Annotated in this window: 52 protein-coding genes and 3 pseudogenes (1 of these 55 only partly in view); 26 read left to right on the top strand and 29 right to left on the bottom strand. The window is 68.8% G+C overall.

The genetic code is table 11. From position 1 onward, the window contains the following. From hmgA to ASD38_RS06040, 5 genes are all read left to right on the top strand, one after another. Positions 1-23, top strand: partial view of a homogentisate 1,2-dioxygenase gene (gene hmgA, locus ASD38_RS06060; RefSeq protein ID WP_056437891.1) — the end only. It extends 1,261 nt beyond the left edge of the window; only the last 23 of its 1,284 coding nucleotides appear in the window; its start codon lies beyond the left edge, outside the window; it ends in the stop codon at positions 21-23. 47 nt (positions 24-70) lie between these two features. After that, the gene (locus ASD38_RS06055) at positions 71-1,078 is read left to right on the top strand and encodes a fumarylacetoacetate hydrolase family protein (RefSeq protein WP_056437890.1); all 1,008 of its coding nucleotides are present in this window, start codon (positions 71-73) and stop codon (positions 1,076-1,078) included. Continuing rightward, positions 1,075-1,473 (top strand): Rieske (2Fe-2S) protein, encoded by a 399-nt coding sequence (locus ASD38_RS06050; RefSeq protein WP_056458559.1) that lies wholly within the window; start codon positions 1,075-1,077, stop codon positions 1,471-1,473. Before ASD38_RS06055 ends, ASD38_RS06050 begins: the two co-directional genes overlap by 4 nt. A 106-nt stretch (positions 1,474-1,579) precedes the next feature. Next, positions 1,580-1,780: a hypothetical protein gene (locus ASD38_RS06045; protein ID WP_056437884.1), complete on the top strand. Its 201-nt coding sequence runs from the start codon at positions 1,580-1,582 to the stop codon at positions 1,778-1,780. A 227-nt stretch (positions 1,781-2,007) separates the two neighbouring features. After that, positions 2,008-2,556 (top strand): GNAT family N-acetyltransferase, encoded by a 549-nt coding sequence (locus tag ASD38_RS06040; RefSeq protein ID WP_056458557.1) that lies wholly within the window; start codon positions 2,008-2,010, stop codon positions 2,554-2,556. 66 nt (positions 2,557-2,622) lie between these two features. Here ASD38_RS06040 and ASD38_RS06035 read toward each other — a convergent pair. The 5 genes and pseudogenes from ASD38_RS06035 to ASD38_RS06025 all read right to left on the bottom strand — a co-directional run bounded on the left by ASD38_RS06035 (position 2,623) and on the right by ASD38_RS06025 (position 5,346). Further along, positions 2,623-3,305: pseudogene (locus ASD38_RS06035) on the bottom strand (flagellin). A gap of 374 nt (positions 3,306-3,679) precedes the next feature. Further along, a complete protein-coding gene (locus ASD38_RS24495) occupies positions 3,680-3,841 on the bottom strand; it encodes a flagellin (RefSeq protein ID WP_442857016.1) in 162 nt (53 codons plus the stop codon). A gap of 55 nt (positions 3,842-3,896) precedes the next feature. Continuing rightward, positions 3,897-4,239: pseudogene (locus tag ASD38_RS24490) on the bottom strand (flagellin); the annotation flags it as partial. Between the two features lies 1 nt (position 4,240). Continuing rightward, positions 4,241-4,701: flagellin (locus tag ASD38_RS24485; protein WP_327020093.1), on the bottom strand; the 461-nt coding region annotated here is incomplete at its 3' end. Positions 4,702-4,983: 282 nt separating this feature from the next. Then, positions 4,984-5,346 (bottom strand): hypothetical protein, encoded by a 363-nt coding sequence (locus ASD38_RS06025; RefSeq protein WP_056458555.1) that lies wholly within the window; start codon positions 5,344-5,346, stop codon positions 4,984-4,986. A gap of 93 nt (positions 5,347-5,439) precedes the next feature. Here ASD38_RS06025 and ASD38_RS06020 point away from each other — a divergent pair, with 93 nt between their 5' ends. The 3 genes from ASD38_RS06020 to ASD38_RS06010 all read left to right on the top strand — a co-directional run bounded on the left by ASD38_RS06020 (position 5,440) and on the right by ASD38_RS06010 (position 8,221). Continuing rightward, complete coding sequence (locus tag ASD38_RS06020; RefSeq protein ID WP_056458552.1) at positions 5,440-6,429, top strand: helix-turn-helix transcriptional regulator; 990 nt, start codon at positions 5,440-5,442, stop codon at positions 6,427-6,429. A 128-nt stretch (positions 6,430-6,557) separates the two neighbouring features. Beyond that, the gene (locus tag ASD38_RS06015; RefSeq protein WP_235523772.1) at positions 6,558-6,962 is read left to right on the top strand and encodes a YciI family protein; all 405 of its coding nucleotides are present in this window, start codon (positions 6,558-6,560) and stop codon (positions 6,960-6,962) included. Next, the gene (locus tag ASD38_RS06010) at positions 6,959-8,221 is read left to right on the top strand and encodes an RNA polymerase sigma factor (RefSeq protein ID WP_082554653.1); all 1,263 of its coding nucleotides are present in this window, start codon (positions 6,959-6,961) and stop codon (positions 8,219-8,221) included. The genes ASD38_RS06015 and ASD38_RS06010 overlap by 4 nt, the downstream gene beginning before the upstream one ends. Before the next feature lie 142 nt (positions 8,222-8,363). On the opposite strand, the gene ASD38_RS06005 is transcribed toward ASD38_RS06010, so the two are convergent. Then, complete coding sequence (locus ASD38_RS06005) at positions 8,364-9,374, bottom strand: DNA topoisomerase IB (protein WP_056458703.1); 1,011 nt, start codon at positions 9,372-9,374, stop codon at positions 8,364-8,366. A 142-nt stretch (positions 9,375-9,516) separates the two neighbouring features. Here ASD38_RS06005 and rlmJ point away from each other — a divergent pair, with 142 nt between their 5' ends. The 3 genes from rlmJ (at position 9,517) to phaH (ending at position 12,395) form a co-directional block, all read left to right on the top strand. Beyond that, on the top strand, positions 9,517-10,338 hold the full coding sequence (gene rlmJ, locus ASD38_RS06000) for a 23S rRNA (adenine(2030)-N(6))-methyltransferase RlmJ (protein ID WP_056458550.1): 822 nt from the start codon (positions 9,517-9,519) through the stop codon (positions 10,336-10,338). Next, entirely contained in the window at positions 10,335-11,612 is a 1,278-nt protein-coding gene (gene chrA / locus ASD38_RS05995) for a chromate efflux transporter (protein WP_056458547.1), read from the top strand. Before rlmJ ends, chrA begins: the two co-directional genes overlap by 4 nt. 84 nt (positions 11,613-11,696) lie before the next feature. Next, complete coding sequence (gene phaH, locus ASD38_RS05990) at positions 11,697-12,395, top strand: phasin PhaH (protein ID WP_056458544.1); 699 nt, start codon at positions 11,697-11,699, stop codon at positions 12,393-12,395. Between the two features lie 132 nt (positions 12,396-12,527). Here phaH and meaB read toward each other — a convergent pair whose 3' ends face one another. The 3 genes and pseudogenes from meaB to ASD38_RS05980 all read right to left on the bottom strand — a co-directional run bounded on the left by meaB (position 12,528) and on the right by ASD38_RS05980 (position 13,974). Next, entirely contained in the window at positions 12,528-13,511 is a 984-nt protein-coding gene (meaB, locus tag ASD38_RS05985) for a methylmalonyl Co-A mutase-associated GTPase MeaB (RefSeq protein WP_056458542.1), read from the bottom strand. Between the two features lie 33 nt (positions 13,512-13,544). Then, positions 13,545-13,624 (bottom strand): annotated as a pseudogene (locus tag ASD38_RS25055) (hypothetical protein); the annotation flags it as partial. A 32-nt stretch (positions 13,625-13,656) separates the two neighbouring features. Beyond that, entirely contained in the window at positions 13,657-13,974 is a 318-nt protein-coding gene (locus ASD38_RS05980; protein ID WP_056438632.1) for a heavy metal-binding domain-containing protein, read from the bottom strand. 209 nt (positions 13,975-14,183) lie between these two features. On the opposite strand from ASD38_RS05980, the gene ASD38_RS05975 reads away from it, so the two are divergent. Beyond that, positions 14,184-14,645, top strand: coding sequence for a DUF4112 domain-containing protein (locus ASD38_RS05975; RefSeq protein ID WP_056438591.1), 462 nt, complete (start codon positions 14,184-14,186; stop codon positions 14,643-14,645). Positions 14,646-14,734: 89 nt separating this feature from the next. After that, positions 14,735-15,199: a DUF4112 domain-containing protein gene (locus tag ASD38_RS05970; protein ID WP_056438588.1), complete on the top strand. Its 465-nt coding sequence runs from the start codon at positions 14,735-14,737 to the stop codon at positions 15,197-15,199. A 6-nt stretch (positions 15,200-15,205) separates the two neighbouring features. Here ASD38_RS05970 and ASD38_RS05965 read toward each other — a convergent pair whose 3' ends face one another. The 4 genes from ASD38_RS05965 to ASD38_RS05950 all read right to left on the bottom strand — a co-directional run bounded on the left by ASD38_RS05965 (position 15,206) and on the right by ASD38_RS05950 (position 20,646). Beyond that, positions 15,206-15,403, bottom strand: coding sequence for a hypothetical protein (locus ASD38_RS05965; RefSeq protein ID WP_056458539.1), 198 nt, complete (start codon positions 15,401-15,403; stop codon positions 15,206-15,208). Continuing rightward, positions 15,400-15,855 (bottom strand): hypothetical protein, encoded by a 456-nt coding sequence (locus ASD38_RS05960; RefSeq protein WP_056458536.1) that lies wholly within the window; start codon positions 15,853-15,855, stop codon positions 15,400-15,402. Before ASD38_RS05960 ends, ASD38_RS05965 begins: the two co-directional genes overlap by 4 nt. Before the next feature lie 1,183 nt (positions 15,856-17,038). Beyond that, positions 17,039-19,192: a methylmalonyl-CoA mutase gene (scpA, locus tag ASD38_RS05955; RefSeq protein WP_056458533.1), complete on the bottom strand. Its 2,154-nt coding sequence runs from the start codon at positions 19,190-19,192 to the stop codon at positions 17,039-17,041. After that, a complete protein-coding gene (locus tag ASD38_RS05950) occupies positions 19,189-20,646 on the bottom strand; it encodes a methylmalonyl-CoA mutase family protein (RefSeq protein ID WP_056458700.1) in 1,458 nt (485 codons plus the stop codon). The genes scpA and ASD38_RS05950 overlap by 4 nt, the downstream gene beginning before the upstream one ends. Before the next feature lie 172 nt (positions 20,647-20,818). On the opposite strand from ASD38_RS05950, the gene ASD38_RS05945 reads away from it, so the two are divergent. From ASD38_RS05945 to ASD38_RS05925, 5 genes are all read left to right on the top strand, one after another. After that, positions 20,819-21,826 (top strand): NAD(P)H-dependent flavin oxidoreductase, encoded by a 1,008-nt coding sequence (locus ASD38_RS05945; protein WP_056438576.1) that lies wholly within the window; start codon positions 20,819-20,821, stop codon positions 21,824-21,826. A 90-nt stretch (positions 21,827-21,916) separates the two neighbouring features. Further along, positions 21,917-22,654 carry a DUF2793 domain-containing protein gene (locus ASD38_RS05940; RefSeq protein WP_056458530.1) on the top strand — a complete coding sequence of 246 codons (738 nt, stop codon included), beginning with the start codon at positions 21,917-21,919 and terminating at the stop codon, positions 22,652-22,654. A 270-nt stretch (positions 22,655-22,924) separates the two neighbouring features. Next, complete coding sequence (locus tag ASD38_RS05935) at positions 22,925-23,494, top strand: TMEM165/GDT1 family protein (RefSeq protein WP_056458527.1); 570 nt, start codon at positions 22,925-22,927, stop codon at positions 23,492-23,494. A 58-nt stretch (positions 23,495-23,552) separates the two neighbouring features. Then, positions 23,553-24,176 carry a hypothetical protein gene (locus tag ASD38_RS05930; RefSeq protein ID WP_056458524.1) on the top strand — a complete coding sequence of 208 codons (624 nt, stop codon included), beginning with the start codon at positions 23,553-23,555 and terminating at the stop codon, positions 24,174-24,176. A gap of 160 nt (positions 24,177-24,336) precedes the next feature. Continuing rightward, positions 24,337-27,939, top strand: coding sequence for a hydantoinase B/oxoprolinase family protein (locus tag ASD38_RS05925; RefSeq protein ID WP_056458521.1), 3,603 nt, complete (start codon positions 24,337-24,339; stop codon positions 27,937-27,939). A 148-nt stretch (positions 27,940-28,087) separates the two neighbouring features. Here ASD38_RS05925 and ASD38_RS05920 read toward each other — a convergent pair whose 3' ends face one another. Beyond that, positions 28,088-29,665: an aldehyde dehydrogenase (NADP(+)) gene (locus ASD38_RS05920; protein ID WP_056458518.1), complete on the bottom strand. Its 1,578-nt coding sequence runs from the start codon at positions 29,663-29,665 to the stop codon at positions 28,088-28,090. Between the two features lie 149 nt (positions 29,666-29,814). Here ASD38_RS05920 and ASD38_RS05915 point away from each other — a divergent pair, with 149 nt between their 5' ends. Then, positions 29,815-30,867: a LacI family DNA-binding transcriptional regulator gene (locus ASD38_RS05915; RefSeq protein ID WP_056458515.1), complete on the top strand. Its 1,053-nt coding sequence runs from the start codon at positions 29,815-29,817 to the stop codon at positions 30,865-30,867. A gap of 41 nt (positions 30,868-30,908) precedes the next feature. On the opposite strand, the gene ASD38_RS05910 is transcribed toward ASD38_RS05915, so the two are convergent. Beyond that, positions 30,909-33,170, bottom strand: coding sequence for a beta-glucosidase (locus tag ASD38_RS05910; protein ID WP_056458511.1), 2,262 nt, complete (start codon positions 33,168-33,170; stop codon positions 30,909-30,911). A gap of 966 nt (positions 33,171-34,136) precedes the next feature. Between ASD38_RS05910 and ASD38_RS05905 the strand changes: the two genes are divergently transcribed. Genes ASD38_RS05905 through ASD38_RS05885 form a run of 5 tightly spaced genes read left to right on the top strand, consistent with a single transcriptional unit; the run spans position 34,137 to position 36,010 of the window. Further along, positions 34,137-34,460 (top strand): ArsR/SmtB family transcription factor, encoded by a 324-nt coding sequence (locus ASD38_RS05905; protein ID WP_056438550.1) that lies wholly within the window; start codon positions 34,137-34,139, stop codon positions 34,458-34,460. Further along, the gene (locus ASD38_RS05900; protein ID WP_056438548.1) at positions 34,457-34,888 is read left to right on the top strand and encodes an SRPBCC family protein; all 432 of its coding nucleotides are present in this window, start codon (positions 34,457-34,459) and stop codon (positions 34,886-34,888) included. The genes ASD38_RS05905 and ASD38_RS05900 overlap by 4 nt, the downstream gene beginning before the upstream one ends. Positions 34,889-34,935: 47 nt before the next feature. Next, entirely contained in the window at positions 34,936-35,151 is a 216-nt protein-coding gene (locus ASD38_RS05895) for a hypothetical protein (RefSeq protein WP_056438546.1), read from the top strand. Between the two features lie 12 nt (positions 35,152-35,163). Next, positions 35,164-35,571 (top strand): DUF1801 domain-containing protein, encoded by a 408-nt coding sequence (locus ASD38_RS05890; protein ID WP_056458509.1) that lies wholly within the window; start codon positions 35,164-35,166, stop codon positions 35,569-35,571. Between the two features lie 25 nt (positions 35,572-35,596). Further along, positions 35,597-36,010 carry a DUF1801 domain-containing protein gene (locus ASD38_RS05885; RefSeq protein ID WP_056438543.1) on the top strand — a complete coding sequence of 138 codons (414 nt, stop codon included), beginning with the start codon at positions 35,597-35,599 and terminating at the stop codon, positions 36,008-36,010. 156 nt (positions 36,011-36,166) lie between these two features. Here ASD38_RS05885 and ASD38_RS05880 read toward each other — a convergent pair whose 3' ends face one another. The 13 genes from ASD38_RS05880 to araD1 form a co-directional block, all read right to left on the bottom strand. Then, a complete protein-coding gene (locus ASD38_RS05880) occupies positions 36,167-37,405 on the bottom strand; it encodes an acetyl-CoA C-acetyltransferase (protein WP_056458506.1) in 1,239 nt (412 codons plus the stop codon). A 58-nt stretch (positions 37,406-37,463) separates the two neighbouring features. Then, on the bottom strand, positions 37,464-37,964 hold the full coding sequence (locus ASD38_RS05875; RefSeq protein WP_056458504.1) for a GNAT family N-acetyltransferase: 501 nt from the start codon (positions 37,962-37,964) through the stop codon (positions 37,464-37,466). A 74-nt stretch (positions 37,965-38,038) separates the two neighbouring features. Next, positions 38,039-39,193, bottom strand: coding sequence for an aldose epimerase family protein (locus ASD38_RS05870; protein WP_235523771.1), 1,155 nt, complete (start codon positions 39,191-39,193; stop codon positions 38,039-38,041). A gap of 164 nt (positions 39,194-39,357) precedes the next feature. Next, a complete protein-coding gene (locus tag ASD38_RS05865) occupies positions 39,358-40,380 on the bottom strand; it encodes an arabinan endo-1,5-alpha-L-arabinosidase (protein WP_056458502.1) in 1,023 nt (340 codons plus the stop codon). 59 nt (positions 40,381-40,439) lie between these two features. After that, a complete protein-coding gene (locus tag ASD38_RS05860; protein WP_056458499.1) occupies positions 40,440-43,163 on the bottom strand; it encodes a TonB-dependent receptor in 2,724 nt (907 codons plus the stop codon). A 402-nt stretch (positions 43,164-43,565) separates the two neighbouring features. Continuing rightward, positions 43,566-45,077 (bottom strand): arabinosylfuranosidase ArfA, encoded by a 1,512-nt coding sequence (gene arfA, locus ASD38_RS24980; protein WP_056458496.1) that lies wholly within the window; start codon positions 45,075-45,077, stop codon positions 43,566-43,568. Positions 45,078-45,092: 15 nt separating this feature from the next. Then, entirely contained in the window at positions 45,093-46,403 is a 1,311-nt protein-coding gene (locus ASD38_RS05850) for an extracellular solute-binding protein (RefSeq protein ID WP_056458493.1), read from the bottom strand. Next, positions 46,400-47,248 (bottom strand): carbohydrate ABC transporter permease, encoded by an 849-nt coding sequence (locus tag ASD38_RS05845; RefSeq protein ID WP_056458491.1) that lies wholly within the window; start codon positions 47,246-47,248, stop codon positions 46,400-46,402. Before ASD38_RS05845 ends, ASD38_RS05850 begins: the two co-directional genes overlap by 4 nt. After that, the gene (locus tag ASD38_RS05840) at positions 47,245-48,126 is read right to left on the bottom strand and encodes a carbohydrate ABC transporter permease (protein WP_056458487.1); all 882 of its coding nucleotides are present in this window, start codon (positions 48,124-48,126) and stop codon (positions 47,245-47,247) included. Before ASD38_RS05840 ends, ASD38_RS05845 begins: the two co-directional genes overlap by 4 nt. Then, on the bottom strand, positions 48,123-49,208 hold the full coding sequence (locus ASD38_RS05835) for an ABC transporter ATP-binding protein (protein ID WP_268760923.1): 1,086 nt from the start codon (positions 49,206-49,208) through the stop codon (positions 48,123-48,125). The genes ASD38_RS05840 and ASD38_RS05835 overlap by 4 nt, the downstream gene beginning before the upstream one ends. Before the next feature lie 288 nt (positions 49,209-49,496). Beyond that, complete coding sequence (locus tag ASD38_RS05830) at positions 49,497-51,023, bottom strand: aldehyde dehydrogenase (NADP(+)) (RefSeq protein WP_056458481.1); 1,527 nt, start codon at positions 51,021-51,023, stop codon at positions 49,497-49,499. A gap of 12 nt (positions 51,024-51,035) precedes the next feature. Then, a complete protein-coding gene (locus tag ASD38_RS05825) occupies positions 51,036-51,977 on the bottom strand; it encodes a Gfo/Idh/MocA family protein (RefSeq protein WP_056458477.1) in 942 nt (313 codons plus the stop codon). Further along, complete coding sequence (gene araD1, locus ASD38_RS05820) at positions 51,974-52,981, bottom strand: AraD1 family protein (protein ID WP_056458474.1); 1,008 nt, start codon at positions 52,979-52,981, stop codon at positions 51,974-51,976. Before araD1 ends, ASD38_RS05825 begins: the two co-directional genes overlap by 4 nt. A 378-nt stretch (positions 52,982-53,359) precedes the next feature. Between araD1 and ASD38_RS05815 the strand changes: the two genes are divergently transcribed. Beyond that, positions 53,360-54,064 (top strand): FadR/GntR family transcriptional regulator, encoded by a 705-nt coding sequence (locus tag ASD38_RS05815; RefSeq protein WP_442856951.1) that lies wholly within the window; start codon positions 53,360-53,362, stop codon positions 54,062-54,064. Between the two features lie 129 nt (positions 54,065-54,193). Here the strand turns inward: ASD38_RS05815 and ASD38_RS05810 are convergent, their stop codons facing one another. Further along, positions 54,194-55,576 (bottom strand): glycoside hydrolase family 27 protein, encoded by a 1,383-nt coding sequence (locus tag ASD38_RS05810; RefSeq protein ID WP_056458471.1) that lies wholly within the window; start codon positions 55,574-55,576, stop codon positions 54,194-54,196. A 284-nt stretch (positions 55,577-55,860) separates the two neighbouring features. Between ASD38_RS05810 and ASD38_RS24475 the strand changes: the two genes are divergently transcribed. Further along, the coding region (locus ASD38_RS24475) for a hypothetical protein (protein WP_235523774.1) at positions 55,861-55,956 on the top strand (96 nt) is incomplete at its 3' end.

Raw genomic sequence — 55,956 nt, 5'->3', positions numbered from 1 at the left:
TTCCCAAGGCCAAACTGCCTTAGGCAAAGCAAGCCTGCCCTGAGAACAACGAAGCAAAGAGGAAGCGCCCATGAAGCTCGCGTCTCTGAAGGGCGGCCGCGACGGCCGGCTGGTGGTGGTCTCCAACGACTTGGCCTGGTTCACCGACGCCGGAACGATCGCCCCGACCCTGCAAGCCGCCCTCGACGATTGGGAACGCTGCGAACCGATGCTGCGGGCCTTGGCCGAGAGCCTCGAGCACGGCGGCGTGCCCCAGGAACGCTTCCACGAGCACGAGGCCGCCAGTCCCTTGCCCCGCGCCTATCAGTGGATCGACGGCAGCGCCTATGTGAACCACGTGCAGCTGGTTCGGCAGGCGCGCGGCGCCGAGATGCCCGAAAGCTTCTGGACCGATCCGTTGATGTACCAGGGCGCTTCGGACGGCTTCCTGGGGCCGCGCGACACCATTCCGCTGGCCAACTCCGCCTGGGGCTGCGACCTGGAGGGCGAGGTCGCCGTGATCGTCAGCGACGTGCCGCTGGGCGCGACCCGCGAGGAGGCCTTGGCCGCCATCTGCCTGGTCATGCTGTGCAACGACGTTTCCTTGCGCAGCCTGATCCCGGCGGAACTGGCCAAGGGCTTCGGCTTCGTCCAGTCCAAACCGGCCAGCGCCTTCTCGCCCGTGGCCGTGACGCCGGCCCAGCTGGGCGACGCCTGGAAGGACGGCAAGCTGCACGGCGCGCTGCTGGTCACCCTGAACGGCGAGGATTTCGGCAAGGCCGACGCCGGCGTCGACATGACCTTCGACTTCGGGACCCTGGTGGCCCACGCCGCCAAGACCCGCGCCCTGTCGGCGGGCACCATCGTGGGGTCGGGCACGGTCAGCAACCGCGGCGCCGACGGCGGCCCGGGCAAGCCGGTGGCCGACGGCGGTCTCGGCTATTCCTGCCTGGCCGAGGTCCGCACGGTCGAGACCCTGCTGACCGGCCATCCCAAGACGCCGTTCCTGCTGGGCGACGACACGGTCCGCATCGAGATGCATGACGCCAAGGGCCACTCGATCTTCGGCGCCATCGAGCAGACGGTCGAGCGCATTTGAGCGAAGACGCCGCGCCGGAAGTCGCGCCAGAAGCGGCGCCCGCCGGCCGGGCCTGGACCACGCCGGCGGGCGTCAAGCTGGGTCCGGTCGATCAGATCGCCGATCCCGGGGCGCGGAACTACGTGCTGCAGATCGGCGACAAGCGCTTCCACGGCTTCGTGGTGCGACGGGGCGAGGCGGTGTTCGGCTATGTCGACCGCTGCCCGCACGCCGGCCTGCCGCTGGCCCAGGTGCTGGACCGCTACCTGACCGACGACGGGAGTCTGATCGCCTGCTCCTGGCATGGGGCGCTGTTCGAACCCGAGACCGGAGTCAGCGTCGGCGGCCCGTGCGTCGGGGCGCGGCTGTCGCCCTGGCCGGTCCGGGTCGAGGAGGGGCGGATCGTCACGGCCTGAGGTCTGCACGAAAACTCCACGGTCCGTCCGCCGCCCGTGGAAACCTCCGCCACGATGCGGCGACCGCGCCTGCCTAGACCTGTTCGGCAGAGCAGGGAGCCGAGCGATGCCTTTCGACCAGATCCAGGTGCGCGACTACGCCGTGGTGATCCACGCCGGCAATGACGAGTGGACCTGGCAGGTGATGGATTTCGACGCCCGCGTCGCCGCCCAGGGCGAGGCCCCCGATCGCGAGAGCGCCTGGCGCAGCGGCATGTTCGCGGCGGAGGCGGTGGGGGCGTTCGCCCGGATCGGCCGCCGGACCTAGCGACAAAAGAAAAAAGGCCGCCTTCTACAGGAGGAGAAGACGGCCGAAAGTCGCATAGGAGGAAACGCCCAGAAGGGCTGGGATCTCTATAGCGCAACCGCCTGTTCGTGACAACGTTGTCATGGATATTTTTCGCGCGCCGCTGAAAACCTTGGTTTCCTTAGGCCGACGGCCTTGGCGAGGGCGGGGCGGGCCGCCAAACTCCGAGCGCCCGGAAGGAGCCGCCCGTGAGTTTGACCCTTCGCCTCGCCGTTCCCGAGGATCTGCCCGTCCTGCGCGACCTGATGAACGCGTCGATCGGCGAGCTGCTCAAGCCGTTCCTGCCCCTGGACGCGGTGGCGGCCTCCTTCGACATCATGGGACTGGACAGCCAGCTGATCGTCGACGGCACCTATTTCGTCGTGGAGGACGATGGCGCGGTGGCCGGCTGCGGCGGCTGGAGCCGGCGGGCCACCCTGTTCGGCGGCGACCATTCGGCCGGGCGCGACGCGGCCCTGCTGGATCCGGCCCGCGACGCGGCCAGGGTGCGGGCGATGTACACCCACCCCGATCACGTCCGGAAGGGCGTCGGTCGGATGATCCTGGACGCCTGCGAGGCCGCGGCCGCCGGGGAGGGGTTCACGCGCTGCGAGCTGGCGGGGACCCTGGCGGGCGAGCCGCTGTACCGGGCCTGCGGTTATCATGAGATCGAGCGGTTCACCGCCCCGACCTCCAGCGGGGTCGAGGTGCCGCTGGTGCGAATGGGCAAGGCCCTGCCGGGCGCGGCTCCCCAATAGAAAAGGGCGGGTCCGAGGACCCGCCCTTCTTACGCTACTAACGCTACTGAACTTGGCTTGGTCCGATTAACGGAACAGGCTCAGGATCGAACCGGTCGACTGGTTGGCGATCGAGAGCGCCTGGATGCCCAGTTGCTGCTTGGTTTGCAGCGACTGCAGCTTGGCGCTTTCCTTGGCCAGGTCGGCGTCGACCAGGTTGCCCACGCCGGCGTCGAGGCTGTCTTGCAGCTTGCCGACGAAGGTCAGGTGGGTGTCCAGGCCGGTCGAGCTGGTGCCCAGCGAAGCGAACCGTCCGAGTTGGCCAGGAAGGCCAGCTTGGTGGTCGAGCCGTCGGCGATCGAGACGCCGTTGAACTTGGCGTTGGTGACGGCCTTGGTGATCTGGTCGCGCAGGCTGTCGAAGTCGGACTTCAGGGCGTTGAACGAAGCGGTGTTCAGCGAGGTGTCGGAAGCGGCGAGGGCCTTTTCCTTCATCTTGCCCAGCAGGTCGGTGACGGTGTCGCCGGCGGCCAGGGCCACGTCGATGGTCGACTGACCGCGTTGCAGCGAGTCCTTCACCGAGTTCAGCGAGCTGGCGGTCGACGACTGGTTCTTGGCCATCGCCCAGATCGCGCCGTTGTCCTTGGCGTTGCCGACCTTCTTGCCGGTGTTGATGCGTTGCTGCGTGACTTGAAGCTCGCTGTTGGTCGAGTTCAGGTTTTGCAGGGCGATCATCGCGCCCGAGTTCGTATTGATGCTGTTCAGAGCCATTTCGGCGAGTTCCCATTCAAGGTGGCCGACGTCATTTTGACGGTCGGGAGCATTTTGCTCATCGCCAGTGTCCACGGTCGTGCTTTCGATAATGTGAAAGTGTCACAGTTATTTTCGCAGCATAGACAACGCCGCGTTAAGCATCTCGATTCGGAGAAGTCATCGGTCCTGAATCGAGTTCTTTTGATCGAGAGTCCCACGGCCGGATCTTAATCTGTCGTTGACTCTGTTGCCTGGCCGACTGGTCCTTGAAATACAACATCTGGTGGAGGGCGGTCCGTCGTGGGGCGAGTCTAGTCGGGCCGAGCGCACAAAGAAAAAGGGCGGGTCCGAAGACCCGCCCTTCAAGGTGCTGAACTTGCAGACCAAACCGTTTAGCGGAACAGGCTGAGGACCGACTGGGTCGACTGGTTGGCGATCGACAGCGCCTGCACGCCCAGCTGCTGCTTGGTTTGCAGCGACTGCAGCTTGGCGCTTTCCTTGGCCAGGTCGGCGTCGACCAGGTTGCCCACGCCGGCGTCGAGGCTGTCTTGCAGCTTGCCGACGAAGGTCAGGTGGGTGTCCAGGCCGGTCGAGCTGGTGCCCAGCGANGGCGTCGACCAGGTTGCCCACGCCGGCGTCGAGGCTGTCTTGCAGCTTGCCGACGAAGGTCAGGTGGGTGTCCAGGCCGGTCGAGCTGGTGCCCAGCGAGGCCAGCTTGTTGGTCGCCGTGCCCATGGCCTTGTCGATCGTGCCGATCATCGTCTTGGCCGTGGACGCGTCGGTGAACGACGACGTGGCGGTCAGGCCCAGGCCGACCAGCGAGATGGTCTTGGCGCTGACGGTGAACTGCGARCCGTCCGAGTTGGCCAGGAAGGCCAGCTTGGTGGTCGAGCCGTCGGCGATCGAGACGCCGTTGAACTTGGCGTTGGTGACGGCCTTGGTGATCTGGTCGNCCGTCCGAGTTGGCCAGGAAGGCCAGCTTGGTGGTCGAGCCGTCGGCGATCGAGACGCCGTTGAACTTGGCGTTGGTGACGGCCTTGGTGATCTGGTCGCGCAGCGAGGTGAAGTCCGAAACCAGGGCGTTGAACGAGGCGGTGTTCAGCGAGGTGTCGGAAGCGGCCAGAGCCTTTTCCTTCATCTTGCCCAGCAGGTCGGTGACGGTGTCGCCGGCGGCCAGGGCCACGTCGATGGTCGACTGGCCGCGTTGCAGCGAGTCCTTCACGGCGTTCAGCGAGCCGGCGGTGGTCGATTGGACCTTGGCCATCGCCCAGATCGCGCCGTTGTCCTTGGAGTTGGCGACCTTCTTGCCGGTGTTGATGCGTTGTTGCGTGACCTGAAGTTCGCTGTTGGTCGAGTTCAGGTTTTGCAGGGCGATCATCGCGCCCGCGTTGGTGTTGACGCTATTCAGCGGCATCCGACGTGTTCCTATTCAAGGTGTCCGACGTCATTTTGACTGCCGGGAGCGTTTTGCTCGTCACCAGGGTGTCGTCGCGGCGTAAAAAATGGATGAATCAGGAATATTGTTCGCGGTCAAAGCTATGAGGTAGGCAAATTATGCTGCGTCATGTTGTCGGCGTTGCCATGGTGCGTCGATCTGACGCAGTATCTTCCGAAAGCTTGTAAATACAGGGGGAGAAGTCGCCGCCCCGCCTGGCGGGGCCGATCGCGCCCGCGACCAAATGTCCGGCTTCCGTCGTCAGGCGCACAGACGGTGCGGCGCCACGTCGCGGTCGTCGGCGTCGAAAAGGTCGAAAGCCTCTTCCCAGGCCGCCTGCCGGGAGGCGCGCAAGGCCGCGTCGTCGATGATCCGGACGATCTGATCCTCGCGGTCGTTCCAGACCAGGCCGATGTCGGCGGCGCGTTCGGCGTCGCGGCCGAGCAGCAGGATGATGTCGGCCCGCAGCACCCGCTCCGGGCTCAGCCGCAGCAGGGTGCGCCCGCCGCCGAGATCGCGGTGAATGTCGGCGAAGTCGAGCACGGCCGAGATCATGGCGGCGTTGACGGGGGCGGCATGCCAATCCTTGGCGGGAAGATGGGCCTGGGCGAGAAGGCGGTTCATGCGAGGGCTCCAGATCGGGCCTTCTGCCCGGCGGGTTTCTTCAGGCTCCCTTTTGCGGGTGTACTGCGTCAAAAACGGTCGTATAGGTTCGCCATGCGACACGACAAGGCGACCCGACTGCTGGATCTGGCCCGGATGCTGGCCGGATCGTCCGAGGGCATGACGCTGGACGAGATGGCCCGCGCCATGGAGGTGGGCCGGCGCACGGCCGAGCGGATGCGCGACGCGGTCTGGGCCGCGTTCCCGCAGATGGAGGCGATCGAGGATCCGCCGACCAAGCGCTTCCGCATCCCTTCCGGCCTGGACAGCCTGTTCCAGACCCCGACCGCCGAGGAACTGGCGGCCCTGCGCACCGCGGCCGACAACTATGCCGCCGGCGGGGCCGAGGGCCGGGCGGCGGCGCTGTACGCCCTGGAGCGCAAGCTGCTGTCGGCCCTGCGCGGCGCGGCGCGGCGCAAGGTGGCGCCGGACGTCGAGGCCCTGGTCCAGGCCGAGACCATCGCGGTCCATCCCGGTCCCCGTCCGTTCGAGAGCGAACAGGTGCTGACGGCCATCCGCACGGCCGTGAAGGGGCTGCAGGCCCTGTCGTTCCGCTACGAGGGCGGCAGCGCGCCGGGCCGGACCCGCAAGGTGACGCCCCTGGGCATCCTGTTCGGCCACAGCAATTACCTGGTGGCGACCGAAGGCAAGGACCCTCGCCCGCGCACCTTCCGCCTGGATCGCATGCAGGCCGTCACGGCGCTGGACGAGCCGGCTCCGCCGCCGGAGAACTTCTCGCTGCAGGCCTTCGCCGACGAGAGCTTCGGCATCTATCACGGCCCGATCGAGGACGTGGTGCTGCGCGTCGGACCGGCGCGCGCCGACGACGCCCTGCGCTGGCGCTTCCATCCCAACCAGACCGTGACCCAGGAACCGGACGGCTCGGTGACCGTGACCTTCCGGGCCAGCGGCATGCTGGAGCTGTCCTGGCACCTGTTCACCTGGGGCGACGCGGTCGAGATCGTCTCGCCGCCGGGCCTGCGCGAGATGATGGTCGAGGAGTTGCGAACGGCTTTGAAGGCGCACGAGGCCGGTCGGACCTGAAATCCGGCGGGAAGCGGCTCGGAAACGACGGGGCTCGAAAAGTCCGCGAGGCCATGTCGAGAATGGCCGGACGGCTCCGACTTGCCCTCGAAAGCGCCGGGAGGACGGCGCTCCAACCGAAGGGACCGATGATGAAGTACATCCTGATGATGCAGTTTCCCCTGTCCGAGTGGAGGACCGACATGATCAGCAACTGGCCCGCCCAGGACATCCAGGTTCACATGGAGCACCTGCGCAAATTCCGCGAGGAATTCATCACCTCGGGCGAGATGGTCGTGACCCACGGCCTGCTGCCTCCCGAGGACGCGCGGTTCGTGCGGGCCCGTCAGGGCGAGGAACCCGAGGTGACCGACGGTCCGTTTCCGGAGACCAAGGAGTTCCTGGCCGGCTACGTGATCGTGGACGTCGAGACGCCTGAACGCGCCTACTACATCGCCTCGCGCTGGTCGGAAGGCCCCGGGCCTGGCGGCAAGCCGCTGAACTTCCCGGTCGAGGTGCGGCGGGTGATGTCGCCCAGCGGCGAGGAGATGTGACCACGACGGCGCTGGATCGTCAGACGACGGACCTGTTGCGCGACCTGGCGCCGCGGGTTCTGTCGGCCGTGGTCCGGCGCCACCGCGACTTCGCCGCCGGCGAGGACGCGGTGCAGGAGGCCTTGCTGGCCGCCGCCCGCCAATGGCCCGAGAGCGGCGTGCCGAGCAATCCTGGCGGCTGGCTGGTCCAGGTCGCCTCGCGCCGGATGATCGACCAGATCCGCCGCGAGGTCGCCCGGCGGCGACGCGAGACGGTGGCGGCCGAGGACGACATTGCGGTCGTCTTCCCGCCGGCCGACGACCTGGACGCCCTGGCCGGGCGCGACGACACGCTGAACCTGCTGTTCATGTGCTGCCATCCGGCCCTGACCTCGTCATCGGCCATCGCCCTGACCCTGCGGGCCGTCGGCGGCCTGACCACGGCCGAGATCGCCAACGCCTTTCTCGTGCCCGAGGCGACGATGGGCCAGCGGATCAGCCGGGCCAAGCAGAGCATCCGGGGCTCGGGCGTGCCGTTCGAGGCCCCCGACGCCGCCGAGCGGGCCGATCGGCTGCGCTCGGTGCTGCACGTGCTGTATCTGATCTTCAACGAAGGCTACGCCGCCAGCGCCGGTCCGGATCTGCAGCGCGCCGACCTGGCGCTCGAGGCGATCCGGCTGGCGCGCGCCGTCCGGGCCCTGCTGCCGGACGACGGCGAGGTGGCGGGCCTGCTGGCCCTGATGCTGCTGACCGACGCCCGGCGACCGGCGCGGACCGGTCCGGACGGCGAGCTGATCCCGCTCGCCGCCCAGGATCGCGGGCTTTGGGACGCGGCGGCGATCGCGGAGGGCGTGGCCCTGGTCGAGGCCAGTCTGGCTCGCGGCGCGGTCGGGCCCTACCAACTGCAGGCGGCCATCGCCGCGGTCCACGACGAGGCCGCCCGGGCCGAGGACACCGACTGGCCGCAGATCCTGGCGCTGTATGGCCTGCTGGAGCGGATGGCCGACAATCCGATGGTTCGGCTGAACCACGCCGTGGCCCTGGCCATGGCGCAAGGGCCCCGTGTCGGCCTGCGCCGACTGGCCGAGCTCGAAGGCGACAAGCGCCTGGTCGGCCATCACCGGCTGGCGGCGGTGCGGGCCCATCTGCTGGAGATGGCCGGGGACAGGGACGAGGCAATCGCGGCCTATCGGGCGGCCGCCGCGCTGACGGCCAGCGCGCCCGAGCAGCGCTATCTTCTGGAAAAGGCCGCCCGCTTGGCGGAAGGATCCAAGGTCTGATCGACATCCAAGCGCGGTGCGTGGTCCTCGTCCTTCGACAAGCTCAGGATGAGGACCAAGAGCAGGCGGTAGCAGTAGGAAACCTCATCCTGAGCCTGTCGAAGGACGAGGTTTCGCTTCCGAAGCCGAATGCCGATCAGCCCTAGGCCGCCACCAGCTTCAGCAGGGCCAGCTCCCTGGCCCTGGGCGACGAAGCTCGCCGCCTGGGCAGTCGGCTGGTCTCGAAGGCCTCCAGCACCTTGGGATGGATATAGGCCGCGCGGCAGACGGCGGGGGTGTTGCCCAACAGGCCGGCCACCGCCTTGACGCAGGTGTTCAGCGTGCGCCGGGCCTCGGTCTTTGTCTCCGGCTTGGGGCTCATGCTGAGGGCTTCCAGCGCCGCCAGCGAGCCGTACCAGGTGCGGAAATCCTTGGCCGAGAAGTCGTCGCCGCAGGCCGCGCGGATGTAGTCGTTGACGTCGCTGCTCTCGACGGCGCGCCGCTGGCCGTCCTCGTCGAGGTACTGGAACAGGCGCTGGCCGCGCAGGTCCTGGCAGGCGGCGACGATTCGGGCCAGGCGACGGTCGCGAAAGCCGGTCCTGTGCATCTTGCCGCTCTTGCCCTTGAACTCGAACACCGCCCCGCCGCCGGCCAGCTTCAGGTGGCGCTTTTGCAGGGTCGTCAGGCCGAAGCTCTTGTTGGTCTTGGCGTATTCGTCGTTGCCGACCCGGATCAGGGTCAGCTCCAGCAGGCTGACCACGGCGGCCAGAACCTTCTCGCGCGGCAGGCCCCGGCGCGACAGATCGGCGGCCACGCGCCGGCGCAGCCGGGGCAGGGCGCGGCCGAACGCGGCCATGCGGTCGTACTTGCGCGCGTCGCGATCGGCGCGCCAGTCGGGGTGGTAGCGATACTGCTTGCGGTTCTTCTGGTCGCGGCCGACCGCCTGGATGTGGCCGTTGGGATCGGGGCAGATCCAGACGCAGGTCCAGGCCGGCGGAATGACCAGGGCCTTGATGCGCGCGAGAGTCGACTCGTCCTTCACCGGGCGGCCGTCCTCGTCGACATAGGAGAAGCCCTTGCCGTGACGCAGGCGGCGGATGCCTTGCTCCTGGTCGTTGACATAGGCCAGCAGCGTCCGTTCGGCGGATGTGGTTTGCAGCGTGTCGCGGGGCATGGCGATCACCGCTCGACGAGGCGGCGGCGGTCGCTTGCCGGGTATTCCTGGGCCATTGCTCGCTCCCAACCCTAATCTGCGCCCCAAGTTTCTCTGGCAACGTGATAGACGGAGCGCCGGTTCCGGGAGCGACGCGCCAGACATGAACTACCGACACGCCTTCCACGCCGGCAACTTCGCCGACCTGCAGAAGCACGCGATCCTGCTGGCTTTGCTGAAGGCCCTGACGGCCGACGAGACGCCGCTGTCGGTGATCGACACCCATGCCGGCGCCGGGGCCTACGACCTGGGCGGCGACATGGCCCAGCGCTCGGGCGAGGCGGCGGCGGGGATCGGGCGGCTGCTGGAAATGACCGACGTTCCAGCGGTGTTCGCGCCCCTGGTCACGGCGGTGAGGGCCTTGAACGGCGGCGGCGCGGGCTCGCTGTATCCGGGTTCGCCGCTGCTGATCGCCGGGCATCTGCGCAAGACCGACCGCTACACCGCCTGCGAACTGCGGCCCGACGACTTCGACAGTCTGCGCAGGACGCTGGCGCCCTACGCCTTCGCCCAGGTGATCAAGGACGACGGCTACGCCACGGCCACCGCGCGGGCGGGGAAGGGGGGGCGGACGTTCGTGCTGATCGACCCGCCGTTCGAGCGCAGCGACGACTACGCCCAGATCGTCGCCACGACCAAGGCGGTGCTGGCCAGGGACAAGGACGCGGTCATCGCCGCCTGGATGCCGCTGAAGGACCTGGAAACCTTCGACGCCTTCATGCGGGCGATGGAAACCGTCACGAACGATGCGCTAGCTGCGGAACTGCGCCTGAGGCCGCTGACGGATCCGATGAAGATGAACGGCTGCGCGATGGTCATGGTCGGGGCGCCCAAGTCCGCCGAAGGCGCGATCGCCGAAATCACCACCTGGCTGGCCGACCATCTCGGCGAGACCGGAGCCAAGGCGCGGATCTGGCGCGCGTGACCGTGGGCCGGCCCAGCTTCCGAGAGGCGTTCTGGGTCTGGCTCAAGGTCGGATGCCTGGGCTTCGGCGGTCCGGCCGGTCAGATCGCCCTGCTGCACCGCGAGGTGGTCGAACGGCGCGCCTGGATCGACGAGGAGCGCTTCGCCCACGCCCTGAGCTTCTGCATGCTGCTGCCGGGCCCGGAGGCTCAGCAGCTGGCCACCTGGCTGGGCTGGCGGCTGCACGGCGTGCGGGGCGGGATCGCGGCGGGGCTGCTGTTCGTGCTGCCGGGCCTGGCGGTGATGCTGGGACTGTCGGCGCTGTACGTCGCGCACGGCCGCGCGGCCTGGGCGGGGCCGGCCCTGCTGGGCTTGAAGGCGGCGGTGGTCGCCCTGGTGCTGCAGGCCCTGCTCCGCATGGGCGGTCGGGCGATCAAGGGCGTGGCCGGCTGGTGGGCCGCCGGCTTGGCCTTCGCCGCCCTGACCTTCACCGTGTTGCCGTTTCCGCTGATCATCCTGGCGGCCGGCGCGGTCGGCTGGGCGCTGGGCGGCGGCGTGGTCGCCGCTCAACCGCCCGAGGCGAGCGCGCGGACCCCCTGGCGCCCGGCCCTGGTCTGCCTCGCCGTCTGGCTGGCGCCGGTGCTGCTGGCCCTGGCCGTCTCGCCGGGATCGACCCTGGCCAGGATGGGCGGGGTGTTCAGCGTCCTGGCGGTGGTCAGCTTCGGCGGCGCCTATGCGGCCCTGGCCTATGTCGGCCAGGCGGCGAGCACGTTGGGCTGGCTGGCGCCGGGCCAGATGCTGGACGGGCTGGGCCTGGCCGAGACCACCCCGGGACCGCTGGTGCTGGTTCTGGTCTTCGTCGGCTTCGTCGGCGCCTATCAGAGCGCGCCGCCGGAGTGGGCTTGGGCCGCCGCCCTGGCGGGAGGGCTGATGGCCGCCTGGACCACCTTCGCGCCGTCGTTCCTGTGGATCTTCGCCGGCGGACCGTTCTTCGAGCGTCTGCGGTCGCGCCCCCGCCCGGCCCGCGCCCTGGCCCTGGTGGCGGCCGCCGCCGTCGGGGTGATCGCCAATCTGGCCGTGTGGTTCACCATCCACCTGCTGTTCCGGGCCGGGGCGGTCCACGCCTGCGGACCGCTGCGGGCCGAGCTGCCGGACCTCGCCAGCGCCAACCTGCCGGCGGCCTGCTTGACCGCCCTGGCGTGCGGCCTGGTGTTCGCCCTGCGCGCGCCGGTCCTGGCGGTGGTGGGCGTCGTGGTCGCCGCCGGCCTGGCGCTGGGCGCGACCGGACTGATTTGAGCCCAACGCACGATTTTGCGACTCGCGAAGTCGAAAACCGTGTTATGCTGCACTGCAACAAACGGTTGTTGGAGCTCGGCCACCATGACCCTGTCGTTCCTTCCCGAAATGCCCAAGATCGACGTCGAAAAGGGCCCGAACCTGATGGCCGGCGCGGCTTCGCCGTTGTGGCTGATGTTCGGCGGCGCGGCCATGGCCGGGGCGACCTGGTGGTGGTGGTCGGCGCGCTGGCGCGAGGCGATCAACGTCGAGGCGCTGATGGCGCCGGCCCTGGCCAAGACCTTGCCCACGTCGGAGCCCGTCGCGCCCGTCGAACTCGCCCCGGAACCCGTCTCCGAACCCGCCCCAGAACCTGCCATCGAGGCGGTGATCGATCCTGTCACCGAGGCCCTGATCCTGGCGCCGATCGAGCTGGAGACGCCCGAGCCCGTCACGGCGGCCGCGACCGCGGTGACCGAAACCGTCGCCGAGGCCGTGCACGAGACGCTCGACACCGCCGAAACCGTGGCGACCGAGACAGCCGAAACCGTCAAGGCGGCGGCCGAACCCGTGGTCGAAGCCGCCGTCGAACAGGTCAAGTCCGTCGGCGACGACCTGACCCAGCTGGTCGGCATCGGCCCCAAGCTGGCCGCCTCGCTGGCCGACCTGGGCGTCACCCGCTTTTCCGAGATCGCCGCCTGGGGACCGCAAGACCTGGCGGACTTCGACGCCAAGCTGAACCTCAAGGGGCGCGCCGAGCGGGACGCCTGGGTCGCCCAGGCCAAGCGGCTGGCGGGCGCGTAGATCACCCGGCGGCGAGGCCGTGCGTCCTTCGAGGCTTCGCTTCGCTACGCACCTCAGGATGAGGGAAGTGAGCTGGCTCTGAATTCCTCATCCTGAGGAGCCCGCGCAGCGGGCCTCGAAGGACGCACTGCGTCACTCAAGCCCGAAGGCCGCCAGCAGCCGGTCGGCCGCCGCTGAAGCCGGCAGTTCTCCGGCCCGCACCGCGCGTTCGACCTCCGTCGTGATAGCCGCCACGGCCGGCGCTTCGCGGAAGGCCTCGGCCAGCCGGTCCTGAACCATGGCCCACATCCAGCGGCTGTCCTGGTCGGCGCGGCGCGCCGCGCGGGCGCCGTTGGCGGTCATGATCTCGCGGTGACGCCGGATCTGGGTCCACAGCCCGTCGAGACCGGCTCCGGTCAGGCCCGAGGCGGTCAGCACCGGCGGCGTCCAGTCGGGCGAGGCGGGGGTCAGGATGTGCAGGGCGTTGCGGTAGTCGCGGGCCGAGCGCTCGGCCTTGGCCGGATCGGCGTCGGCCTTGTTGATCACCAGCAGGTCGGCCAGCTCGATCAACCCCTTCTTGATGCCCTGCAGCTCGTCGCCGCCGCCCGGGATCAGCAGGGCCAGGAAGATGTCGACCATGTCCGACACCACGGTCTCGGACTGGCCCACCCCCACGGTCTCGACGATGATCACGTCGAAGCCGGCCGCCTCGCACAGCAGCATGGCCTCGCGGGTCTTGCGGGCCACCCCGCCCAGCACCCCGCCCGACGGCGAGGGGCGGATATAGGCGTTGGGATCGACGCTGAGCCGCTCCATGCGGGTCTTGTCGCCGAGGATCGAGCCGCCGTGGCGGCCCGAGGACGGATCGACCGCCAGCACCGCCACGCGATGGCCGGCGGCGGTCAGCATCGTGCCGAAGGCTTCGATGGTGGTCGACTTGCCGGCCCCCGGCACGCCGGTGATCCCGATCCGCTGAGCGCCGCCGGTGCGCGGCATCAGCCGCTCCAACAGGGCGCGGGCGGCCTTCTGGTGATCGCGGCGACGGCTCTCGACCAGGGTGATGGCGCGGGCCAGGGCGGCGCGGTCGCCGGCGACCAGGCGGGTTTCGAGGTCGGCGATGTCGATCGGTGAATTCAAGGCGTTGCCGAAACAGGGGTGACGACCGTGGGGCCGCCCTCGTCCTTCGACAAGCTCAGGATGAGGGCTGTTGGCAAGGCCCTTCAGTAGAAATCCTCATCCTGAGCTTGTCGCCAAAGACGTTTGGGGGACGAGGATTTCGGCTCTAGAGGACGACCGCGGTCCCGGAAACCGAAACCATCATCATCGAGCCGTGCGGGCCCACGGTGTTGTAGTCGAGATCGACCGCCACGATCGCGTTGGCGCCCAGCTTCTCGGCTTCCTTGACCAGGTTCTTCATCGCGTCCTCGCGGGCCCGGGCCAGGACCCGTTCGTAGGACTTGGAGTGGCCGCCGATGAAGTCGCGGATGGCGGCCATCAGGTCGAGGACCACGTTCGCGCCAAGGATCGACTGGGCGTAGATCGCGCCCTTGTAGTCCTGGACCGGCCGTCCTTCGATGAAGGGGGTGGTCGAGATCAGCATCGACAGGTCCTCGTCAGCCGCGCCAGCCTTCGCCATGTCGGCGCCGGCCATTAACTTAAGCACAAACGGCCGTCTTCGCGAGGGGCTCCCTCAAGGCGCGAGCGATTTGCGGACCGCTTTCGCGTAACACGCGAAACTGCGCCGTAGCCACTTCCTGCGCGCCCATGGTTAAGGCAGATTGAAGCCGTACCGTTTCTGGGGGCCGCCGGGTGATCTTCGCCAAATCGCATCTCGACTTGCACAACATCCGCAACAACGTCGCGCGGGTGAAGAAGCTGTCGGACAACGTGGTCGGCGTGGGTCCGCTGGGCATCGGTCTGGACGGCCTGTTGACCTGGATTCCGGGGGCGGGCGAGCTCTACAGCCTGGGGGCCGGCGGGCTGATCGTCTGGGACGCCGTCCGCGCGCGCTCGGCGCCGATGATCGTCGTGCAGATCATGGCCATCATCTTGGTCGACACCGTGGCCGGCGCCGTGCCGGGCGTGGGCAAGGTGGCCGACATGCTGTTCACCGGCCACAAGTGGTCGGCCGACATGCTGACCAACCACATGGACGACACGATCTATTTCGAGGGCACGCGCAAGGAGGTGCAGGGCACCGCCGAGTACCGCGACCTGCTGGAGCGCATCCGGGCCGGCAAGGAAAAGCGGCGGGTCGTCTTTCTGGGCTAGGCGTTGTCCCGAAGAACGGCGGCCGGTTATCGAAACAACCGACGTAAGGCTGAAGACAACCATTGGGGCGGAGGCGCGTTGACCCTGGCATGACCGAACGCACCGCGCAGACCGTCGAGGGCTACGTCGTCGACGAAGGGCATTCCAGCCATCGCCACAAGGCGCACCAGGCCTGGCGCCACGCCGAGACCATCAAGCGGCTCTCCGACCGGCTGATCGGCATAGGGCCGTTCGGCATCGGTCTGGACGGCGTGCTGGCCTGGGTGCCGGGCGTGGGCCTGGCCTATGGCCTGGGGGCCGGCGGGGTGCTGCTGTACCACGCCATGCAGGCCGGGGCCTCCGGAGCGACCCTGGCGCGGATGGCCGCCTATCTGGCCGCCGACAACCTGTCCGACACCGTGCCGGTGCTGGGCTGGGCCGTCGACACCCTGTTCCCCGGCCACCTGATGGCCGCCAAGGCCCTGCAGAAGGACATCGAGTCCAGGCACGGCCTGCCCGACGAGATCGACGCCAAGACCCGCAAGAAGCGGAAGGTGAAGCAGGGGCGGCGGTAGGCGCGCTCAGAACAGGCGATCGTACCACCGGGCAGGGTCCTGAAGCCGCTGGGCCACGAGATCGCATCGACCGTGACGCCAGTCGAAGACGTGTCCTCCGTCGAGGCAGGCGTCGGCCTCGAGCTCCCGGCTGACCCACCACGTCGTCGCGAGCAGGCCGGCGACGCAGGCGGCGGCCAGGCCGACCCGGGGAAGCGCCGTCATGCCAGCGAGGCCTTGCGCGGCGCGGACGAACGCTGGCGGCGGCCATAGGCGATCTGCCAGACGCCAAGGCCGGTGAGCAGGCCCAGCACGGCGCTCAGCGGCCACAGCAGCGCGACGTCGGCCGCTTGCAGGCCGATCAGCTTGATGGCGACCGCGACGCCCGTCGCCGCGCCGATTATGGCGGCCAGGCTTCGGTGATGCCGCCCGAACTGATGCAGGCAGGCCCAGGCGCAGGCGGCGCAGAACACGTAGGGCCACCCCAGCACCGCGCCGAACGGCAGGGCGGTGATCGCCGCCGAGGCGGCGGTGGCGGCGCGCTGGGCGAAGGCGGTGGCGTCGTCGGTCCAGATCATCGCCTGCGACAGGACCAGGGCGGGAAAGGCGAAGGCGAAGACGATCGCGGCGACGATGCGGGAGAAGGTGGTCGTCTCGCGGGCGAGCGGCGGGAGCATGGGCGGGGCCTTGGCGGCTGAGGTCGGGAGGCCTCATCACGCGCCGTCGCCGTGTGTCCCTTGGCGGGGTCTCTTGGGAGATGTGATCAAGAGACGGTGCAGGGTTTGGAGGGGGCGATTGGGGTCGACCCTAAATCATGCCATGTCCGCTTTCGGCAGGGAGATGATGGGTTCAAATCGACCCTAGTCGGACGTTGCGACCACCGCTGGCTGTAAGTATCCGCCCCGGATGGGGCCACGCCTTAAAGCCTTGGTGGATCGGAGCTCTGTCGTCTGGCCGTGTCAATGACGGCCCGAAGGGCCGCCGCGGGGCGGCCGGCCGGAGGCCGGTCATTGACCCGGCCAGACGACAGAGCAGGCTCGCCATCAAGGTTTCAAGGCGCGGCCTCGCCGCTGCGGGCGGGCTTTCAACACCCCCCACGTCCGTCATCCTCGGACTTGTTCCGAGGACCCCTGCCTCCGCCGCGAAGGCCGTGGGGTGGCGGGCCGGCCCGCCATTGAACCGACAGCTCGACTGAACGCGGGGTCCTCGGAACAAGTCCGAGGATGACGGTGAAAAAAGGGATCTATGCTCGGTGCATAGCCAACAAACTCCCGCGATTTCAACGCCCTGAACTTTCTCGACCCGATTTGGTCCTCACCCTCCAAACCTCCCCCATAATGATCCCACCTGAAGGCACGGGGAGGGCGCACGTACGGCGACCGATGCGGCTTTCGGGAGTGGTCGAGCGGGAAGCGTTCGTCGGTGGTCCTTCGGTGGACGCCTTCGCGACGGTCCTGGGCAGGTTCCTTGCAACGCAGGACGAAGCCCAGGCGGCGAAGGATCGGCGGGCGCGGCAGGCCTGGGCTGAAATCGCCCAGGCGGTCCGGAAGGGTCGTCAACCTTCCGCCCGTCGGGGGCCTCCATCGGAGCGGGTTAAAAATCCGCGATCCGAAGGCTTCCGGATAACGGTTCCACGCGAAGCGCCTGACTTCGTCGAAACAGCGGGCTTCCGCGTGAGGCGGCGAAGCCGCGCCTCCAAGGTCCTCCCCCCGTGGGGGAGGTGTCGCCCAAAGGGCGACGGTGGGGGGAGTGATCGGCAGAAGGTCAGAACCCGGATCGACGATCCGATGACTCCCCCCACCGATCGCTGCGCGATCGCCTCCCCCACAGGGGGAGGACCTAACCCGTGGGCTTGCGCTGCTACGCCGCCTCGCCCTGGGTATAGCCCAGCTGCTTGTTCAGCTTGTCCAGCAGCTCGATCACCGCCTCGGCGATCACCGTGCCCGGCGGGAAGATCGCCGCGGCGCCGGCGTCGCGCAGGGCCTGGAAGTCCTGGGGCGGGATCACGCCGCCGACCACCATCATGATGTCGGGGCGACCCTGCCGGGCCAGTTCGGCCTTCAGCTCGGGAGCCAGGGTCAGGTGGCCCGCCGCCAGGGACGAGGCCCCGACGATGTGGACGTCGTTCTCGACCGCCTGCTTGGCGGCCTCGGCCGGGGTCTGGAACAGCGGGCCGATGTCGACGTCGAAGCCGAGGTCGGCGAAGGCGGTGGCGATCACCTTCTGGCCGCGGTCGTGGCCGTCCTGGCCCATCTTGGCGACCAGGATGCGGGGGCGGCGGCCGTCGGCCTGTTCGAACGCCTCGACCATGGCCTTGGCCCGGGCGGCGGCCGGGTCGCTGCCGGCTTCCTTCATGTAGACCCCCTGGATCGACTGGATGGTGGCGCGGTGGCGGCCGAAGACGTTCTCCATGGCCAGGCTGATCTCGCCGACCGTGGCGTGGGCGCGGGCCGCGTCGACGGCCAGGGCCAGCAGGTTGCCGGTCCCCCGCGCGCCGTCCTCCAGCGCCTTCAGCGCCGCGGCGGTCCTGGCCGGATCGCGCTCGGCCTTCAGGCGGGCCAGCTTCTCGAGTTGCTGATTGCGCACGGAGCTGTTGTCGACCTTCAGCATCGGGATGTCGTCGACGATCTCGGGCTTGTAGCGGTTGACGCCGACCACGCTCTGCTTGCCGCTGTCGATGCGGGCCTGGGTCTTGGCGGCGGCCTCCTCGATGCGCAGCTTGGGCAGGCCCTGCTCGATGGCCTTGGCCATGCCGCCCAGGGCCTCGACCTCCTCGATATGGGCCAGGGCCCGGACCGCCAGGTCGTGGGTCAGCTTCTCGACGTAGTAGCTGCCGCCCCAGGGGTCGGCGACGCGGGTGGTGCCGCTCTCCATCTGCAGGAACAGCTGGGTGTTGCGGCTGATCCGGGCCGAGAAGTCGGTGGGCAGGGCCAGGGCCTCGTCCAGGCTGTTGGTGTGCAGGCTCTGGGTCTGGCCGTTCACGGCCGCCATCGCCTCGACGCAGGTGCGGGCGACGTTGTTGAACACGTCCTGCGCCGCCAGCGACCAGCCCGAGGTCTGGCTGTGGGTGCGCAGGGACAGCGAGCGGTCGTCCTTGGGATCGAACTCGCGCTTCATCAACCGCGCCCACAGCAGGCGGGCCGCGCGCATTTTCGCGACTTCCATGAAGTAGTTCATGCCGATCGCCCAGAAGAACGACAGACGCGGGGCGAAGGTGTCGATGCTCATGCCCGCCGCCACGCCGGCCCGGGCGTACTCCACGCCGTCGGCCAGGGTGTAGGCCAGCTCCAGGTCGGCCGAGGCCCCGGCCTCCTGCATGTGGTAGCCGCTGATCGAGATCGAGTTGAACTTCGGCATGTTGGCCGAGGTGTAGGCGAAGATGTCCGAGATGATCCGCATCGAGGGGCCGGGCGGATAGATATACGTATTGCGGACCATGAACTCCTTGAGGATGTCGTTCTGGATGGTCCCGGACAGCTTGTCGGGGCTGACGCCCTGCTCCTCGGCGGCGACGATGTAGAGCGCCAGGATCGGCAGCACCGCGCCGTTCATGGTCATCGACACGCTCATCTTGTCGAGCGGGATGCCGGAAAACAGCGTGCGCATGTCGAGGATCGAGTCGATGGCCACGCCGGCCATGCCGACGTCGCCCTTCACCCGCTCGTGGTCGCTGTCATAGCCGCGGTGGGTGGCCAGGTCGAAGGCCACGGACAGGCCCATCTGGCCGGCGGCCAGGTTGCGTCTGTAAAAGGCGTTGCTGTCCTCGGCGGTCGAGAAGCCCGCGTACTGCCGCACCGTCCACGGGTTGGTCACGTACATGGTCGGATAGGGGCCGCGCAGATAGGGCGCGACGCCGGGATAGCCGTCGGTGAAGTCCAGGCCGGCCGTGTCGTCGGCGGTGAAGGCCGGAGGCACGTCGACGCCTTCGGGCGTCGTCCAGACCGCGCCGTCGGGGGCGGCGGTCGTCGTTCCCGCCGCGAAGGCGACGTCCTTGAAGTCGGGGAACTGGCTCATGCTTGCGCTCCCTCGAAGGCGGCCGAGAACCGGATGGGCGTCAGGGGCGGGCAGCGGGAATCCGGTCCGGGCACACGCACGCTGGGTGGGTCGGCGGCGAAGTCGGCGGCCTTGGGCGTGGCGACCTCCACCGGCTTGTCGTCGGCGTTGGGGAAGGCGGTGACGCCCAGGATCTTGCGGCTCTTGTCGGCGAAGGCGGCTTCCTGCGCCGCGCGGGTGGCGCCGACGATGTCGCTGATCAGGCCGCTCTCCAGCGCCTTGACGATTCCGCCGGCCGCTTCGATGGCCTGGAAGCCGCCCCAGGCGGCGCGGGCCAGCTGGTCGGTCAGGCTGTCCAGGTACCAGGCGCCGCCGGCCGGGTCGGCGACGCGGCCCAGATGACTCTCCTCCATCAGCACCAGCTGGGTGTTGCGAGCCTGGCGGCGCGCGAAGGCCGTGGGCAGGCCGATCGCGTCGGTGAAGGCGCCCAGCACGACGGCGTCGGCCCCGCCGACCGCGCCGGCGAAGCCCGCGGAGGTCAGGCGCAGCAGGTTGGTCCAGGCGTCGGCCCGGGTCAGCATGCGGTGCGAGGAGCGGGCCTCGATGACGGCGGGAACCTCGACGCCGCAAGCCTGGGTGATCCGCGCCCACAGGGCCCGGGCGGCCCTGAGCTTGGCGATGCCGGTGAAGTACTCCGCGTCGAGACTGACGCCCAGGGTGATGCGCGAGAAGGCCTCTTCCATCGACAGGCCCGCGCGGACCAGGGCCTTGGCGTAGGCCAGGGCGCTGGCGGCCATCACCGCCAGCTCCTCGGTGTTGGAGCCGCCGGCCTCGTGCGCCGCGCGGCCGGTGGCCAGCATCAGGCTGGCCTTGGCGTAGGTCTGGGACAACCGCGCGCCGACGGTCGCCGCCGAGATCAGGTGGCCCTCGATCGGACCGGGGCTGACGCCGGCCTGGGCGAAGGCGGTCAGCGGATCCATGTGGAAGGCCAGGGGCGCATTGGGCGCGGCCTTGGCCAGGCCGCCCAGCCAGTCGGCGGCCTTGGGGCCCAGGAAGCCGGCGTCCAGGGCGATGGGGGCGAGGTCCAACAGCACGCCGTTCAGCGCTTGGGCCAGGTCCTGCAGCGAACCGACGGCGACGCCGTTGACGCCGGTGGGATCGAGGGCCAGCAGCGCCGAAGCCGCGCCGCCCTCCAGGTCCTTCATGATCTCGGCGGCGGCCTGGCGGGGATCGGGGTGGGCGGCGCGCATGCGCAGGTCCCAGGGCCGGTCGGCGTCGCGGGCCCGCAGATCGCGCGCCACGGCCACGCCGTCTTCCGCCGTGTAGAGCGGCCGGATGGCGATCCCATCGGGAGTCTTGGTGACGAGCGCGTCGTCGAACGCCTGGCCCTTCAGGGTCCTCTCGACCAGGGCCATCCACCTGGCCTGGGCCTTGGCCTGGTCCGGGGGACCGAAATCTTCCGCCAGCGGCGTGATCGCCTGAGTCACGGCGTCTCTCTCCTGCACTGCAGCATTTTCTTGTTTTGGTCAGCAGATGCGCCTGTGCCCTAGGGTAGGTCAAGCGCTTGCGCGCGGTGCGAACGACCGTTTAAGCTAACGCCGTTTACATGAGCGGCCCGGAGCGGCCGCCACAAAGGAGACGTCCCCCATGGCCTTGCCGCCGATCCTGCGCGACCGCCTGCGCCTGCCCGTCATCGCGTCTCCGCTGTTCATCATCAGCAACCCCGACCTGGTGATCGCCCAGTGCAAGGCCGGCGTCGTCGGGTCGTTCCCGGCCCTGAACGCGCGGCCGATCTCGCAGCTGGACGAGTGGCTGGCGCGGATCACCGAGGAGCTGGCGGCTTACGACAAGGCCAATCCCGACGCCCCCTCGGCGCCGTTCGCGGTCAACCAGATCGTCCACCGGAGCAACAACCGGCTCGAGGAAGACATCGCCATGTGCGTCAAGCACAAGGTCCCGGTGGTGATCACCTCGCTGGGCGCTCGCGAGGATCTGAACGGCGCGATCCACAGCTACGGCGGGATCACCCTGCACGACGTGATCAACGACAAGCACGCCCACAAGGCCATCGAGAAGGGCGCCGACGGCCTGATCCCGGTCGCGGCCGGCGCCGGCGGCCACGCCGGCACCCTGTCCCCGTTCGCTCTGGTCCAGGAGATCCGCGCCTGGTTCGACGGGCCGGTGGCGCTGTCGGGCTCGATCGCCTGCGGCCGCTCGATCCTGGCCGCCCAGGCCATGGGCGCGGACCTGGCCTATGTCGGCTCGGCCTTCATCGCCACGAAGGAAGCCAACGCGCCCCAGGGCTACAAGGACACCATCGTCGAGGCCTCGGCCAACGACATCGTCTATTCGAACCTGTTCACCGGCGTGCACGGCAACTATCTGCGCCAGTCGATCGTCCGGGCGGGCCTGGATCCCGAGAACCTGCCGGTCAGCGATCCTTCGGCCATGAACTTCGGCTCGGGCGGCAACCAGGAGGCCAAGGCCTGGCGCGACATCTGGGGCTCGGGCCAGGGCGTCGGCGCCATCGACGCGGTGCTGTCGGCCGGCGAACTGGTGGCCAAGTTCGCGGAGCAGTACGAGGACGCCAAGGCGGAGCTGGCGGCCAAGACCGCGCTGACTTCCGGACACCGCCTGGCTTTCGCGGCCCAGTAGACGGGGACGGGCAGGGGACCGACGGCCGTCGGTCCTCCGGGACTCCCGGCGGGGCGAAACTGGAGGCGTTGAAACCCTCCAGGAGCTCCCATGTCCAACGACGTCACGCCCCGCCTGTCGCTGCCCTTCGTGGCCGCCGGCCAGGCCCAGAAGCACATCACCGTCAACGAGGCCCTCGGCAAGCTGGACGGCCTCGTCCAACTGGCTGTCCATAGCCGCACGGTCGCCGCCCAGCCGGCCTCGCCCGTCGATGGGGCGATGCATATCCTGCCCGCCGGCGCGACCGGCGCCGCGTGGTTCGACAAGGCCGCCGGCCTGTTGGCCCGCCATGTCGACGGGGTCTGGGAGACCCTGACGCCCTCGGCCGGCTGGCTGGCCTGGATCATCGACGAGGGCCTGGCCCTGATCCACGACGGCGAGAACTGGACCCCGCTGTCCTCCACCTTCAAGAACCTGACGGCCGCCCGTTCGCCGTTCTTCGCCGCCATCCGGTTCGAGATCCTCGAACAGGAGGTGACGTTGTCGGGCGCGTCGGTCGCCACCAGCGTGGCGATCCCCAGCCGCGCCGTCGTGCTGGGCGTGTCGACCCGCACCAGCGTGGCGATCACCGGGGCGACCTCGTACAGCTGCGGCGTGGCCGGCGACACGGGCAAGTTCGGCGCGTCGCTGGGCGTGGCCAAGAACGCCAGCAATGTCGGGGTGGTCGGACCGACGGCCTACTACGCCGACACGCCGGTGGTGATCACCGCGGCCGGCGGGAGCTTCACCGGCGGCAAGGTGCGCGTGTCGATCCAGGTCATGAGGTTCGACCCGCCGGCGGCCGTCTGATCCCTTTTCGTCGCAGTGGCGGCATGGCGGTTGACCCCACCCGCGCATGCCGCTACTCAGCCGCCACCTTTGGGGAGTAGCCGCCCGCGCCTGTCAGCGGGGCCCGTCGTCAACACACTTGCCTTTCTTTCTTGAGTGGAAGGGGCATGGCGCGGGTGAAGGAAGCCACCAGCTTCCGCGGCGAGACCAATGGCGTCGGTTTCCGTTCCGGGCTGGGCGGGGTCTCCGATGCTATTGGCGCGCGCTCGGCCCGGACGGTGTTTTTAGATCATGGAATCCCTGCTCGTTTCGGCCCTCGTGGTGGCCATCGCCGAGATCGGCGACAAGACCCAGCTGCTGGCCATCATCCTGGCCACCCGCTTCAAGAAGCCCGTGCCGATCATCCTGGGCATCTTGGTCGCCACCCTGGCCAACCACGCCCTGGCGGCCCTGGCCGGCTCGCTGGCCTCGGGCTTCTTCGGCGGCGTCTGGTTCAAGTGGGCGATCGCCATTTCGTTCATCGCCATGGCCGCCTGGGCCCTGATCCCCGACAAGGCCGACGATGACATGCCCGGCGGCAGGGGCCGCTACGGCGTGTTCCTGACCACCACCATCGCCTTCTTCCTGGTCGAGATGGGCGACAAGACCCAGATCGCCACGGTGGCTTTGGGCGCGCGCTTCCACGACGTGCTCTGGGTCGCGGCCGGCACCACCCTGGGCATGATGGCGGCCAACATCCCGGCCGTGTACCTGGGCGAGGCGGCGACCAGGATCGTGCCGCTGAAATACGTCCGCCTGGGCGCGGCGCTGATCTTCCTGGGTCTTGGGGTCTGGGCCGGTCTCGAGGCCTTCCGCACCTGACGCAACCGAAATCCCGCTCTCTCCGTTCTCCCGCATCTGAACTGTGGGAGGACGGAAGATGAGCGACCTATCGCCATCGGAATTTCATGAAGACGTCTACGCGCACCCGCTGATCTCATGGGGCGCGGTGATCGCGGGCGTGGCGGTGGCCATCGCGTTGGGAGCCTTGCTCAACATGCTGGGCCTGGCCATCGGCGCGACCGCCGCCAACCCTTGGACCATGGACAGCGGCGACGCCAAGGCCCTGACGATCGGCGGCGGCCTGTGGGTGGCGTTCTCCAACGCCGTGGCTCTGCAGGTCGGCGCCTACATCGCCGCCCGCGCCGCCAAATATCCCGATCATCACCGGGGCCTGTTCCAGGGCCTGGCGGTCTGGGGCGTCGCCTTCGTCCTGGCCTTCGCGGGCCTGGGCAGCAGCGTCGGCGGCATCCTGCACGGCGGCGACGCGGCGGTCGAGGCCTACGCCACGGCCGCCGACGAAGCCTCGGGTCCGGACGATCGGATCAGCGACGCCGACGCCAAGGCCGCGGCCGAGCAGGCTGGCGACGCCACCGCCAGCCTGGCTTGGTGGGGCGTGGCGACCATGGTCCTGGGCGCGATCGGCGCCGTCGCCGGCGGCCGCCTCGGCGCCCGCCACCCCGTCTGGTTCCGGCGCGCCCGCGTCGTGGTCACCAGCATCTAGGAGGTTCCGATGAAAGGTGTTTTCCTCTGGCTGCTGGGCATCCCGCTGCCGATCATCCTGTTGCTGTACCTGTTCCACGTGCTTTGACCCGACGAGGCCCGCCCGCTCTTGATGCGGACGGGCCTCAGCGCCACAAGGGTCCTGCACGAAGGGAACCTTGATGACCGAGCGCGGCTGGGAGTTCTGGATCGATCGCGGCGGCACCTTCACCGACATCGTCGCGCGGCGTCCCGACGGGACCCTGCTGACCCACAAACTGCTCTCCGAGAATCCCGAACAATACGAAGACGCCGCCGTGGCCGGCGTACGGACCCTGCTCGACGGCCAGAGCGCCATCGACGCGGTCAAGATGGGCACCACCGTCGCCACCAACGCCCTGCTCGAACGCCAGGGCGAACCCACCGTCCTGGTGATCACCCAGGGCCACGCCGACGCCCTGCGGATCGGCTACCAGGCGCGGCCTAAGCTGTTCGACCGCCATATCGTCAAGCCCGAGGCCCTCTACACGCGCGTGGTCGAGATCGACGAGCGGATCAGCGTCGAGGGCGCGGTGCTGCGTTCGCTGAACGAGGGGGCCGCCCGCGCCGGTCTGCAAGCCGCCTTCGACGCCGGCTTCCGCGCCGTGGCCATCGTGCTGCTGCACGGCTTCCGCTTCACCGACCACGAGGCGCGGGTGGCGGCGATCGCCCGCGAGGTCGGCTTCGCCCAGGTGTCGGTCAGCCACGAGGTCAGCCCGCTGATGAAGCTGGTCGGACGTGGCGACACCACGGTGGTCGACGCCTACCTGTCGCCGATCCTGCGACGCTATGTCGACAAGGTCGCCGACGCTCTTGAAGCGAAAGATGGGGGGCGCGAAACCCGGCTGCTGTTCATGCAGTCGAACGGCGGTCTGACCGACGCCCATGCCTTCCGGGGCAAGGACGCGATCCTGTCCGGCCCGGCCGGCGGAGTGGTCGGCATGGCCAAGACCGCCGCCCAGGCCGGGTTCGAGCGGGTGATCGGCTTCGACATGGGCGGCACCTCGACCGACGTCTGCCACTTCGCCGGCGAGTACGAGCGCGCCTACGAGACGGTGGTGGCGGGCGTTCGAATGCGCGCCCCGATGATGAACATCCACACCGTGGCGGCCGGCGGCGGCTCGATCTGTTCGTTCGACGGAGCACGGTTCCGCGTCGGCCCGGCTTCGGCCGGCGCCAATCCCGGTCCGGCCTGTTACCGGCGCGGCGGGCCGCTGACGGTGACCGACTGCAACGTCATGCTGGGCAAACTGTCGCCGGACTTTTTCCCGGCGGTGTTCGGACCCAACGCCGACCAACCGCTGGATCGCGACGTGGTCGCGGCCAAGTTCGAGACCCTGGCCGCCGAGATCCTGGCGGCCACCGGCAAGGCCATGACGCCGGTCCAGATCGCCGAGGGCTTCGTGACCATCGCCGTGGAGAACATGGCCAAGGCCGTGCGGCAGATCTCGATCCAGCGCGGCTATGACGTCACCAAGTACGTCCTGGCCTGTTTCGGCGGGGCGGGCGGCCAGCACGCCTGCCTGGTGGCCGACGCTCTGGGCATGACCGAGGTGATGATCCACCCGTTCGCCGGGGTGCTCAGCGCCTACGGCATGGGTCTGGCTGATTTGCGGACGCTGCGCGAGGCGACAGTCGAGCAGCCGCTCAACGACGCCGCCGCCGACCTGGCCGCCCGCGCGGAGGTCCTGACCGGCGAGGCGGAAGCGGCTTTGCGCGGCCAGAATGTGCCGTTGATCCGTGTCGAGACGATCGCCAGCTTGCTGGTCAAGTACGCCGGAACCGACACGCCGCTGCGCGTGCCGCTCGGCGACGTCGAAGCCGTGCGCGAGGGGTTCGAAACCCTGCACCAACGGCGGTTCGGCTTCGTCTCGCCGAGCACCGCCTTGGTCGTCGAGGCCCTGGCCGTGGAGGCCATCGGCCATGCCTACGCGGGTGAGGCGCCGGACCTGGGCTTCGGCGCGGACTCCAAGCCCGAACCCCTGGCGACCCTGACCGTGCGCATGGCCGGCGCCGAGCACGCCACGCCGGTCTTCGACCGCGCCGCCCTGCCGATCGGCGGCGAGGTGGCCGGGCCGGCCATCGTGCGCGAGGACACCGGCACCACGGTGATCGAGCCTGGTTGGCGCGCCACGGTCGACCGCCATCTGAACCTGATCATCGACCGCGTCGCGGCCCTGGCCCCGCGTCAGGCGGCTGGGACCAAGGCCGATCCGGTGATGCTGGAGGTGTTCAACAACCTGTTCATGGCCGTGGCCGAGGAGATGGGCTTCGCCCTGCAGAACACCGCCTACTCGGTCAATATCAAGGAGCGGCTGGACTTCTCCTGCGCCCTGTTCGACCGCGACGGGAACCTGATCGCCAACGCCCCGCACATGCCGGTGCACCTGGGCTCGATGGGCGACAGCGTGCGGGCGATCCGCGACGGACGGCTGCACGACGGCCGGGGTCTGAAGCCCGGCGACGTCTACATGCTCAACGCCCCCTACAACGGCGGCACCCACCTGCCGGACGTGACGGTGGTCATGCCGGTGTTCGACGCGGCCGGCGTGCTGGCCTTCTACGTCGCAGCGCGCGGCCACCAGGGGGACATCGGGGGCATTACCCCAGGTTCGATGCCGCCCAACAGCCGCACGGTCGAGGAGGAGGGGGTGCTGATCGAGAACTTCCTGCTGGTCGAGGGCGGGCGGTTCCTGGAAGCCGAGGTCCGAACCCTGCTTGCCTCGGGCGAATGGCCAGCCCGCAATCCCGACCAGAACATCGGCGACCTCAAGGCCCAGGTGGCGGCTTGCGCACGTGGAGCCGAGAGCCTGACCGGACTGGTCGCCGAGTTCGGGCAGGAGGTGGTCGAGGCCTATATGGCCCACGTGCAGGACAACGCCGAGGAGGCCGTGCGGCGGGTGCTGGCGACCCTGTCGGACGGCGACTTCGCCTATGAACTGGACGACGGCTCGGTGGTGAAGGTGGCGATCACCGTCGATCGCGCGGCCCGCACGGCGCGGGTCGACTTCACCGGCACCAGCGACCAGGTCCCGACCAATTTCAACGCTCCGGCCTCGATCTGCCGGGCGGCGGCGCTGTACGTGTTCCGCACCCTGGTCGACGACGAGATTCCGATGAACGACGGCTGTCTGCGGCCGGTCGAGCTGGTGATCCCCGAGGGCTCGATGCTGCGGCCGCGTTATCCGGCGGCGGTGGTGGCCGGCAATGTCGAGACCAGCCAGGTGGTGGTCGACGCCCTCTACGGCGCGCTGGGCGTGATGGCCGCGGCCCAGGGGACGATGAATAACTTCACCTTCGGCGACGAGCGGCGGCAGTACTACGAGACCATCTGCGGCGGCGCGGGGGCGGGGCCCGATTTCGACGGCGCCGACGCGGTCCAAACCCACATGACCAACAGCCGCCTGACCGATCCGGAGGTGCTGGAGAGCCGTTATCCAGTGCTGGTCGAGGCCTTCTCGATCCGGCGCGGCTCGGGCGGGACGGGCGCGCATCGCGGTGGCGACGGCGTCGTGCGGAAGATCGGCTTCCTCGAGCCGATGACGGCGACGCTGCTGTCCAACCGACGGCGCGTGGCGCCGTTCGGGCTGGCCGGCGGTGAGGCTGGCGCGCTCGGCAAGGCGCGGGTCGAGCGGGCGGACGGTTCGGTGTTGGCGCTGGGCGCGACCGACGCGGTCGAGGTCGCGGCGGGGGATGCGATCGTGATCGAGACGCCGGGCGGCGGGGGCTACGGGCCGCCTAGCTAGGTCCTCCCCCTGTGGGGGAGGCGGCCGAAGGCCGGTGGGGGGCGTTTTTGAGATCGTCGATCCGGGGTGCGGCCGACGGCCGATCACTCCCCCTACCGTCGGCTTCGCCGACACCTCCCCCACAGGGGGAGGGCCTAAGTACGAACGGCTAGCCCAGCACGATCTTGCCGTCCACCCGGCGGGCGATGCCCAGCGGGTTGCCGTCCTGCAGTTCCACGGGCAGCAGGGCCGCCGGCAAGTTCTGGTACGAGACCGGGCGCAGGAAGCGGAAGATGGCCAGCGAGCCGACCGAGGTCGAGCGGCTGTCCGAGGTCGACGGGAACGGACCGCCGTGGACCATGGCGTGGCCGACCTCGACACCGGTGCCGAAGCCGTTGACCAGCACGCGGCCGGCCTTCAGCTCCAGGGTCGGCAGCAGGGCGCGGGCCAGGTCGGTGTCGGCCTCGTCCATGTGCACGGCGATGGTCAGTTGGCCTTCCAGGGCGGCCAGAACCTGGATCAGCTGGGCCAGGTCCTTGGCGCGGACCACCAGCGAGGCGGCGCCGAACACTTCGTCCTGCAGATGCGGGGTCGTCAGGAAGGTCGCGGCGTCGACCGAGAACAGCGTCGCACGGCCTTGGCCGTGGCCGCCGTCCAGGCCGTGGGCCACTTCGGTGACGCCCGAGGTCTCGGCCAGCGCCTTCACGCCGCCGGTGTAGGCCTTGCAGATGCCGGGGGTCAGCATCTGACCGGCCGGGGCCTTGGCGATGACCTCGGCGGTGGCCGCCAGGAAGGCGTCCAGCTCGGGACCGTCGATGCCCAGGATCAGGCCGGGATTGGTGCAGAACTGGCCCGCGCCCTGGGTCAGGGCGGCGACGAAGTCCGGCGCGATGGCCGCGCCGCGCGCCTTCAGGGCGTTGGGCAGGAGCAGGACCGGGTTGATGCTGCTCATCTCGGCGTAGAACGGGATCGGCTCGGGACGGCCCTGAGCGATGGCCAGCAGGGCCAGACCCGCGCGGCGCGAACCGGTGAAGCCGGCGGCCTTGATGCGGTTGTCGGCGACCAGGCCTTGCGAGATCTCGATGCCGGCGTCGTGCAGCAGGGCGAAGACGCCCGACGGCAGGCCGCACGCCTTGACGGCGTCCTGGACGGCGCGACCGACCAGTTCCGAGGTGCCGGGGTGGGCGGGGTGGGCCTTGACCACCACCGGGCAGCCGGCCGCGAGGGCCGAGGCGGTGTCGCCGCCGGCCACCGAGAACGCCAGCGGGAAGTTGCTGGCGCCGAACACGGCCACCGGGCCCAGCGGCACGTTGCGCAGGCGAAGGTCCGGACGCGGCAGGGGCGCGCGGTCCGGCTGGGCCGGATCGATGCGGGCTTCCAGCCAGCCGCCGTCGCGCAGCACGCCGGCGAACATCTTCAGCTGGCCCATGGTCCGGCCGCGCTCGCCTTCCAGGCGGGCCCGGGGCAGGCCGGTCTCGGCCATGGCGCGGACGATCAGGGCGTCGCCGATCGCCTCGATCTTGGCGGCGATGGTTTCCAGGAACACGGCGCGCTGTTCGGGCAAGGTGGCGCGGTAGGGGCCGAAAGCCGCCGCCGCCAGGGCGCAGGCATCGTCGAGGTCTGCTTTCGTCGCGCCGCCGAAGGGGACGTCCAGCGCGCCGCCCGTGCTGGGATCGACCGCGAGGATCGAGCCGCCGGCTCCGGGGCGGGCGCCGCCGTCGATCAGAAGTTCACCGGTAATGGACAAAGGCGCGTTCCTCGTGGTTCGGAAGGGGTGGTTCGAATTCGGTTCGGGTCTTAAATGATACCGCTCCCATTGTCGTCAAGGCGTTGGGGGCAGACAGAATGTTTCACGCCGGTTACGGTCGTTCGAACCGGGGGGAAGCAGGATTCTGAATGGCGAAGCGGCCGGCCACGATCATCCATGTCGCCGAAAAGGCGCGCGTGTCGGTCAAGACGGTGTCGCGGGTGCTCAACGACGAGCCCAATGTCACGCCGGACCTGAAGGCGCGGGTGCTCGCGGCGGTCGAGAAGCTTGGCTACAGTCCCAGCAAGGCCGCGCGGACCATGGCCGGCTCGCGTTCCTACCTGCTGGTCGCCTTCAACGATCGCCGCCTGACTCTGGACAACTGGCGCAGCGAGCGCGGCAACGAGTGGATCGACCAGATGCTGTACGGCGCCATGCTGCGCTGCGAGCAGTCGGGCTACCACCTGATGTTCGAGCTGGTCGACCGCGAGTCGGACCAGTTGGAGCGGCAGATCACGGCGGTGCTGTCGTCGCTGCAGCCCGACGGCGTGATCCTGACGCCGCCCAACTGCGAGAACCCGGCGGTGCTGGGCGCCCTGAAAAAGCGAAGCATCCCGTTCGTCCGCCTGAACACTCCGGTGCGCGGGCAGGGGCCGCGGGTCTACATGGACGACCGCGCCGCCGCCCGACAGGCGACCAAGCACCTGCTGGGCCTGGGCCACAAGCGCATCGGCATGATCGCCGGCGATTACAGGTTCTCGTCCTCGATCCTGCGGGTCGAGACCTTCCAGGCGACCATGGCGGCGGCGGGGCTGCCCGTGCCGGACGCACGGATCTACAAGGGCGACTTCACGTTCGAGGCCGGGGTGGCGGGAGCCGAGGCGTTGCTGGACCTGCTCGAGCCGCCGACCGCGATCATGGCCTCCAACGACCAGATGGCGCTGGGCGTGGTCAGCGTCGCCCAGGCGCGCGGCCTGGCCGTGCCGGGCGATCTGTCGATCCTCAGCTATGACGACACGATCGGGGTGCGGCTGAGCACGCCGTCCCTGACGGCGGTGCGCCAGCCGGTGGCCAAGATGGCCGAGAAGGCCGCCGACATGCTGATTTGCGCCAGCGCGGCGGGCGAGAAGCGGATCGCCGGCAACACCCTGGTGCCGTTCGAGCTGATGGTGCGAGCCTCGACGGGGCCGGCGCCCAAATAGCGGGATCGGGGACAGGCGCATGCGCCTGTCCCCGGCCGCAACTACTTGCCGTCGTACGTCACCGGCAGCGTCTTGGCCGCCAGGGTCACCTCGGCCTTGGCGCCCAGGTCGCGGGACGAGGCGCCCAGCGACACCTCATAGGCGCCGGCGGCGATGGTCCAGGCCTTGGCCTTGGCGTCGAAGGTGGCCAGCAGGCGCGGGTCGACGGTGACGGCGACGGTCGTGCTGGCGCCGGGGGCGAGCTCGACCTTCTTGAAGCCGCCCAGGCGACGCGGCGCCTCCCAGCCACTTCTTCCATCCAAGGGGGCGCCCTTGGGCCCGACATAGACCTGGGGCACGTCCTTGCCGGCGGTCTTGCCCGTATTGGTCACCTTGAAGCTGACGGTCAGCGTGTCGCCGGCCGCCGAGGTCTTCAGGTCGCTGTAGCCGAAGGTCGAGTAGGACAGGCCGTGGCCGAAGGCGAACAGCGGCTGGTGGCCCTTCTTGTCGAACCACTTGTAGCCGACCGCCGCGCCCTCGATGTCGTAGTTGGCGTCGACCATCAGCTCGGGCTTGGAGTGGTCCCCATCGATCACCGGGCGCGGCAGTTGGTCGGCGCTCCGCGGGAAGGTGATCGGCAGGCGGCCGGACGGGTTGACCTCGCCGGTCAGCACCCGGGCGATCGCCTCGCCGCCGTTGGTCCCGGCGTACCAGGCCTCGACCACGGCGCCGACCTTGGGCAGCCACGGCATCAGAACCGGGCCGCCGGTTTCCAGGACCACCGCGGTCTTAGAATTGGCGGCGGCGACGGCGTCGATCAAGGCGTCCTGATCGTCGGCCAGGGTCAGCGAATAGTCCTGGGATTCGGCGGCCCACTGATGGGCGAAGACGATCACCAGATCGGCGCCGGCGGCGGCCTTGGCGGCGGCGGCCGGATCGGAGCCGTCGTCATAGGCGAACCGCGCGGCGGGGTTCCTGGCCTGCAGCGCCTTCAGCGGCGAGGAGGGGTGATAGACGATTGGGCCGGGGAAGCCCTTGGGGCCCAGGCCCTTCACCGCCATGCCGCCGACCGGGAAGACCTGCGAGGAGCCGCCGCCCGACAGCACGCCGACGTCGGAATGCGAGCCGATGACGACGATCTTCCTGGCGCTTTTGGCGATCGGGAGAAGGCCGCCGTCGTTCTTCAGCAGGACGATGGCTTCTTCCGCGTCGGCCTGGGTGACCTTGGCGTGGGCGGCGAAGTCGATCGGACCCTTGACCACCGGGTGGTCGAACAGGCCGTGGGCGAACATCGAGCGGGTGATGCGGCGGACCATGTCGTCGAGGCGCGCCTGCGACACCGAACCGTCGGCCAGGGCGGCCTTCAGCGGCGCGCCGAAGAAGGGCTGCTTGTCGAAGGTGTAGGCCGACTCCTGGTCCAGGCCCGCATTGGCCGCCTTGGCGGTCGAGTGCGTGCCGCCCCAGTCCGACATCACATAGCCCGTATAGCCCCAGTCTTTCTTGAGCACCTCGTTCAGCAGGTAGTCGCTCTCGCAGGCGTAGATGCTGTTGATGCGGTTGTAGGCGCACATCACCGCGCCGGGGCTGGCCTTCTCGATGGCGAACTCGAACGCCAGGAGGTCGGACTGGCGCGCGGCGGCGTCGCCGATGTTGGAGCTGACCGTCATGCGGTTCGTCTCCTGGCCGTTCAGCGCCCAGTGCTTGATGGTCGAGATGATGTTGTTGGACTGGATGCCCCTGATCTGGGCCCCGACCATCACGCCGGCCAGCAGCGGATCCTCGCCGCCATATTCGAAGTTGCGGCCGTTGCGCGGGTCGCGGGCCAGGTTGGCGCCGCCGGCCAGCTGGACGTTGAAGCCCGAGGCGCGGGCCTCCGAGCCGATCATCGCGCCGCCCTTGAAGGCCAGGTCCGGGTTCCAGGTCGCGGCGGTGGCGATGCCCGAGGGCAGGGAGGTGCGCTCCAGATAGGGATCGCTCGACTCACGCTGGGTGGCGACGCCGACGCCGGCGTCGGTTTCCCACTGCGGGGGCACGCCCAGGCGGGGGATTCCGGGGATGTAGCCGGCCGAACCCATGCGGGCCTCGGCGTGCGGCGTGAACTTGGGTTTCTGCTGGTTCGAGCCGAAATAGCCGAACACCAGGGTCAATTTCTCGTCAGGCGTCATCCGCGCAACGATCAGGTCGGCGCGCTGATCGGCGCTCAGCTTGGTGTTCATCCAAGGTTTCGATGCGCTCGGGGCGGCCTGGGCGTGAGCGGCGGCCGCCGGCAGCGCGGTGGTCAGCATCAGGGCCATCACCAGGCCGCGCATCTGCTGTCGCTTCATTCTTTTCCTCCCAGTGACGTCTTGGCTATGTGCGCAACGTTCTTTGATCAATTTTGCCAGAAGGCGTTTGGATTTAGCTATTCACGGCAAATTGGACGCGCGCTTCAACTAAATATGTAACTCTGTGGAAAATTGATAACGTTGTCATACTTTGACTGTTCACGGGAAGCAAGCGGGCGCGCGCACGCGTTCATGTCCCCGCCAGGAAAGCCGGCGGGCTGGGGAGGCGGCGGAACGTCCGGGGCGCGCCCGGAAGAGGTAGAGGGAGAGTACCGTTTCGACACGTCACGGGCGCTCCGCGCGGCCTGTGCTCGAGAGCCTTCGGATCGCGGATTTTTAACCCGCTCCGATGGAGGCCCCATTCTTTGCTCTAAGGGGGGGCCGGGCGGAGGGATGGCAACCCCGTCCGGACCGCGCGGGCGATTTCAGCCCGCGCCTGGCGCGTTCGCCGATCCTTCGCCGCCCGGGCTTCGTCCCGATGTTTCAGGGAACCTGCCCGGGACGCCCGAAGCGTCACTCAAGACCACCGACGAACGCTTCCCGCTCGACCGCCCCCGCCGCACGTCGAGGTCGCCGGCCGGACGTCCTCCCCTACGACAGGGCAGGGACAAGTATGGGGGCGGCCCGAGCGCCGAGGACAAGATTGGTCGAGAAAGTTCAAGGTATTGATTTCGCGCCATTCCGTCCCGGATGTTCCAAGGACCGACGCGGCCACGTCCCCCAAATTCCCGTCGTCCTCGGACTTGTTCCGAGGATCCCTCGTCCAGCTGAGGTGTCGGCGCAATGGCGCGCTGGCGCGCCACCCCACGGCCTTCGCGGCGGAGGCAGGGGTCCTCGGAACAAGTCCGAGGATGACGGCTCTGGAGGTGAGGCGCTGGGCCTTTCAAGATGTCCGCAGCACCCCTCTTGACGAACCCATAACTCGCCAGTTATGAGTAACCCATAGCCAACGGGTTATCAGTTCCCATGACCGACGCTCACGACGTGCTCTTCAGGACGCTCGCCGATCCCACCCGACGGGGGATCTTCGAGCGGCTGTGCCGCGACGGCGAGCAGACGGTCGGGGCCCTGACGGCCCTGGCGGGAGTCTCGCAGCCGGCCGTCTCCAAGCACCTGGGCGTGCTGAAGTCGGCCGGGCTGGTGAGCGATCGCCACGAAGGCCGACAGACGCACTACAGCGCCCAGCTGAACGCCCTGGCCCCGTTGGTCGACTGGACAAGCCGCATGGCCGGGTTCTGGGAGACCCGGTTCGACAATCTCGAGGACCTGCTCAACAGGATGGACCAATGACCAGCACCGCGACGCAAACGCGTTCCGTCGTCATCGAACGGGAGATCGCTCATCCCCCCGAAAAGCTCTGGCGGGCGCTGACCCAGCCGCACCTGATGGAGGAGTGGCTGATGAAGAACGACTTCAAGCCCCAGGTGGGCCACAGCTTCAACCTGCGCGGCGAATGGGGCGGGGTGCTGGACTGCCAGGTCCTGGCCGTCGAGCCGAACAAGACCCTGTCCTACACCTGGAACTACGCGCACGAGGACGCCGCCTACAACCTGCAGAGCGTGGTGACCTTTACCCTGACCCCGACCAGCACGGGCACGCATCTGCGCGTCGAGCAGGCCGGCTTCAACCCGGATCAGAAGCAGGCCTACGGCGGCGCCCATGCCGGTTGGAAGTCGTTCCTCGGCAACCTGGATCAACTGCTGGAGCGCTTGGACTAGGGCCGCCGCGCCCTTCGCCCCGGCTCATTCTCAGAGGAGATTCCCCCATGAACGCCCTGATCCGACAAATCCATCGGTGGCTGTCCATCGCCTTCACGGCGGGCGTCATCGGCTACATGATCGTCATGACCAAGGGGCAGCCCCCGGCGTGGGTCGGCCTGTTCGCGCTGGTCCCGCTGATCTTGCTTCTGGTCACTGGGCTGTACATGTTCGTGCTGCCCTATGTCGCCAAAGGGCGGAGCAGGCGGCGCGCGAGCGCATAGGGAGCAAGAGCCATGGCCGAGCCGAAACGGCTGTCGGGCGGCAACCCCCAGATCGCCAAGGGCGACGGCGACGCGCCGGTCCAGGCCTATATCGCGGCCATGCTGGGCTGGCAGAGCGAGGTCGGGCGCAAGCTCGACGCGCTGATCGAGGGCGCCGTTCCCGGCGTGCGCAAGGCGGTGAAGTGGAACTCGCCGTTCTATGGCGTCGAGGAAACGACCTGGTTCCTCAGCCTCCATGCCTTCGCCAAATACATCAAGGTGGCCTTCTTCCGCGGCGCGGCGCTCGATCCCCCGCCGCCGGTCGGCTCCAAGCAGAAGGATGTGCGCTATTTCCACATCCACGAGGACGAACCGTTCGACGAGGCCCAGTTCATCGATTGGGTGAAACAGGCCAGCCAATTGCCCGGCGAGCGCATGTGAGCCGCCAGTACGAGGTGAGACGACCATGAAGAAGAAGATGGGCGGCCCGCTGGAGGGACCGCCTTCCGAGCTGATCGACAAGGCGATCGAGGCGCTGGAAGACTGGCGCGGCGAGACGCTGGCCAAGATCCGCAAGCTGATCCACGAGGCCGACCCCGACGTGGTCGAGGAGTGGAAATGGGGCATCCCGGTGTGGTCGCACGACGGGATCGTCTGCACCGGCGAAACCTACAAGGCCGCCGTGAAGACGACCTTCGCCAAGGGCGCGTCCGTCGAGGATCCCCAAGGCCTGTTCAACTCCAGCCTCGAAGGCGCCACCCGGCGGGCCATCGATTTCCGCCAGGGCGAGGCGATCGACGAGGCGGCGTTCAAGGCGCTGTTCCGCGCCGCCGCGGCGCTGAACGCCTCGAAGCCGAAGGCGGCGAAGAAGCGCGCTTAGAGCCGCTGCCTTTCCAATCCGCTCATCCCGGCGAAAGCCGGGACCCAGATCCCTTAGCGGAGTGGATGACTGGAGGGGCTCAGCGCTCATGGCGTCAGCTCCGGAGCCATTCCATCTGGGTCCCGGCATTCGCCGGGATGAGCGGAGTTTCTAGAGTTACACCCGCTCGATGATCACCGCCGGGGCCATGCCGCCGGCCGCGCACATGGTCACCAGGCCGCGCTTGAGGTCGCGGCGCTCCAGCTCGTCCAGGATCGTGCCGATCAGGATCGAGCCGGTGGCGCCGATCGGGTGGCCCAGGGCCATGGCGCCGCCGTTGACATTGACCTTGTCGCGGTCGAGGCCCAGGTCGCGGATGAACTTCTCGGCCACCACGGCGAAGGCTTCGTTGATCTCCCACAGGTCGATGTCGTCGACGGTCAGCCCGGCCTTGGCCAGCACCTTGCGGGCGGCGGGGACGGGGGCGTTGAGCATCAGGGTCGGGCTGTCGCCCATGTTGGCCATGGCCACGACGCGGGCGCGGGGCTTGAGGCCGTGCCTGGCGGCGTAGGCCGGAGAGGCCAGCAGCACCGCCGCCGCGCCGTCGACCACGCCCGACGAGTTGCCGGCGTGGTGCACGTGCTCGATCTTCAGGTCCGGATAGACCTGGTTGATCAGCCCGCCCAGCGTGGTGCCCGCCTCGTCGATCGGTACGCCGGCGATGGCGCCGAACGAAGCCTTCAGGCCCGCCAGGCCTTCCAGGGTGGTCTCGGGGCGGGGGAACTCCTCGCGGTCCAGCGCGATCGAGCCGTCGTCGCGATAGACCGGGACCAGGGCGCGGTCGAAGCGGCCTTCGCGGATCGCCTGGTCGGCGCGCCGCTGGCTGACCAGGGCCAGTTCGTCCAGCGCCTGGCGCGAAATGCCTTCCAGGGTGGCGATGGCGTCGGCGCAGACGCCCTGGTGGCTCTGCGGATGCCTGGCGCGCAGGCGCAGGTTGCCGCTGTCCAGCAGGCCGGGCGAGGTGCGGTCGGCGGTGGCGGCCGTGTAGGACATCATCTCGGTCCCGCCGGCGATGACCAGGTCCTCCATGCCCGACATGATCGAGGCCGCGGCCAGGTTCACCGTGGTGATGCCCGAGCCGCAGAACCGGTCCAGGGTCATGCCGCTGGCCTTGGTGTCATAGCCGGCGTCCAAGGCCGCCATCCGGCCCAGGTCGCCGCCCTGCTTGCCGCGCTGGGTGCTGGTGCCCCAGATGATGTCGTCGACTTCGGCGGTGTTGAGGTTGTTGCGCTCGGCCAGGGCCTTCAGCACCGTGGCGGCCAGGTGCTGGGGGTGGAAGTCGGCCAGGGCGCCCTTGCCGACCTTGCCGATGCCACGGGGCGTGCGGCAGGCGTCGATGATCAGGGCTTCGGGCATGGCGGCGTTCCTCCCAAGAACGGTTGTTTGAACCGATCTGAGCGCCGGCGCCCTTGGGTCAGTCCAGCGTCTTTTTTGGCTGGAGCTTCAGCCGCATGAACACCGTGCCGTCCGGGGTCGGCGCGTAGTAGGGGCCGATGCGCTCGAAGCCCATGGCGTCGTACAGCTTCATGGCGGTGGTCATGCTGGGCAGGGTGTCGAGCCGCAGTTCGTCATAACCGAGGTCTCGAGCCGTCCGGATCACCGCCTCGGCCATCGCCTTGCCCAGGCCCAGACCCCGAGCGGCCGGCAGCAGGAAGAGGCGCTTCATCTCGCAGCAGCCGTCGGGGGCGAGGGGACGCAGTCCCACGCAGCCCAGCGGCCGGTCCGCCGCGTCCCGGGCCAGCAGCAGCTCGCCCTTCGGCGGGGCGTACTTGCCGGGCAGGCCGGCCAGTTCGCCGCTGAAGTCCTGGTAGCCCAGGTCGACGGTCAGGGAGGCGACATAGTCCTCGAACAGCGCCACGACCGCCGCCAGGTCGTCGGGGGTGCGGACGGCGCGGATGGAGAAGGCGGCGGGCATCCCGTGAGGGAACAGAATCCCACGGCCGCCCGCAATGCCCTCCAAGGTCATGCTCTGTCGGTTGGAGACGGTTTCTACTTCCCGTCCGTCGTCAGCCTGAACACCATGGTGTTGCTGTACTTCTGGCCCGGATCCAGCCGCACCGGCGCGAAGGCCGGCTTGTTGGGCGCGTCGGGGAAGTGCTGCGGCTCCAGGGCGATGCCGTCGCCCTGGCGATAAATCTTGCCGCTCTTGCCCACCATCGTGCCGTCGATGAAGTTGCCGGTGTAGAACTGGATGCCCGGCTGGTCGCTGAGGATCTCCAGCACGCGGCCGCTCTTGGGGTCGGCCAGCCGCGCGGCCAGGCGCGGGGCGCCGCCCGCCTTGCCGGTCAGCACCATGTTGTGGTCGTAGCCGCGGCCGACGACGATCTGCGGATCGCGGGCGTCGCGGATGCGCTCGCCCACCACGGTCGGCTTGCGGAAGTCGAACGGCGTGCCGGCCACCGGGGTGATCTCGCCGGTCGGGATCAGCTCGGCGTCGACCGGGGTGTAGCCGTCGGAGGCCAGGGTCAGGACGTTGCCCATCGCGCCCTCGGCCGAACCCTCGCCGGCCACGTTGAACAGGGCGTGGTTGGTCAGGTTGACGATGGTCGGCTTGTCGGTCGTCGCGCCGTAGGTGATCGTCAGGTTGTTGGCCTCGTCCAGGGCGTAGGTCGCCGTGGCGGTGAGCGTGCCGGGATAGCCTTCCTCGCCGTCGGGGCTGACATGGGTGAAGGTGACCGAGGCGACCGGGCCGCGCTTGACGTCGGCGACCTTCCAGACCCGCTTGTCGAAGCCCTTGACCCCGCCGTGCAGGGCGGCGACGCCGTTGTTGTTCAGCGCCAGCTGGTAGGTCTTGCCGTCCAGGACGAAGCGGCCCTTGCCGATGCGGTTGGCGAAGCGGCCGACCGAGGCCCCGAAATAGCTGGCGTTCTTGACGTAGGACTCGGCGTCCTTGAAGCCCAGGGCGATGTCGGCCTTGGTCCCGTCGCGGCCGGGCGCGATCAGCGACTGCAGGGTGGCGCCGTAGGTGATCACCGTGGCGCTGACGCCCTTGCCATTGGTCAGGGTTATGGCCTCGACCTCGACGCCGTCGGGCGTCTTGCCGAACGGGGCCCGGGCGTAGTCGGCCGCGAAGGCTCCCGCCGGAAGGGCGATGGCGGTGGCGGCCAGAAGGGCGCCGGTCAGTTTGCGGCCTGAAGTCTTCATGAGGTTCCTCGTTCCAACGGTCGAAGCGGCTCTAGGGGCGGCTTGGCGTCCATATAGTCCGACAAATTGAGCCGGTGCAATCGAGCTTAGGCGGAAAGAAAGTCGCCGTTCCGGAGCGATCCGGAACGGCGCAGGCGGGGTCGACCTCAGGCAGGGAAAGGGGTTCAGACGGCCACGGGCCACCCGTCGGCGCTCCAGGCCAGGGGCTGGATGCGCAGGGTCGGGACGCCGCCCTTCTTGGCGTCGTAGGCGTGGTAGACGATGTAGTCGCGGCCCGCGTCGCGCAGCACGGCCACGTGGCCGGGACCCCTGAAGCGCTTGGTGGGATCCAGGTCGGCGTGCAGCACGATCAGGCCGCCGTCCTTCATCAGCATCGCCTTGCCGTTACGGTCGACATAGGGCCCGGTCACCGCCTTCGCGCGGCCCACCACCGTGTAGTAGGTGCTGTCGGCGCCTCGGCAGCAGAAGTCGAACGAGGCGAACAGGTAGAACCAGCCATCCCGCTCGATGATGTACGGCGCCTCGATGGCGTCGGGATGGGGCCGGGCGGCGATGGCCGTCAGCGGGGCGCCGGGCCCATTCTTGTTGAGGGGGGGCTTGCCAGTCCCCGGGTCGATCTCGACCAGTTTCAGGCCCGACCAGAAGCTGCCGAAGCTCATCCACACGCGGCCGTCCGGGGTGGCGACGATGTTGGGGTCGATGGCGTTGAAATCGTCGCCGGGCTTGGACCCCAGCACCACGCCCTCGTCGCGCCAGCCGAAGGCCGGGTCGGACCGGTCCAGGGTCGCGGTGGTCTGCAGGGCGATGACCGAGCGGTTCTTCCCGAAGGTCGAGAGCGCGTAATAGAGGTGGTAGCGGCCGTCGATCAGGCTGATGTCCGGGGCCCAGGCGCCGCGCGTGCCGGGCACTTCCTTCCCAGCCCAGTCGGGCAGGACGGGCATGACGGCGCCGACCAGGGTCCAGGCGACCAAGTCCGGCGAGGTGCGCCAATGGATCAGGCCGGGCTTCTGGTTGGCCTGGCTGGTGCAGAACAGGTGATAGGTCGCGCCCTGCTTGATGATGCAGGGGTCGTGAACGGGCGACAGGTCGCCGGTCATCCGATCGTTGAGGCTGGGCGTGGCGGCTTGAGCGGCCGTCGGAACGGCCGCGCTCAGGGCCCCGGCCAGGGCATGTCTGCGGGTCAGCATCACGAACTCCGACGCGAAGGCGAACGCGCCCGACTCCAGAGGAGTCGAGCGCGCGGGTCTTACATCTTCCAGCGGAAGCCGATCAGGACCTGACGGTCGTAGCGACGGGTGTCGCGCGGATACAGGTGCTTGTCGGTGAAGTAGTCCTTGAACTCGGTGTCGAGCAGATTGACGCCTTCCAGGGTCAGGGTCAGCTTGTCGCCGACCTTGTAGGACAGACTGCCGTCCATCTGGGCGGTGTCGTCGGCGATCAGGTCGAAGCCGCTGTTCTCGAAGTTCGGCGTGTCCAGGAAGTGTTGGCGCCAGTTGTAGGCCAGGCGACCGGACAGCGGACCTTTCTCGTAGAGCACCGCGACGTTGTAGGACCACTTCGACAGGCCTCGGAAGTCGGTCTTCACGCCTGTGACGCCGTTCTTCATCGAGCCGTCCATCAGGGTGACATTGGCCTGCAGGCCCAGGCCGCTGAACACGCCCGGCAGGAAGTCGTAGAACTGCTGGTAGCCCAGTTCGAGGCCGTCCAGCTTGTCCTTCCCGGAGTTGCTGGGGCGGGTCATGATGTAGGTGGTGCCGTTGATCACCTCATTGGCCGAGGTGGTTTCCACATAACCGTCGATGTTGCGGTGGAAGTAGGCCGCCGTCAGGAAGCCGTCGGCCGCGAAGTACCATTCCAGCGACGCGTCGAGGCTGTCGGACGTCACCGGCTTGAGGTTCGGATTGCCGCCCGAGCCCGACAGGAAGGTGGTGTTGGAGGCCACGGTCGACAGCGAGACGCCCGGATTGAGCTGGGCGAAGTCGGGGCGGGTGACGGTGCGGCCCAGCGACAGGCGCGCCACCAGGTCCGGCCGCAGATTGAACCTCAGGTTCGCGCTGGGCAGCAGGTCGACCGACGAGTTCTTCTTCTCGGTCGGCGTGTAGACCAGCACCGAGGTGGCGGTGTCGACATTGTTGCCGCCCAGGGTTTGTTCGGTGCGGACCAGGCGCAGGCCCACGACGCCGCTCCAGGGCACGCTGCCCATGTCGCCGCCGATCTTGGACTGGACGTAGCCGGCATAGGTCTTCTCGACATCGGAGAAGAACATGCCCGGGTCGATCCGGCGCTTGCCGGTGACCGGATCGTTGCGCAGGGCGAAGACGGCGGCGCTGGTGGCGTTGCGGTCATAGAGCAACGCCGTCTGCGCCCGCACCTTGTCGGTGTTGTTCAGCAGGTACGAGGCGCTGGGCGTGTACCACTGGGTGGTGATGTAGTCGGGTCCGCCGTCGGCCATGGGCTCGGACAGGCCGTTCAGGCCCGCCAGGCTGCTGACCGGCGTGTGGGTGAAGGGATAGGCCGCGCCGCCGTAGGACTGGTTGGACTCGGCGCTGCGGTCGGCATAGCGGACGCCCGCGCTGATCTCGCGGATGAACTCGTCCGACGGCGCGGTGTAGACGACGTCGGCGCGCCAATCGACCGAGTTCCCGGTCTGCTTGCCGTAGTTGTCGAACCAGTTCTCGATATTGTAGGCGGCCGGGTTCTTGATGTCGTAGCCGCTGCTCAGATAGTTCAGCTGGGCGGTGCCGTCGTGGCTGGTGTCGACCTGCACGAGGGGCACGATCGTCGAGCTGTCGAGGATCGGGTTCTCGTACTTGAAGAACGAGTTGGTGACCGACAGATCGGTCGATGCCTTGAACGAGCCCCACTCCTTGTAGCCGCCGGCCGAGAACTGGTTGGTGTTGGAGTGCTGGTCGTTGGCCTGGGTCGACATGATCGTGAAGACGTTGTGGTTGGTCAGCGTCTTCAGCTGGTTGGTGCCCGGGAACACGGTGGCCGACAGGTTGCCGTCGCCCAGCCAGGGCAGGCCGACCAGGAAGTCCAGTTCGAACACGTTCTTGTAGTCGGTGCCGAAGCCCTCGAAGTAGAGCTCGCTGGTGTCGTCCGGCCGCCATTGCAGGGAGAAGTTGGCCGCCCTGCGCTTACGTTCGCCGGCGATCGGGATGTAGCCCATCACGAACGGGCCGTTGATCGAGGTGATGCCGGGCGGCAGCGGGTGGGCCGGGCCGAACGAACCGGTGTGGTCGTCGGAGCGCACGTTGAACGCGCGCTCTTCGTGGAAGTCGCGATCGACGAACGACACGCCGACCAGCGCGCCGAACTCGCCGACATTGGTGTCCCAGCGGTTCGAGGCGGTGGCCCCGAAGTCCGGGTTCCATTCCTTGGCCTTGTCCGAATAGGCGGCGTGGCCGAAGGCGTTGAACTGGGCGCCGGAGAAGTCGAACGGCCGGCGGGTGCGGATGTCGATCGCGCCGGCGATGCCGCCTTCGATCTGATCGGCCGCGGCGCTTTTATAGACGTCGACCCGTTGCAGCATGTTGGCCGGCACGTCGGCCAGGGCGATGTAGCGGCCGGTGGTGGTGAACACCTCGCGGCCGTTCAGCAAGGTCACCAGATTGGGCAGGCCGCGGATCAGCACCGAATTGGCCTCGCCGGAGTCGCGGCGGACCTGGATGCCGGTGACCCGCGCCAGGGCGTCGGCGACGTTGTTGTCGGGCAGCTTGCCCACGTCTTCGGCGACGATGGAGTCGACCACCAGGTCGTTGTTCTTCTTGATCTGCTGGGCGCTCTGGGCGGCCTGGCGCTGGCCGGTGACGACGATCTCGGCGACCGTCTCGTCGTCCTTGGTCGCGGCGGTCTGGGCCAGAGCCGGCGCGGCGGCCAGCAAGGTCATGGCCGAGGCGGCCGAAATCAGCAGGGCCCGGCGCGCGGCGCGCGCGGCGGATCGGATCGGCATGTTGACGCCGTTGGTCATGGATTTCCCTCCCAAGTCTCACCGTCTCCCCGTCTGCGCGGGAAGCTTCTCGATGGTGAGTTATCTTGTCTGACAAATAATCCATTCGCAAGGGTATTACTAATGTGGCCATGGAAATGTGAACGGCGTTCGTCCGCGCCTGCGGCGCGGCGCGCCTCGGCGGGCGCGACGGGCGAGGCGATAGACTTCGTAATAGATTGAATAAATTCAGTGAATTATGGAGCTTGCCGCCTACCGACGCGCAACGCGGGATAGGCTCGTCCGCCGATGCGGGTCCAACGCCTGTCGGGCTCGAATCTTGGTCAGACAAATATGAGAGATTCGTATGACCACCCTTTGGGGTGGACGACGGGGACGGCGACGATCACGCGTCGCCGTCCCCTTTGTCGTCATCGTCGATGATCAGCCGCGCGCGAGGCTGACGACATTCCAGGACTGGCGCTTCAGCGTCGCGGTCAGGCGGCCGCTCTCCAGCCTGGCGGTCGGGTTGGCGACGGGCGAGACGGCGTCGGGCGCGGTCTTGGTGTTGGTCTTCTTCAGGTCCGCATCGTGCAACTGCGTCGAGGTCTGGATCACCAGGTTCTCGGCGACGCCGCGCAGATCGACCGACAGCGCCAGGTCGTCGGTGACGCTGCGATTCAGCGCGAACAGGGTCGTCGCGCCGGTCTGCGGATCGCGCACGATCGTGGCCAGCAGGTTGGGAACCTCGCCGTGGGCCTTGGTCGGAAACGTGCCGGTCTCGACCTTCAGCTTCAGCACCTCGCCGCGGCCGTGGCGCGTGCAGTCGGCGAACGGATGGAAGATGGTCTGGCGCCAGGCCGGACCGCCGGTCTCGGTCATGATCGGGCCGATCACGTTGACCAGCTGGGCCAGGCACCCGGCCTTCACCCGGTCGGCGTTGTTCATCATCACGATCAGGCAGCCGCCCACCACCAGGGCGTCCTCGTGATTGTAGACTTCCTCGATCAGCGGCGGCGCTTCGGGCCAGCCGGGCTTCTTCAGGTCGTCCGGACCGCTGGCCTTGTACCAGACGTTCCATTCGTCCAGCGACAGCATGATCCGCTTCTTCGAACGCCGCTTGGCCGCCACGGCGTCGGCGATCGACGCGACCTCGCGGATGAAGTGGTCCAGGTCGTCGACGGTGGCCAGGAACTCGTGGATGTCGTCGGCGTCGTTGCGGCAATAGTGGTGCAGCGAGATGTAGTCGACCTGGTCGAAGCACTGGTCCAGCACCTCGTATTCCCACTTGGCGTAGGTGGGCATGGCGCGTTGCGACGAGCCGCAAGCGGTCAGCTCGATGGTGGGATCGACCCACTTCATCACCTTGCCGGTCTCCTGGGCGATGCGGCCGTATTCGGCCGAGGTCTTGGCGCAGATCTGCCAGGGGCCGTCCATCTCGTTGCCGATGCACCAGAACTTGATCCCGTGCGGCTGCTCGTAGCCGTGCGCGCGACGCAGGTCCGAATAGTAGGTGCCGCCCGGGTGGTTGCAGTACTCCAGGAAGTGGCGGGCCTCGTCCGCGCCGCGTGTGCCGACATTGACCGCGAACATCGGCTCGAGGTCCGCCTTGCGGCACCAGGTGATGAACTCATTGGTCCCGAACTGGTTGGTCTCGGTCGAGTGCCAGGCCAGGTCCAGGCGGACCGGGCGGTTCTCCTTGGGACCGACGCCGTCCTCCCAGTTGTAGCCCGACAGGAAGTTGCCGCCCGGATAGCGGACGATGGTGACGCCCAGCTCGCGGGTCAGGTCCAGCACGTCCTGGCGGAAACCTTCGGGCGTGGCGGTGGGGTGGCCGGGCTCGTAGATGCCGCCATAGACGCAGCGGCCCATGTGCTCGACGAAGGTGCCGAAGATCCGGCGGTCCAGCGGGGCCACCACGAAGTCGGCGTCGGCGATGATCTTGGCGGTCAGCATGGAAAGCTCGCGGGTCTAGAGAAGGTGGAACAGCAGGTCGTTGACCCGACGCTCGGCGTCGGCGAGGGCGGTGTCGATCGGCTTGCGGCCGGTGATGGCGCTGGCCATCTCGTCGCCGATGATGTCCTGGATCGCGAACTGGCGCTGCACCCGCGGCGGCAGGGTCTGGCCGATGGTGGCCAGCGGGGCGATGGCCTGGCGGTGGGGCAGGGCCTTGAAGCGCGGGCTGTCGATCACCGCCTGCATCGACGGCAGGTGGCCGGTGCGCGACCAGTCGTAGTCGTGGTCGGCCAGGAACCTGACCAGCCGATAGACCGCGGCGCGCTGGGCCGGCGTTCGCGCGCGGTGCGGCACGACCCAGGCGTGGCCGTCGACATAGGCGGCGTCCTTGGTTCCGAAGATCCGGGGATAGGGGACGACCGCGTAACCATCGGCGAGCGGCCGGCCGGGCGTGTGCGACTCCGCCTCGAACGTGCCGATCATCCAGGTGCCGACCAGATAGACCCCGCCGTCGCCGTTCATGAAGCCGCTGGTGGCGGCCGGATAGTCCTGGTCGCGGGTCGACAGGTTCTCGTCGTGCAGGGTCTTGAACAGGGCGACGATCCGGTGGGCCTCCGGCGTCGTCAGCTTGATGTGCTTGGGATCGGTGAAGAACACCGCGTCCTGGGTCATCAGGTAGGTGTAGAGGTTGCGGGTGTAGCTGGCCGTCTCGTTGGCCATGGCCTGGACCAGATAGGGCTTGCCGGTGGCGGCCTTGAACTGGCGGGCCTGGGTCAGCAGTTCGTCGGCGCTGGTCGGCAGGATCGGCTGGCCGTCCTTGACCAGGCCCGCCCGGCGGAACTGGCCCATGTTGATGTGCCAGAGCGGCGCCCAGTTGTCGAAGGGCAGGCCCCAGACCTGGCCGTTCTTGGTCACCCCCTCGCGGGCGGCGCGGGTGAAGGCGGCGGGATCGACGCCGACGCTTTCCAGGCCCGGCCCCATCGGTTCGATCAGGCCGCGCGACTGGTAGTCCGAGATCGCCGACATGTGCATGGTCACCAGGTCGGGCGGATCGCCCGCCGCGAACTGGGCCGACAACTGGTCGTAGCCGGGCCAGGCGGCGATGTTGACCTTCAGCCGGATGTCCGGGTTCTCGCGCTGGAACTGGTCCAGCAGGCCGGTGATGATCTCGCACTCGCCGTCGGGATTGCGCGCCCCGGCTCCGGCCGAGCGGCATTCGCCGAAGATCCGCTGGACGGTGATCTGGGTGACGTCGTCGCGCTTGGCGCAGCCGAACAGCGACAGGGTCGCGACGGCCGCGAGGGCGAGGCGGGCGAGGGTCTTCATCGCACCGCCGCTCCCGACACCGCCCGCACGATGTACTTCTGGAAGAACACGTAGACCACCAGGATCGGCGCGCTGGCGAACACCGCCTGGGCCATCAGGAAGCCCAGGCCGCTGGTCTGGGCGAAGTTGATCTGCGAGCTGGCCACGCCGACCGTCAGGGTGAACATCTCGCTGCGCGTCGCCGAGATCAGCGGCCACCAGTAGTCGTTCCACGACGACAGGAAGGTGAAGATCCCAAGGGTCGCCTGGGCGGGCAGGGTCAGGGGCAGCAGCACCTTCCAGAACACCTGGCGGCGCGAGGCTCCGTCCAGCATCGCCGCCTCGTCCAGCTCGACCGGAATGGCTTTGAAGTACTGGGTCATCAGGAACACCCCGAACGGCGCGGCCAGGCCGGGCAGGATCAGGCCGGGATAGGTGTTGTGCAGGTGCAGGGCGGAAAACAGCTGGTGGCGGGTGATGATCACCGACTGCTCGGGCACGGCCAGGCCGAACAGCACCAGGGCGAACAGCCACTTGCGGCCCGGGAACTCCAGCCGCGCGAAGCCGTAGCCGGCAAGGGACGACAGGGCCAGCACGCCGGCGGTGGTGCACAGAGACACCAGCAGGCTGTTGCACAGCCAGCGGAACACCGCCGCCCGGGCCAGGATCGAGCCGTAGTTCTCCAGGGTGTAGGGTCCGCGGAACACCGAGGCGGTGTCGCGCAGCAGCTCGCCGTTCGACTTCAGCGACAGGCCCACGGTCCACAGCAAGGGCATGACCATGACCACGGCCGCCAGGGTCAGGGCGGCCCAGCCCAGGCGGTTGATCCAGGGATTGCGCCCGGCGGCGCGGTCCAGCGCGCTCATCGGACCGCCTCCTTTTCGCGCGTCGTCACGTACTGCAGCACCGTGGCGACCAGGATCAGGCCGAACAGGATTTCCGAAGCGGCGGCCGCGTAGCCGATGTCCCAGCGCCGGAAGCCGACCTCGTAGATGAACAGCACGATCGGCCGCGAGGCGCCGTTGGGACCGCCCTGGGTCAGCAGCTGGGCCTGGCCGAACAACTGGAACTGCAGCACGCACTGGATGATCACCACCAGCACCACGGTCCGGCGGATCGAGGGCAGGGTGATGCGGGTCAGGGCCTTCCACGGGCTGGCCCGGTCCAGGGCGGCGGCTTCGTAGAGCTCGGCCGGAACCTGCTGCAGGGCGGCCAGGTACAGCATCATCGGAAGGCCCAGGCACCACCAGACCGTGGTCAGGGCGATGGCCGGCAGCACCAGGTCGGGATGGCTGAGCAGCGGGATCGGCGGCCTGCCGGCCGCGTGCAGGATGTTGGCGATCAGTCCGCCGTCGGGGATCAGCACCAGCCGCCAGATCAGGGTGACGATGGTCACCGACAGCACCGACGAGCTGAAGAACACGCCCCGGAAGAAGGCCGCCGCGCGGGTCGGGCGGTTCAGGGCGATGGCCAGGGCCAGGGCGATGATCGCCAGCGGCGGCACGGTCAGCAACACGAACCAGAAGGTGTTGCGCACCGCCTGCAGGAAGACGGTGTCGCGCAGCAGCCGGCCGAAGTTCTCGAGCCCGACGAACGCCTCGCCGCCGAACAGGTCGGCCTTGTGCAGGCTCAGCCACACCCCGGCCAGCAGCGGGTAGAGCAGCAGGGCCAGGTAGACGACCAGGTACGGCGTGACGAACAGGCCGTTGACCCAGCTGCTCTTGCGGGGCGAGGCGGCGGTCATGCGGCAGCCGGAGCGTAGTGGGCGCGGTCGTCGGCGTCGAACAGGTGCACGGCGCCGTCCAGGGCCAGGCCGACCGTGTCGCCCATGGCCGCGCGGCTGGTCCCGACATCCTCGGCGATGATCGCCGCGCCGTCGGCCAGGCGCAGATAGACCAGGGTGCGGTCGCCCAGGCGCTCGACGAACTCGACCTTGGCGTCGACCAGGCCGCCGCCCGGCGCGACGACCTTGACGGCCTCGGCGCGAAGGCCCAGGCGCCAGGCGGCGCTGACGGGCAGGGCGGCGAGGGGGACCTCGGTGTCGACGCTCGCGCCGCCCGGCAAGGCCGCTCGCGCCAGGCCGCCCGGACCCTCGCCCAGCGTCACGTCCAGGAAGCTCATCGGCGGCGAGCCGACGAAAGTGGCCACGAAGCGGTTGGCGGGGCGGGCGTAGATCTCCATCGGCGTGCCGACCTGCTGGATGCGGCGGTCGCTCATCACCACGATGCGGTCGGCCAGGGTCATGGCCTCGACCTGGTCGTGGGTGACCAGGATCATCGTCGCCTGGACCCGGCGGCGCAGCTGGGCCAGCTCCAGCCGGGTGCGCATGCGCAGGGCGGCGTCGAGGTTCGACAGCGGCTCGTCGAACAGGAACAGGTCCGGCTTCTTGACGATGGCCCGGCCGATGGCGACGCGCTGACGCTGGCCGCCCGACAGCTGGCCGGGCTTGGACGGCAGGAAGCGCTCGATCTCCAGGATGCGGGCCGCCTCGGCCACGCGCGCCTCGATCTCGGCTTTCGGGACCTTCGCGTTGCGCAGGCCGAACGCCATATTCTCGAAGATCGTCATGTGCGGGTAGAGGGCGTAGTGCTGGAACACCATCGCCACGCCCCGGTCGCCCGGCGCCAGGGCGTCGACCCGGCGCTCGCCGATATGGATCTCGCCCGTCTCGACGGTCTCCAGCCCGGCGATCATCCGCAGCAGGGTGGACTTGCCGCAGCCCGAGGGTCCGAGGAAGGCGATGAACTCGCCGGACGCGATGTCGAGGCAAATGTCGTCGAGCACGGCGACGGAACCGAAGTTCTTGCTCAGATGGTTAAGCCGCACACGCGCCACGGTCCACTCCCCAATCGGCTCGCTGCGCGTGACGGAAGGGTGGCGTGAAGCCGTCGTCTCCTCCCAATCACGGCGCCAGAGCGCTCTTGTTTCCGCCCGCCTTTGATTGGGGCTGGTTATTGTCTGAGTTATTTACTCAGACAAAAGCGGGATAACGATGATTTCACCGAGGCGCAAGGCGAAAAGTGGGATGCTGGAGGAATCAAAACGCCCTGCCGCGCGGTATGCACGGCAGGGCGTTGGTAATTGTCGGACTATAGGCCTGGGCGGTGAGGAAGCCTAAAGCACGCCGTCCACGGCTCGCCGCACGCCCAGCGGATTGTCCGCCTTCAGCGCGGGCGGTAGCAGGGCGTCGGGGATGTCCTGGTAGCAGACCGGCCGCAGGAAACGCTCGATCGCCCGCGTGCCCACCGAGGTGCCGCGCGGGTCGGAGGTGGCCGGGAACGGGCCGCCGTGGACCATGGCGTGCGAGACCTCGACCCCGGTCGGCCAGCCGTTGGCCAGGATGCGGCCGGCCTTGCGCTCCAGGATCGGCATCAGGGCGCGCGCGGCCTCGGCGTCGGCCGGGTCCATGTGCAGGGTGGCGGTGAGCTGGCCCTCCAGCCCCTCCAGCACGGCGGCCACCTGGACGACGTCCGAGAAGCGCACGATCAGCGACGACGAGCCGAACACCTCGTGGCTCAGTTCGGGGTCGCGAAGGAAGGTGTCGGCGTCGACCGCGAACAGCGCGCCGACCGCCTGGTTGACGCCGTCGCCGACGCAGCCGCGCGCCAGCAGTTCGACGCCCGCGCGGCCGGCCAGACGATCCACGCCCTGTTCGTAGGCGCCGAAGATGCCCGGGGTCAGCATGACGTGCGGCTGGGCGGCGCTCAGGGCGGCGACGGCGGCGGCCTCGAAGCGCTCGAGGTCGGGTCCGGCCAGGGCGAAGACCAGGCCGGGGTTGGTGCAGAACTGGCCCGCGCCCATCGTCAGCGAACCGACAAAGGCCGCGCCCAGCGCCTCGGCCCGGGCGGCCAGGGCGGCGGGCAGCGGCAGCACCGGATTGACGCTGCTCATCTCGGCGAAGACCGGGATCGGCTCGGGCCGACTGGCGGCGATCCGCATGAAGGCGGTGCCGCCGGCCCGCGAGCCGGTGAAGCCCACGGCCTTGATGCGCGGATCGGCGACCAGGCCGGCGCCCAGCGTGCGCTGTTGGCCGATCAGCATGGCGAAGACCCCGGCGGGCAGGCCCGCGGCCTTGACCGCCTTGGTGATCGCGCCGCCGACCATGGCGCCGGTGTTGGGGTGGGCCGAGTGACCCTTGACGATCACTGGGCAGCCGGCCGCCAGGGCCGAGGCGGTGTCGCCGCCCGCCGTCGAGAAGGCCAGGGGGAAGTTGCTGGCTCCGAACACCGCCACCGGGCCCAGCGGGATGAAGCGCTGGCGCAGGTCGGCGCGGGGCAGGGGCGTGCGCTCGGGCATGGCCGGATCGATCCGCGCGCCGATCCAGTCCCCGCGCCGCACGACCTGGGCGAACAGCCGAAGCTGACCGCAGGTGCGGCCGCGCTCGCCGGTGATGCGGGCCTGGGGCAGGCCGGTCTCGGCCATGGCGGTCTGGATCAGCTCGTCGCCCAGGGCCTCGATCTCGGCGGCGATCGCCTCGATGAAGGCGGCGCGGGTTTCCAGATCGGTCTCGCGATAGGTGTCGAAGGCGGCGGCCGCGGCGGCGCAAGTCGCTTCGATCTGCTCGGCGCTGGGTTCCGGGAAGCTGGGGCCGAAGTGTTCGTTGGTGGCGGGGTTTAGGGCCCGTAGCGCGGCTTCGGCCATGGCGGTCTTTCTCTATTCGATGAACGCCGGAGCGACGATCCGTCGGCCCAGCAGGAAGGCGTCGGCGACGTGACGCAGCGGGCTGACGTCGACATCGCTGGTTCTGTCGGCCGCCAGGCGCGCGAAGGCGTCGTAGAGGCCGGCATATTCGGCGTCCGGCCCCTCGCGAAGCAGCACGTCGTTGATCCACAACTTGGCGCCGCCGTGCGACAGCTTCAACACGTTGTTACCGGTATCTTCGTCCTCGGTCTCGACAGCGATGTCCCAGCTTTGCGGACCGGTCTGCAGGAAATCGAACTCGGCGCGGATCGGCGCGCCGGCGGCGTCGACGAAATCCAGCTCGGCCTGGATCGGCGACTGGCGGTTCTCGGGCACGTGCAGCGCCGCGCCGGTCAGGAAGAACGGCCGGGGCAGGATGGCCGTGGCGATCGACAGGGCGTTGATGCCCGGGTCGAAGACGCCCAGGCCGCCGGCCTCCCAGATCCAGGTCTGGCCCGGATGCCAGACGCGGACATCCTCGCGCCAGTCGATGCGCACGGACTTGACGGTCTTGTCGGCCAGCCATTCGCGCGCCGGCGCCACGCCCTGGGCGTAGCGCGAGTGCCAGGTGGTCTGCAGGGTCAGGCCGCGCTCGGCGGCGGTCAGCCGCAGGTCCTCGACCTCGCTCAGCGTCGCGCCGGGCGGCTTTTCCAGCATCACGTGCTTGCCGGCCGCCAGGGCCAGGTGGGCCAGGGCGTGGCGCGGCTGGGGCGGGGTGCACAGAGACACCGCGTCGACCGCCACGTCGCTGGCCAGGAGTTCGGCCAGGGTCGTGAAGTGGGCGACGCCGTCGAGGTCGGCGTTGCGGCTGACGATGGCGACCAGCTCGAAGCGGTCGTCGGCGGCGATGGCGGGCAAGTGTTGGTCGCGGGCGATCTTGCCCAGGCCGACGAGAGCCAGGCGGATCTTGCTCATAGGCTGCGCACCGTCACCGGCTTGTCCCCAATTCCCTTTGGCGCCTGGGCCAAGGGATTGCTGACGGGGTAGAGGAACGGCGCGGCGCCGATCTCGAACACGTCGCCGACCTGGGTCTGGAAGCCTTCCGAGAACGACAGGGTGGCCGTGCCGAAGAAGTGCACGTGGATGTCGCCCGGCTTGCGGAACAGGTCGTACTTGAAGTGGTGGTGCTCGAGGTTGGCGATGGTGTGGGACATGTTGGCCTCGCCCGACAGGAAGGGCTTTTCCCAGACCACCTGGCCGCCTCGCAGGATCTTGCTGGCGCCGCGCACGTCGGCCGGCAGCTCGCCGGTCAGCAGCTCGGGGCCCAGGGCCGCCTGACGCAGCTTGGAGTGGGCCAGCCACAGATAGTTGCCGCGCTCGATGACGTGGTCCGAGAACTCGTTGGCCAGGCAGAAGCCCAGGCGGTAGGGCGATCCGTCCGGACCGATGATGTAGACGCCGGCGATCTCGGGCTCCTCGCCGCCGTCCTGGGCGAAGGCGGGCGAGGTCAGGGGCGCGCCGTGACCGACCACGTGCGAGCCGTCGCCCTTGTAGAACCATTCCGGCTGGGCCCCGACCGCGCCGGCGGCGGGCCTGCCGCCCTCGACGCCCATCAGGAACATCCGCATGGAGTCGGTGAGCTGCTCGCCCGCCTGCGCGGCCTTGTGCATCTTGTCGCGACCCTCGGCCGAGCCCAGGTGCGTCAGGCCGGTGCCGGTCAGGATCAGGTGGGCGGGATCGGGATGGTCGATCGGGGCCAGCACCCGGCCCTGCGCCAGGGCGGCGGGGATGTCGATCTCGGCGCCGAGCGGGTGGGCCTGGGCGGCCTCGGCCAGGGTGGCCCCGGCCGCCAGCGCCGCCTGGGCCAGGGCCAGCAGGGTGTCGGCCACCTCGACCCTGCGGGCCAGGCCCGCGTCGTTGACCGCCGCGAGGAGTCGCGTCCCGCCCTGTTCCTTCAGTTGCACGAAGCGCAGCACCATGGCCGTCCCTACCTCCCAGCGGATTTGGCTATTTAGTCAGACAAATAGCGAACTGCGGTGCGGTGTCAAACCCGGATCGACGGGCCGCGAGCGGGTGTCCGGGCGCGGCCGGGCGCTGTGGAAACACGAGAACCGGCGCAAACCCGCGCGGCGTCGGCGTTTGGCAATCATCATACTTTTCAGCGCGCAAATCGACGTTTCGTCTTCGGCGCCGGCGCTGCGAAATCCCTTGTCGGCGCACAAACTGTCTCGCTAGTGTCGCGCGGCGTCGAGATCGGCGGACGGACGGAGCTTTCGTCCACGACTGGACAGGGAGGCGAAGCGCGCGTGCGGAAGAAGAAAGACAAGGCCGGGGACGGCGATTTCGCGCGGGACAGCCTGGCGGCCACCAGCCGGATTCACGGATCGATCGCCCGCAACCTGGGCGTGGCCATCGTCTCGGGCCAGTATCAGCCGGGCGACATCCTCAACAACGAGATCGATTCCAGCGAGCAGCTGCAGGTCTCGCGCAGCGCCTATCGCGAGGCCATCCGCATCCTGGCCGCCAAGGGGCTGGTCGAGAGCCGGCCGAAGACCGGCACCCGGGTCACCGAGCGCAATCGCTGGAGCCTGCTGGACCCCGAGGTCCTGGCCTGGTTCTTCGAATCCGAGCCCAGCGAGGAGTTCCTCAAGGGCCTGTACGAACTGCGGATGATCGTCGAGCCGGCCGCCGCGGCCCTGGCCGCCGAACGCCGCGACGACGGCCAGCTGGAGCGCATGCGCAAGGCGCTGATCCAGATGGAGAGCCAGACCCTGGCCACCGAGGCCGGCCAGGCCGCCGACCGCGACTTCCACGACACCGTGCTGGAGGCCACCGCCAACGCGCCGCTGTTCACGCTCAGCAGCAGCATCGGCGCGGCCGTGCGCTGGACCACGATCTTCAAGCAGCGCAAGCGCGAGCTGCCGCGCGACCCCATGCCCGACCACTGGAAGGTGTTCGACGCCATCGCCGCCGGAAGGCCGGATCAGGCGCGGCAGGCGATGGAACGGCTGGTGGGCTTGGCGCTGGAAGACACCCGCGCGGCGATCGACCCGAGGGACTGAACGCGGTGCGTCCTTCGAGGCTCGGCTGCGCCTCGCACTCAGGATGAGGAAATCAGCAAGATGTCCCTCATCCTGAGGCGCCCGTGCTAGCGGGCCTCGAACGACGCACGACGGTTCAGCAGCTAAGCATCATCCCAGCCGATAGAGTCCCGCGCCGTGCGCAGGCAGCGTCCTTTCCAGTCGCCTCTCGGCCGTCCCGTCGGCCTTGCGCGCCCACAAGTCCCGCACCGCCGCGCGGCCCGTCAGTCCCAGCTTCCCAAGGTCCGCGCCCACCACCATCTCCTGGTCGGCGGTGTTGAATAGCGCCACATAGCGCGCCTTCGAGCCCGGAACCTCGGCCGCCCAGACGACGCTTCCGCCGGCATTGATCACCGGCTTGTTCCCCGTGCTGTGCTGGTTCACCGCCAGCACCTCGTCATTGGTCAGCAGGGCGGTCGTCGCCGGATCCAGCTTCCGCAGGTCCCCGCCCATGATCAGCGGCGAGCGGGCGATCGCCCACAGGGACATCATGGTGCGCTGCTCGTCGGGCGTGAACCGCGTCGTGCGCTTGCCCAGGTCCAGAACGCCCAGCGGCAGCATGTCGGCGTCGGGCCAGCAGCCGGGAATGCGGTGGGGGTTCCAGCGCTCCAGCCGGCCGAACTGCTCCAGCAGCAGCGGCCACTGGTCCCAGAAGTCGTCGCTGATCCGCCAGAGGTTGGCGTTGCGCTGGACGTGATCGGCGGCGTCCAGCGGCGTCTCGCCGGGCGACAGGCTCAGCACCATCGGCCGGCCGCTGGCGTCGATGGCCTTGCGCACGGCTTCGATCTCGGGCGCGTGGTCGTGATAGGGCCGGCTCATGTCGTCGACCTTGACGTAGTCGACGCCCCAGGCGGCCAGCAGCTTGAACACGCTGTCGTAATAGGCCTGGGCGCCGGGCCGCTTCATGTCGACGCCGTACATGTCGGGGTTCCAGGGGCACAGGCTGCCCCGGTCGGCGATGTCGCCGCAGCGGACGTTCGTCCCCAGCACCGGCAGGTTGCGGTCGGCCGCCTGGCGGGGCACGCCGCGCATCAGGTGGATGCCGAACTTCAGGCCCAGGGCGTGCAGCCGATCGCCCAGCGGCTTGAACCCCGCGCCGTCCGCCGAGGACGGGAAGCGATTGATCGCCGGCAGCAGGCGGCCCCAGGGGTCAAGCTCGAGATGAGCGTCCTTGCGATAGTCGAAGCCGGTCGCGCCCGGCTCGTACCACTGGATGTCGACCGTGAAGACGTCGTAGCCGTGCGGCAGCAGCACCTTGGCCATGACCTTGGCGTTGTCGATCGCCTGGTCCTCGGTCAGGGTGGTGGCGAAGCTGTCCCAGCTGTTCCAGCCCATCGGCGGGGTCGGCGCCAGGCGGCGAAAGGCGAGGGAATCGGTCGTCCCGTCGGCGGTCATGGCGGCGCCCGGAATCCACGGCGCGGCGACGCATGCGGCCAGAACGCCCCGGCGAAGGGCGCGGAATTCCGCCGTTCCGAGCGGCTTTTTCGAGTCCATCAGCGCCTCCCGCGCGACCTATCGTCCGACAACTAAAGGCGAATGATTTTCTTTTGCGTTCAATTGGAAAACACGGCTTGCCGGGCTTGTCGAGCGGTGCGGCTCTCACATTGACGCCGCCTCTTGAGCGGTATAGTCAGACAAATAAACAAGGGCGAAGCCAACGGGATGTCGATCGCTCCGCCTAGATGGCGGACAATGCTCATCATCTCCCGCTGGGCCCTCCTGCCGCCGCCGACCCAAGGCCCCCCTTGTCCATCAGGGGCCGCCTATCAAGGACCATCATGAGCTCTGCCGCCGTTCCGCCCCGCGCCCTTCGTTCGCGCGCCTGGTTCGACAATCCGGACAACGCGGACATGACGGCGCTCTATCTGGAGCGA

It is taken from the genome of Caulobacter sp. Root487D2Y (genome assembly GCF_001427165.1).
Lineage (GTDB): Bacteria > Pseudomonadota > Alphaproteobacteria > Caulobacterales > Caulobacteraceae > Caulobacter.
Note: the sequence above shows the minus strand (reverse complement) of the source record. Positions and strands in the feature narration are given on the sequence as shown.

Excerpts from the sequence above, each read along its gene's own strand:
- ASD38_RS06055 (WP_056437890.1), top strand. The coding sequence starts at position 71 with ATGAAGCTCGCGTCTCTGAAGGGCGGCCGCGACGGCCGGCTGGTGGTG.
- ASD38_RS06045 (WP_056437884.1), top strand. The coding sequence starts at position 1,580 with ATGCCTTTCGACCAGATCCAGGTGCGCGACTACGCCGTGGTGATCCAC.
- ASD38_RS06025 (WP_056458555.1), bottom strand. The coding sequence starts at position 5,346 with ATGAACCGCCTTCTCGCCCAGGCCCATCTTCCCGCCAAGGATTGGCAT.
- ASD38_RS06020 (WP_056458552.1), top strand. The coding sequence starts at position 5,440 with ATGCGACACGACAAGGCGACCCGACTGCTGGATCTGGCCCGGATGCTG.
- ASD38_RS06015 (WP_235523772.1), top strand. The coding sequence starts at position 6,558 with ATGATGAAGTACATCCTGATGATGCAGTTTCCCCTGTCCGAGTGGAGG.
- ASD38_RS06005 (WP_056458703.1), bottom strand. The coding sequence starts at position 9,374 with ATGCCCCGCGACACGCTGCAAACCACATCCGCCGAACGGACGCTGCTG.
- rlmJ (WP_056458550.1), top strand. The coding sequence starts at position 9,517 with ATGAACTACCGACACGCCTTCCACGCCGGCAACTTCGCCGACCTGCAG.
- phaH (WP_056458544.1), top strand. The coding sequence starts at position 11,697 with ATGACCCTGTCGTTCCTTCCCGAAATGCCCAAGATCGACGTCGAAAAG.
- ASD38_RS05980 (WP_056438632.1), bottom strand. The coding sequence starts at position 13,974 with ATGCTGATCTCGACCACCCCCTTCATCGAAGGACGGCCGGTCCAGGAC.
- ASD38_RS05970 (WP_056438588.1), top strand. The coding sequence starts at position 14,735 with ATGACCGAACGCACCGCGCAGACCGTCGAGGGCTACGTCGTCGACGAA.
- ASD38_RS05965 (WP_056458539.1), bottom strand. The coding sequence starts at position 15,403 with ATGACGGCGCTTCCCCGGGTCGGCCTGGCCGCCGCCTGCGTCGCCGGC.
- ASD38_RS05960 (WP_056458536.1), bottom strand. The coding sequence starts at position 15,855 with ATGCTCCCGCCGCTCGCCCGCGAGACGACCACCTTCTCCCGCATCGTC.
- scpA (WP_056458533.1), bottom strand. The coding sequence starts at position 19,192 with ATGAGCCAGTTCCCCGACTTCAAGGACGTCGCCTTCGCGGCGGGAACG.
- ASD38_RS05945 (WP_056438576.1), top strand. The coding sequence starts at position 20,819 with ATGGCCTTGCCGCCGATCCTGCGCGACCGCCTGCGCCTGCCCGTCATC.
- ASD38_RS05940 (WP_056458530.1), top strand. The coding sequence starts at position 21,917 with ATGTCCAACGACGTCACGCCCCGCCTGTCGCTGCCCTTCGTGGCCGCC.
- ASD38_RS05935 (WP_056458527.1), top strand. The coding sequence starts at position 22,925 with ATGGAATCCCTGCTCGTTTCGGCCCTCGTGGTGGCCATCGCCGAGATC.
- ASD38_RS05930 (WP_056458524.1), top strand. The coding sequence starts at position 23,553 with ATGAGCGACCTATCGCCATCGGAATTTCATGAAGACGTCTACGCGCAC.
- ASD38_RS05925 (WP_056458521.1), top strand. The coding sequence starts at position 24,337 with ATGACCGAGCGCGGCTGGGAGTTCTGGATCGATCGCGGCGGCACCTTC.
- ASD38_RS05915 (WP_056458515.1), top strand. The coding sequence starts at position 29,815 with ATGGCGAAGCGGCCGGCCACGATCATCCATGTCGCCGAAAAGGCGCGC.
- ASD38_RS05910 (WP_056458511.1), bottom strand. The coding sequence starts at position 33,170 with ATGAAGCGACAGCAGATGCGCGGCCTGGTGATGGCCCTGATGCTGACC.
- ASD38_RS05905 (WP_056438550.1), top strand. The coding sequence starts at position 34,137 with ATGACCGACGCTCACGACGTGCTCTTCAGGACGCTCGCCGATCCCACC.
- ASD38_RS05900 (WP_056438548.1), top strand. The coding sequence starts at position 34,457 with ATGACCAGCACCGCGACGCAAACGCGTTCCGTCGTCATCGAACGGGAG.
- ASD38_RS05895 (WP_056438546.1), top strand. The coding sequence starts at position 34,936 with ATGAACGCCCTGATCCGACAAATCCATCGGTGGCTGTCCATCGCCTTC.
- ASD38_RS05890 (WP_056458509.1), top strand. The coding sequence starts at position 35,164 with ATGGCCGAGCCGAAACGGCTGTCGGGCGGCAACCCCCAGATCGCCAAG.
- ASD38_RS05885 (WP_056438543.1), top strand. The coding sequence starts at position 35,597 with ATGAAGAAGAAGATGGGCGGCCCGCTGGAGGGACCGCCTTCCGAGCTG.
- ASD38_RS05880 (WP_056458506.1), bottom strand. The coding sequence starts at position 37,405 with ATGCCCGAAGCCCTGATCATCGACGCCTGCCGCACGCCCCGTGGCATC.
- ASD38_RS05875 (WP_056458504.1), bottom strand. The coding sequence starts at position 37,964 with ATGCCCGCCGCCTTCTCCATCCGCGCCGTCCGCACCCCCGACGACCTG.
- ASD38_RS05870 (WP_235523771.1), bottom strand. The coding sequence starts at position 39,193 with ATGAAGACTTCAGGCCGCAAACTGACCGGCGCCCTTCTGGCCGCCACC.
- ASD38_RS05865 (WP_056458502.1), bottom strand. The coding sequence starts at position 40,380 with ATGCTGACCCGCAGACATGCCCTGGCCGGGGCCCTGAGCGCGGCCGTT.
- ASD38_RS05860 (WP_056458499.1), bottom strand. The coding sequence starts at position 43,163 with ATGACCAACGGCGTCAACATGCCGATCCGATCCGCCGCGCGCGCCGCG.
- arfA (WP_056458496.1), bottom strand. The coding sequence starts at position 45,077 with ATGCTGACCGCCAAGATCATCGCCGACGCCGACTTCGTGGTGGCCCCG.
- ASD38_RS05850 (WP_056458493.1), bottom strand. The coding sequence starts at position 46,403 with ATGAAGACCCTCGCCCGCCTCGCCCTCGCGGCCGTCGCGACCCTGTCG.
- ASD38_RS05845 (WP_056458491.1), bottom strand. The coding sequence starts at position 47,248 with ATGAGCGCGCTGGACCGCGCCGCCGGGCGCAATCCCTGGATCAACCGC.
- ASD38_RS05840 (WP_056458487.1), bottom strand. The coding sequence starts at position 48,126 with ATGACCGCCGCCTCGCCCCGCAAGAGCAGCTGGGTCAACGGCCTGTTC.
- ASD38_RS05830 (WP_056458481.1), bottom strand. The coding sequence starts at position 51,023 with ATGGCCGAAGCCGCGCTACGGGCCCTAAACCCCGCCACCAACGAACAC.
- ASD38_RS05825 (WP_056458477.1), bottom strand. The coding sequence starts at position 51,977 with ATGAGCAAGATCCGCCTGGCTCTCGTCGGCCTGGGCAAGATCGCCCGC.
- araD1 (WP_056458474.1), bottom strand. The coding sequence starts at position 52,981 with ATGGTGCTGCGCTTCGTGCAACTGAAGGAACAGGGCGGGACGCGACTC.
- ASD38_RS05810 (WP_056458471.1), bottom strand. The coding sequence starts at position 55,576 with ATGGACTCGAAAAAGCCGCTCGGAACGGCGGAATTCCGCGCCCTTCGC.